This is a genomic window from Pseudomonas sp. R43(2017), assembly GCF_002112345.1.
Taxonomy (GTDB): Bacteria; Pseudomonadota; Gammaproteobacteria; order Pseudomonadales; family Pseudomonadaceae; genus Aquipseudomonas; species Aquipseudomonas kribbensis.
Window position 1 is genome coordinate 56,717 of sequence record NZ_NEHJ01000011.1, and the last position, 57,088, is coordinate 113,804.

The 57,088-nt window shown below is 60.2% G+C and carries 53 protein-coding genes (2 of these 53 cut by a window edge); 20 read left to right on the plus strand and 33 right to left on the minus strand.

Features of this window, described 5'->3' with window-relative positions; translation table 11 throughout:
* Both pgeF and rluD read right to left on the minus strand, forming a co-directional pair.
* Positions 1-36, minus strand: the 5' portion of a protein-coding gene (pgeF, locus tag CAG02_RS26880; protein WP_085712173.1) for a peptidoglycan editing factor PgeF. Its footprint begins 687 nt before the window's first position; only the first 36 of its 723 coding nucleotides appear in the window; the start codon lies at positions 34-36; its stop codon lies beyond the left edge, outside the window.
* On the minus strand, positions 33-995 hold the full coding sequence (gene rluD / locus CAG02_RS26885; protein WP_085712174.1) for a 23S rRNA pseudouridine(1911/1915/1917) synthase RluD: 963 nt from the start codon (positions 993-995) through the stop codon (positions 33-35). Before rluD ends, pgeF begins: the two co-directional genes overlap by 4 nt.
* A gap of 152 nt (positions 996-1,147) precedes the next feature.
* Here rluD and CAG02_RS26890 point away from each other — a divergent pair, with 152 nt between their 5' ends.
* The 4 genes from CAG02_RS26890 (at position 1,148) to CAG02_RS26905 (ending at position 5,446) form a co-directional block, all read left to right on the plus strand.
* A complete protein-coding gene (locus CAG02_RS26890; protein ID WP_085712175.1) occupies positions 1,148-2,164 on the plus strand; it encodes an outer membrane protein assembly factor BamD in 1,017 nt (338 codons plus the stop codon).
* Positions 2,165-2,290: 126 nt separating this feature from the next.
* Entirely contained in the window at positions 2,291-2,524 is a 234-nt protein-coding gene (locus CAG02_RS26895; RefSeq protein ID WP_085712176.1) for a PP0621 family protein, read from the plus strand.
* The gene (locus tag CAG02_RS26900; protein ID WP_085712177.1) at positions 2,514-4,103 is read left to right on the plus strand and encodes a PAS domain-containing sensor histidine kinase; all 1,590 of its coding nucleotides are present in this window, start codon (positions 2,514-2,516) and stop codon (positions 4,101-4,103) included. The genes CAG02_RS26895 and CAG02_RS26900 overlap by 11 nt, the downstream gene beginning before the upstream one ends.
* Entirely contained in the window at positions 4,100-5,446 is a 1,347-nt protein-coding gene (locus CAG02_RS26905; protein ID WP_085712178.1) for a sigma-54 dependent transcriptional regulator, read from the plus strand. The genes CAG02_RS26900 and CAG02_RS26905 overlap by 4 nt, the downstream gene beginning before the upstream one ends.
* Here CAG02_RS26905 and thiO read toward each other — a convergent pair.
* Genes thiO through CAG02_RS26940 form a run of 7 tightly spaced genes read right to left on the minus strand, consistent with a single transcriptional unit; the run spans position 5,443 to position 12,215 of the window.
* Positions 5,443-6,543, minus strand: a complete 1,101-nt coding sequence (thiO, locus tag CAG02_RS26910; protein WP_085712179.1) for a glycine oxidase ThiO — start codon at positions 6,541-6,543, stop codon at positions 5,443-5,445. The genes CAG02_RS26905 and thiO overlap by 4 nt on opposite strands.
* A 57-nt stretch (positions 6,544-6,600) precedes the next feature.
* Complete coding sequence (locus CAG02_RS26915; RefSeq protein WP_085712180.1) at positions 6,601-7,002, minus strand: type IV pilin protein; 402 nt, start codon at positions 7,000-7,002, stop codon at positions 6,601-6,603.
* 14 nt (positions 7,003-7,016) lie between these two features.
* A complete protein-coding gene (locus tag CAG02_RS26920) occupies positions 7,017-10,109 on the minus strand; it encodes a pilus assembly protein (RefSeq protein WP_085712181.1) in 3,093 nt (1,030 codons plus the stop codon).
* Positions 10,096-10,575, minus strand: a complete 480-nt coding sequence (locus CAG02_RS26925; protein ID WP_085712182.1) for a PilX N-terminal domain-containing pilus assembly protein — start codon at positions 10,573-10,575, stop codon at positions 10,096-10,098. The genes CAG02_RS26920 and CAG02_RS26925 overlap by 14 nt, the downstream gene beginning before the upstream one ends.
* Positions 10,576-10,585: 10 nt before the next feature.
* Positions 10,586-11,299, minus strand: a complete 714-nt coding sequence (locus tag CAG02_RS26930; RefSeq protein ID WP_085712183.1) for a PilW family protein — start codon at positions 11,297-11,299, stop codon at positions 10,586-10,588.
* Entirely contained in the window at positions 11,296-11,745 is a 450-nt protein-coding gene (gene pilV, locus CAG02_RS26935; RefSeq protein WP_085712184.1) for a type IV pilus modification protein PilV, read from the minus strand. The genes CAG02_RS26930 and pilV overlap by 4 nt, the downstream gene beginning before the upstream one ends.
* Positions 11,742-12,215 (minus strand): GspH/FimT family protein, encoded by a 474-nt coding sequence (locus CAG02_RS26940; protein WP_085712185.1) that lies wholly within the window; start codon positions 12,213-12,215, stop codon positions 11,742-11,744. The genes pilV and CAG02_RS26940 overlap by 4 nt, the downstream gene beginning before the upstream one ends.
* Before the next feature lie 130 nt (positions 12,216-12,345).
* On the opposite strand from CAG02_RS26940, the gene CAG02_RS26945 reads away from it, so the two are divergent.
* Positions 12,346-12,900 carry a GspH/FimT family protein gene (locus tag CAG02_RS26945; protein WP_085712186.1) on the plus strand — a complete coding sequence of 185 codons (555 nt, stop codon included), beginning with the start codon at positions 12,346-12,348 and terminating at the stop codon, positions 12,898-12,900.
* Here the strand turns inward: CAG02_RS26945 and ispH are convergent.
* From ispH to murJ, 6 genes are all read right to left on the minus strand, one after another.
* Entirely contained in the window at positions 12,872-13,816 is a 945-nt protein-coding gene (ispH, locus tag CAG02_RS26950; RefSeq protein WP_085712187.1) for a 4-hydroxy-3-methylbut-2-enyl diphosphate reductase, read from the minus strand. The genes CAG02_RS26945 and ispH overlap by 29 nt on opposite strands.
* A 75-nt stretch (positions 13,817-13,891) precedes the next feature.
* Complete coding sequence (gene fkpB, locus CAG02_RS26955; protein WP_170931652.1) at positions 13,892-14,329, minus strand: FKBP-type peptidyl-prolyl cis-trans isomerase; 438 nt, start codon at positions 14,327-14,329, stop codon at positions 13,892-13,894.
* Between the two features lie 7 nt (positions 14,330-14,336).
* On the minus strand, positions 14,337-14,849 hold the full coding sequence (lspA, locus tag CAG02_RS26960; protein ID WP_085712189.1) for a signal peptidase II: 513 nt from the start codon (positions 14,847-14,849) through the stop codon (positions 14,337-14,339).
* On the minus strand, positions 14,842-17,673 hold the full coding sequence (gene ileS / locus CAG02_RS26965; protein WP_085712190.1) for an isoleucine--tRNA ligase: 2,832 nt from the start codon (positions 17,671-17,673) through the stop codon (positions 14,842-14,844). The genes lspA and ileS overlap by 8 nt, the downstream gene beginning before the upstream one ends.
* Positions 17,674-17,686: 13 nt before the next feature.
* Positions 17,687-18,625, minus strand: coding sequence for a bifunctional riboflavin kinase/FAD synthetase (gene ribF, locus CAG02_RS26970; protein WP_085712191.1), 939 nt, complete (start codon positions 18,623-18,625; stop codon positions 17,687-17,689).
* 129 nt (positions 18,626-18,754) lie between these two features.
* A complete protein-coding gene (murJ, locus tag CAG02_RS26975) occupies positions 18,755-20,293 on the minus strand; it encodes a murein biosynthesis integral membrane protein MurJ (protein ID WP_085712192.1) in 1,539 nt (512 codons plus the stop codon).
* 252 nt (positions 20,294-20,545) lie between these two features.
* On the opposite strand from murJ, the gene rpsT reads away from it, so the two are divergent.
* The gene (rpsT, locus tag CAG02_RS26985; protein WP_011336008.1) at positions 20,546-20,818 is read left to right on the plus strand and encodes a 30S ribosomal protein S20; all 273 of its coding nucleotides are present in this window, start codon (positions 20,546-20,548) and stop codon (positions 20,816-20,818) included.
* A gap of 115 nt (positions 20,819-20,933) precedes the next feature.
* On the opposite strand, the gene CAG02_RS26990 is transcribed toward rpsT, so the two are convergent.
* The 5 genes from CAG02_RS26990 to rplU form a co-directional block, all read right to left on the minus strand.
* Entirely contained in the window at positions 20,934-21,398 is a 465-nt protein-coding gene (locus tag CAG02_RS26990) for a CreA family protein (protein WP_085712193.1), read from the minus strand.
* Between the two features lie 11 nt (positions 21,399-21,409).
* Positions 21,410-22,528, minus strand: coding sequence for a glutamate 5-kinase (gene proB, locus CAG02_RS26995; RefSeq protein WP_085712194.1), 1,119 nt, complete (start codon positions 22,526-22,528; stop codon positions 21,410-21,412).
* 137 nt (positions 22,529-22,665) lie between these two features.
* The gene (gene cgtA / locus CAG02_RS27000; RefSeq protein WP_085712195.1) at positions 22,666-23,889 is read right to left on the minus strand and encodes an Obg family GTPase CgtA; all 1,224 of its coding nucleotides are present in this window, start codon (positions 23,887-23,889) and stop codon (positions 22,666-22,668) included.
* A 193-nt stretch (positions 23,890-24,082) separates the two neighbouring features.
* A complete protein-coding gene (gene rpmA, locus CAG02_RS27005) occupies positions 24,083-24,340 on the minus strand; it encodes a 50S ribosomal protein L27 (protein ID WP_003228360.1) in 258 nt (85 codons plus the stop codon).
* Positions 24,341-24,375: 35 nt separating this feature from the next.
* Entirely contained in the window at positions 24,376-24,687 is a 312-nt protein-coding gene (rplU, locus tag CAG02_RS27010) for a 50S ribosomal protein L21 (protein ID WP_003228361.1), read from the minus strand.
* 241 nt (positions 24,688-24,928) lie between these two features.
* Here rplU and CAG02_RS27015 point away from each other — a divergent pair, with 241 nt between their 5' ends.
* The 3 genes from CAG02_RS27015 to CAG02_RS27025 all read left to right on the plus strand — a co-directional run bounded on the left by CAG02_RS27015 (position 24,929) and on the right by CAG02_RS27025 (position 26,829).
* The gene (locus tag CAG02_RS27015) at positions 24,929-25,897 is read left to right on the plus strand and encodes a polyprenyl synthetase family protein (protein ID WP_085712196.1); all 969 of its coding nucleotides are present in this window, start codon (positions 24,929-24,931) and stop codon (positions 25,895-25,897) included.
* Between the two features lie 125 nt (positions 25,898-26,022).
* Positions 26,023-26,364, plus strand: coding sequence for a zinc ribbon domain-containing protein YjdM (locus CAG02_RS27020; RefSeq protein ID WP_007950963.1), 342 nt, complete (start codon positions 26,023-26,025; stop codon positions 26,362-26,364).
* 207 nt (positions 26,365-26,571) lie between these two features.
* The gene (locus tag CAG02_RS27025) at positions 26,572-26,829 is read left to right on the plus strand and encodes a hypothetical protein (protein WP_085712197.1); all 258 of its coding nucleotides are present in this window, start codon (positions 26,572-26,574) and stop codon (positions 26,827-26,829) included.
* A gap of 49 nt (positions 26,830-26,878) precedes the next feature.
* Here CAG02_RS27025 and CAG02_RS27030 read toward each other — a convergent pair whose 3' ends face one another.
* From CAG02_RS27030 to CAG02_RS27040, 3 genes are all read right to left on the minus strand, one after another.
* Positions 26,879-27,496, minus strand: a complete 618-nt coding sequence (locus tag CAG02_RS27030) for an FKBP-type peptidyl-prolyl cis-trans isomerase (protein WP_085712198.1) — start codon at positions 27,494-27,496, stop codon at positions 26,879-26,881.
* Positions 27,497-27,622: 126 nt separating this feature from the next.
* The gene (locus CAG02_RS27035) at positions 27,623-27,928 is read right to left on the minus strand and encodes a DUF6482 family protein (RefSeq protein ID WP_085712199.1); all 306 of its coding nucleotides are present in this window, start codon (positions 27,926-27,928) and stop codon (positions 27,623-27,625) included.
* Between the two features lie 135 nt (positions 27,929-28,063).
* On the minus strand, positions 28,064-28,552 hold the full coding sequence (locus tag CAG02_RS27040; RefSeq protein ID WP_065257512.1) for a TIGR00645 family protein: 489 nt from the start codon (positions 28,550-28,552) through the stop codon (positions 28,064-28,066).
* Positions 28,553-28,714: 162 nt separating this feature from the next.
* Between CAG02_RS27040 and CAG02_RS27045 the strand changes: the two genes are divergently transcribed.
* Entirely contained in the window at positions 28,715-30,547 is a 1,833-nt protein-coding gene (locus CAG02_RS27045; RefSeq protein ID WP_085712200.1) for a hypothetical protein, read from the plus strand.
* A gap of 6 nt (positions 30,548-30,553) precedes the next feature.
* On the opposite strand, the gene CAG02_RS27050 is transcribed toward CAG02_RS27045, so the two are convergent.
* The gene (locus CAG02_RS27050; protein ID WP_085712201.1) at positions 30,554-30,883 is read right to left on the minus strand and encodes a hypothetical protein; all 330 of its coding nucleotides are present in this window, start codon (positions 30,881-30,883) and stop codon (positions 30,554-30,556) included.
* Positions 30,884-31,126: 243 nt separating this feature from the next.
* On the minus strand, positions 31,127-33,565 hold the full coding sequence (locus CAG02_RS27055) for a Lon protease family protein (protein ID WP_085712202.1): 2,439 nt from the start codon (positions 33,563-33,565) through the stop codon (positions 31,127-31,129).
* Positions 33,566-33,886: 321 nt separating this feature from the next.
* Here CAG02_RS27055 and CAG02_RS27060 point away from each other — a divergent pair, with 321 nt between their 5' ends.
* The 4 genes from CAG02_RS27060 (at position 33,887) to CAG02_RS27075 (ending at position 37,448) form a co-directional block, all read left to right on the plus strand.
* Complete coding sequence (locus tag CAG02_RS27060) at positions 33,887-34,375, plus strand: DUF3015 domain-containing protein (RefSeq protein WP_007950971.1); 489 nt, start codon at positions 33,887-33,889, stop codon at positions 34,373-34,375.
* Positions 34,376-34,469: 94 nt separating this feature from the next.
* Positions 34,470-36,323 carry a DUF4105 domain-containing protein gene (locus CAG02_RS27065; RefSeq protein WP_085712203.1) on the plus strand — a complete coding sequence of 618 codons (1,854 nt, stop codon included), beginning with the start codon at positions 34,470-34,472 and terminating at the stop codon, positions 36,321-36,323.
* Positions 36,324-36,526: 203 nt separating this feature from the next.
* Positions 36,527-36,883, plus strand: a complete 357-nt coding sequence (locus CAG02_RS27070) for a hypothetical protein (protein ID WP_085712204.1) — start codon at positions 36,527-36,529, stop codon at positions 36,881-36,883.
* Between the two features lie 70 nt (positions 36,884-36,953).
* Positions 36,954-37,448 (plus strand): GreA/GreB family elongation factor, encoded by a 495-nt coding sequence (locus tag CAG02_RS27075; RefSeq protein ID WP_085712205.1) that lies wholly within the window; start codon positions 36,954-36,956, stop codon positions 37,446-37,448.
* A 10-nt stretch (positions 37,449-37,458) separates the two neighbouring features.
* Here CAG02_RS27075 and gdhA read toward each other — a convergent pair whose 3' ends face one another.
* Positions 37,459-38,796 (minus strand): NADP-specific glutamate dehydrogenase, encoded by a 1,338-nt coding sequence (gene gdhA / locus CAG02_RS27080; RefSeq protein WP_085712206.1) that lies wholly within the window; start codon positions 38,794-38,796, stop codon positions 37,459-37,461.
* Positions 38,797-38,989: 193 nt separating this feature from the next.
* The gene (ettA, locus tag CAG02_RS27085; protein WP_007950976.1) at positions 38,990-40,654 is read right to left on the minus strand and encodes an energy-dependent translational throttle protein EttA; all 1,665 of its coding nucleotides are present in this window, start codon (positions 40,652-40,654) and stop codon (positions 38,990-38,992) included.
* A 294-nt stretch (positions 40,655-40,948) separates the two neighbouring features.
* Here ettA and CAG02_RS27090 point away from each other — a divergent pair, with 294 nt between their 5' ends.
* Together CAG02_RS27090 and glyA are read left to right on the plus strand one after the other, a co-directional pair.
* Complete coding sequence (locus CAG02_RS27090) at positions 40,949-44,797, plus strand: EAL domain-containing protein (protein WP_085712207.1); 3,849 nt, start codon at positions 40,949-40,951, stop codon at positions 44,795-44,797.
* A 225-nt stretch (positions 44,798-45,022) separates the two neighbouring features.
* Positions 45,023-46,276 carry a serine hydroxymethyltransferase gene (gene glyA / locus CAG02_RS27095; RefSeq protein WP_007950978.1) on the plus strand — a complete coding sequence of 418 codons (1,254 nt, stop codon included), beginning with the start codon at positions 45,023-45,025 and terminating at the stop codon, positions 46,274-46,276.
* A 67-nt stretch (positions 46,277-46,343) separates the two neighbouring features.
* Here the strand turns inward: glyA and lanM are convergent, their stop codons facing one another.
* On the minus strand, positions 46,344-49,373 hold the full coding sequence (gene lanM / locus CAG02_RS27100) for a type 2 lanthipeptide synthetase LanM (protein WP_085712208.1): 3,030 nt from the start codon (positions 49,371-49,373) through the stop codon (positions 46,344-46,346).
* Between the two features lie 82 nt (positions 49,374-49,455).
* Positions 49,456-49,614: a hypothetical protein gene (locus tag CAG02_RS29890; RefSeq protein ID WP_170931648.1), complete on the minus strand. Its 159-nt coding sequence runs from the start codon at positions 49,612-49,614 to the stop codon at positions 49,456-49,458.
* 607 nt (positions 49,615-50,221) lie between these two features.
* On the opposite strand from CAG02_RS29890, the gene CAG02_RS27105 reads away from it, so the two are divergent.
* Genes CAG02_RS27105 through CAG02_RS27115 form a run of 3 tightly spaced genes read left to right on the plus strand, consistent with a single transcriptional unit; the run spans position 50,222 to position 53,024 of the window.
* Entirely contained in the window at positions 50,222-51,535 is a 1,314-nt protein-coding gene (locus CAG02_RS27105) for a C4-dicarboxylate transporter DctA (RefSeq protein ID WP_085712209.1), read from the plus strand.
* 49 nt (positions 51,536-51,584) lie between these two features.
* Positions 51,585-52,289, plus strand: coding sequence for a FadR/GntR family transcriptional regulator (locus CAG02_RS27110; RefSeq protein WP_085712210.1), 705 nt, complete (start codon positions 51,585-51,587; stop codon positions 52,287-52,289).
* Between the two features lie 24 nt (positions 52,290-52,313).
* Positions 52,314-53,024: a GntR family transcriptional regulator gene (locus CAG02_RS27115; protein ID WP_085712211.1), complete on the plus strand. Its 711-nt coding sequence runs from the start codon at positions 52,314-52,316 to the stop codon at positions 53,022-53,024.
* A gap of 113 nt (positions 53,025-53,137) precedes the next feature.
* On the opposite strand, the gene yjiA is transcribed toward CAG02_RS27115, so the two are convergent.
* The 3 genes from yjiA to CAG02_RS27130 form a co-directional block, all read right to left on the minus strand.
* On the minus strand, positions 53,138-54,115 hold the full coding sequence (yjiA, locus tag CAG02_RS27120) for a GTPase (protein WP_085712212.1): 978 nt from the start codon (positions 54,113-54,115) through the stop codon (positions 53,138-53,140).
* 89 nt (positions 54,116-54,204) lie between these two features.
* Positions 54,205-54,402, minus strand: a complete 198-nt coding sequence (locus CAG02_RS27125; protein WP_003228401.1) for a YbdD/YjiX family protein — start codon at positions 54,400-54,402, stop codon at positions 54,205-54,207.
* A 15-nt stretch (positions 54,403-54,417) separates the two neighbouring features.
* Positions 54,418-56,484: a carbon starvation CstA family protein gene (locus tag CAG02_RS27130; RefSeq protein WP_085712213.1), complete on the minus strand. Its 2,067-nt coding sequence runs from the start codon at positions 56,482-56,484 to the stop codon at positions 54,418-54,420.
* Positions 56,485-56,642: 158 nt separating this feature from the next.
* On the opposite strand from CAG02_RS27130, the gene CAG02_RS27135 reads away from it, so the two are divergent.
* Positions 56,643-57,011 carry a PilZ domain-containing protein gene (locus tag CAG02_RS27135; protein WP_085712214.1) on the plus strand — a complete coding sequence of 123 codons (369 nt, stop codon included), beginning with the start codon at positions 56,643-56,645 and terminating at the stop codon, positions 57,009-57,011.
* Here CAG02_RS27135 and radA read toward each other — a convergent pair whose 3' ends face one another.
* Positions 57,012-57,088: the 3' portion of a DNA repair protein RadA gene (gene radA / locus CAG02_RS27140; RefSeq protein WP_085712215.1), read on the minus strand. The gene runs 1,291 nt beyond the window's last position; 77 of the gene's 1,368 nt are visible here — the last part of the coding sequence; the start codon falls outside the window, past its right edge; it ends in the stop codon at positions 57,012-57,014. It lies immediately after the preceding gene.

The window sequence follows — 57,088 nt, forward strand, 5'->3', positions numbered from 1 at the left end:
GGCCGGCGCGGGCCAGTCCGGCGTCAGCCAGTTCATCCGACGAATGCCTCGCGATCCTGTTTGAGCAGGGTCAGCAGCCAGACCAGATCTTCCGGCAACGGCGATTCCCAGCTCATGCGCTCACCGGTGGTCGGGTGATCCAGTTCGAGGAATCGCGCGTGCAGGGCCTGACGCGGGAAGTGTTTCAGCGATTCGACCATGGTCTGGCTCGCCGCCGGCGGAATGCGGAAACGACCGCCGTACGCCGGATCGCCGACCAACGGGAAGTTGATGTGCGCCATGTGTACGCGGATCTGGTGGGTACGGCCGGTTTCCAGCTTCACCCGTACGTGAGTGTGGGAACGGAAACGCTCCAGAACACGATAGTGGCTGACGGCAGGCTTGCCGCCTTCCATCACCGCCATGCGCTGGCGCTGCTGGCCATGACGACCGATCGGGGCGTTGATCTTGCCACCAGCGGTCACCACACCGATCACGATGCACTCGTAGATCCGGCTCACGCTGCGGCTTTGCAGCTGCGCGACCAGTTTGGTCTGCGCCTGGATGGTCTTGGCCACCACCATCAGACCGGTGGTGTCCTTGTCCAGACGATGCACGATGCCGGCACGCGGGACATTGATGATATCCGGCACGTGGTGCAGCAAGGCGTTGAGCAAGGTGCCATCGGCGTGGCCGGCAGCCGGGTGCACCACCAGGCCCGCAGGCTTGTTGATCACCAGGATGTCGTCGTCTTCATAGACGATATCGAGCTCGATGTCCTGGGCGACCCATTCACCCTGGGCCTCCTGCTCGGCGGTCAGCTCAAGGACGGCACCGCCATGAACGATGTCGCGCGGGCGGATGACCGCCCCGTCCACAGTCAGGCGACCTTCTTTGATCCAGGCGGAAAGGCGCGAGCGGGAGTGCTCTGCGAAGAGTTGGGCGGCGACTTGATCGAGGCGTTGGCCGCCCAATTCGGACGGCACCTCTGCGCGAAGTTCAATTTTATCGGACATGCTCGGACTGGGCGTCGGCTACAGCCTTTGGTTTCGGCTGCGCGCTTGTGGTTAAATACGGCGTCTTTTGCCCCGGGGCTTTTCAACGGGGCGCTCATCATAACAGGACGGCCCCGCCCAAGACAGCGGCCGTCATAGGGACGCAAGCCGCCATGCAAGTGAAACACCTGCTGCTGATCGCCATCCTCGCATTGACCGCTGCTTGCTCATCGAAGGAAGTCGTAGACGAAAACCTGAGCGAAACCGAGCTGTACCAGCAGGCTCAAAAGGACCTGGACAACAACAGTTACACCAGTGCCACCGCCAAGCTGAAGGCTCTGGAGTCGCGCTATCCGTTCGGTCGCTACGCAGATCAGGCACAGCTTGAACTGATTTATGCGAACTACAAGAACTCGGAGCCGGAAGCTGCAAAGTCCGCCGCCGAGCGCTTCATTCGTCTGCACCCACAGCACCCGAACGTCGATTACGCCTACTACCTTAAGGGCCTGACCTCGTTCGACCAGGACGTCGGCCTGCTGGCGCGCTTCCTGCCGCTGGACATGACCAAGCGTGACCCGGGTGCTGCCCGCGACTCCTACAACGAGTTCGCCCAGCTGACCAGCCGCTACCCGAACAGCCGCTACGCGCCGGACGCCAAGCAGCGCATGATCTACCTGCGCAACCTGCTGGCAGCCTACGAAATCCACGTGGCCGACTACTACCTGACCCGTCAGGCCTACGTCGCCGCCGCCAACCGTGGCCGTTATGTAGTGGAAAACTTCCAGGAAACCCCATCGGTCGGCGACGGCCTGGCGGTGATGACTGAAGCCTACCAGCGTCTGCACCTCGACGAACTGGCGGCCACCAGCCTGGAAACCCTGAAGCTCAACTACCCGAATCACCCGAGCCTGAAAGACGGTCAGTTCGTACCGTCGGTCGCCGAAGCCGACAACCGTTCGTGGCTGAGCAAGGCCACTCTGGGCCTGATCGAATCCCGTCCGCCGCTGCCGCCGGGAGAGACCCGCGCCAACCAGGACGTGCAGAAGCAGTTCCAGGACGCGAAAGACGCGATCCCGAACGATCTCAAGCCTAAAGATGAAAACGGCGACGTGATCGAAGCGCCGGAACCGGAGTCCAGCAACAGCGACCGCTCCATTTTCAGCTACTTGACCTTCGGTCTGTTCGACTGATCACTTCGGTGATGCCAAAAAGGGAGATCTTCGGATCTCCCTTTTTTATTGCCGCGTTTTATTGAGCTGTGCGCCTGTCGAGTCCTTGGCTAAACTGCCGGATCATCAGTCAAAAAGCCGCCCATCATGCTTCGTCTACTCTTCTGGATCGCCCTGATCGCCGCCGCCGTCTGGCTCTGGCGCAAATTCAAGGCACCTGTTGCCCCCACGCAATCCCCCCGCGAACAGGATGCCGCACCGATGGTGCGTTGCGCCCATTGCGGCGTGCACCTGCCACGCGACCGTGCATTGAGTCTTCGTCAACAGTGGTATTGCAGCCAGGCTCACCTCGAGCAAGGCCCCGGTTCCAGTGATCGCTGAGGCGACCGACGCCACTCGCAAACAGGCCCAGCGACTGCTGCGCCTCTATCACCTCTACCGTCTGAGCGTCGGCATCACCCTGGTGCTGCTGATCTCCAGCAACATGGACAACCGCCTGCTGACGTCGGCCGACGACGAGCTGCTGCGCAATGGCAGCTGGTTGTACCTGGTGCTGAATATCCTGCTGGTGGTGTTCCTGGAGAACATCCGCCGTCCGGCCCAGTTGTTCGGGCTGGCCCTGGTCGACATCCTGCTGCTGTGCGGCCTGTTCTACGCCGCTGGCGGTGTGGCCAGCCCGGTCGGCAATCTGCTGATCGTCTCGGTAGCCATCAGCAACACGCTGCTGAAACGCCGTATCGGCGTGCTGATCGCGGCCATCGGTGCACTCGGCATTGTCGGTCTCAGCTTCCTGCTGAGCTTCAGTCATCCCCTGAGCGCCAACGAATACTTGCAGGCGGGCACCCTCGGCGCTCTGTGTTTTGCCGGAGCGCTGCTGGTGCAAGGCTTGATCCGCCGCCTCGAAGTCAGCGAGACCCTCGCCGAGCAACGGGCCAGCGAGGTGGTCAGCCTCGAAGCTCTCAACGCCTTGATCCTGCAACGCATGCGCACCGGCATTCTGGTCCTCGACGAACAACGCCGGGTGCAACTCGCCAACCAAAGTGCCCGGACGCTGCTGGCGCAGTCGCCCCTTGAGGGGCATTTGATCGATGACTATTCGACCGCGCTGGTCGAACGCCTGAATCTGTGGCTGAACAACCCGACCCTGCGCCCGCAGAGCCTGAAAATCGCCGCCAACGGCCTGGAACTGCAACCGAGCTTCATCGCCCTGGAGCAGAGCCCGAACCGCCAGACCCTGGTGTTTCTCGAAGACCTCGCGCAAATCGCCCAGCAGGCCCAGCAACTGAAGCTCGCCGCGCTCGGGCGCCTGACCGCCGGCATCGCCCACGAGATCCGCAACCCGCTAGGTGCCATCAGTCATGCCGCACAGTTGCTGCGGGAATCCGAGGAACTCGATGGCGCGGACCGGCGTCTGACGCAGATCATCCAGGATCACTCCCAGCGCATGAACCGAGTCATTGAAAACGTCCTGCAACTGTCCCGCCGCCAGCAGAGCGCGCCGCAACGGCTGGATCTCGAGCCATGGCTCGAGCACTTCGTCGAGGAAAGCCGCGAACAGGCCAGCGAGCACCAACGGATCCATCTGAACATCGAATCCGGGGATTTCCGGACCCTGATGGACCCGGGGCAACTGACGCAAATTCTCGACAATCTGTTGCGCAATGGCTGGCGGCACAGCGCCCTGCTGCACGATCCGGCGCAGGTCTGGCTGCGGCTGTTCATCGACCCCGAGAGCCAGCTGGCTGTGCTCGAAGTCCAGGACAACGGCCCCGGCGTGGCGCTGGATCAGCAGGCGCATCTGTTCGAACCTTTCTTCACCACCAGCAGCCAGGGCACCGGCCTTGGGCTCTATCTGTCCCGTGAGCTGTGCGAAAGCAACCAGGCCCGCCTAGACTTCAAACCACGCCAAGGCGGCGGCTGCTTTCGCATCACCTTTGCTCACGGACGGAAACAAAGTTGAACACGAGCCCACGGCAAAAAATCCTCATCGTCGACGACGAACCGGATATCCGCGAACTCCTGGAAATCACCCTGGGACGGATGAAACTCGACACCTTCAGCGCACGCAACCTCGGCGAAGCCCAGGCGCTGCTGAACCGCGACACCTTCGACCTGTGCCTGACCGACATGCGCCTGCCGGACGGCACCGGGCTGGAACTGGTGCAGCACATCCAGCAACGCTACCCGCAATTGCCGGTGGCGATGATCACGGCCTATGGCAGCCTGGAAACTGCAATCAACGCCCTGAAAGCCGGGGCTTTCGACTTCCTGACCAAACCGGTGGACCTCACCCGACTGCGCGAACTGGTCGCCACCGCGTTGCGCATGCCGGCGACCGGCGGTGTCTGTACCTCGATTGACCGGCGCCTGCTCGGTGACTCGTTGCCGATGCGCAACCTGCGCAAGCAGATCGACAAACTGGCCCGCAGTCAGGCGCCGGTCTATATCAGCGGCGAGTCCGGCAGCGGCAAGGAACTGGTCGCCCGGCTGATTCACGAGCAGGGCCCGCGCGCCAGCCAACCGTTCGTGCCGGTGAATTGCGGGGCGATTCCTTCGGAATTGATGGAAAGCGAGTTCTTCGGGCACCGCAAAGGCAGTTTCACTGGCGCGGTGGACGATAAGCCGGGTCTGTTCCAGGCCGCCCATGGCGGGACGCTGTTTCTCGATGAAGTGGCGGACTTGCCGCTGTCGATGCAGGTCAAGCTGCTGCGGGCGATTCAGGAAAAAGCCGTGCGCAGCGTCGGCGGCCAACAGGAAACCGTGGTCGATGTACGCATTCTCTGCGCCACCCACAAGGACCTGGACGCCGAAGTCGCCGCCGAGCGCTTTCGGCAGGATCTGTATTACCGGCTGAACGTGATCGAACTGCGGGTGCCTTCTCTGCGCGAACGTCGTGACGATATCGAGGCATTGGCCAGCCATGTGCTCAAGCGCCTGGCCCACGGCACCGGCCAGCCGGCGGCGCGCCTGCATCCACAAGCGCTGGAGGCCTTGAAGAACTACCGCTTTCCGGGGAATGTGCGGGAGTTGGAGAACGTCCTCGAGCGTGCGCACACCCTGTGCGAAAACCGCATGATCGAAGCCGATGACCTGCGCCTGAGCGAAGGCAATTGCGCAGCCGAGGGCGGCATTGCCGATCTCACACAGATCGACAACCTCGAAGATTATCTGGAGAACGTCGAGCGCAAACTGATTCTGCAGGCGCTGGAGGAAACCCGCTGGAACCGTACCGCAGCGGCCCAGCGGTTGAATCTGTCATTCCGTTCGATGCGCTACAGGCTCAAGAAGCTCGGCCTGGATTAAATGCGTCCGGTCGGGGCATACGGCGCCGGATCGATGATTGGCGCCCGCCCCAGCATCACATCGGCAAACAGCTGACAGGAGGCAGGTGCCAGCACCAGTCCGTTGCGGTAATGCCCGCAGTTGAGCCACAAACCATCGAAGCCTGGCACCCGGCCAATATAGGGAATGCCCTCCGGCGAGCCGGGACGCAACCCGGCCCAGTGCCCCACCACTTCGGCATCCGCCAGCGCCGGCAGCAATTCGACCGCCGAGGCCTTGAGGCTTTCCAGAGCGTTTTCGGTCGGAGTCTTGTCGAAACCTTCATGCTCCAGCGTGCTGCCGATCAGGATATGCCCGTCTCGACGCGGAATTGCATAACGCCCCTTGGCCAGCACCATGCTCGGCAGGAAGTCCGCCGCGCACTTGTAGAGAATCATCTGGCCTTTGACCGGTTCCACCGGCAGCGACAGATTCAGCGTCTTGAGCAGCTCGCCGCTCCACGCCCCCGCCGTCAGCACCACCTGGTCGCCGTTGATCACGCCTTTCGGCGTTTGCACACCGACAACCTTCTCGCCCTCACGGACAAACCCGCTGACCTCGCACTGCTCGTGAATCGTCACGTTCGGCAGTGCCTGCAACGCGGCTTTCAGCGACTTCACCAGCCGTGGGTTGCGTACGTTGGCCACATCGGCCATGTAGATCGCCCGGGAAAATCCACCGCCAAGTACCGGCACCGCATCATGGGCCGCCGAGATATCCACAGCCCGCAGCGGACGTTTTTCCCGCTCGGCCCAGGCCAGCGCTTCGGCTTCGTCGTCCAGGTCCAGCCAGTACAGACCAGTGGTATGGACTTCAGGATCAACGCCGGTGTCGGAAAACAAACGCTCGCCCAGCTGTGGATAAAAGTCCTGCGACCAGTGCGCCAGCGCCGTGACTGCCGGGCTATAACGCCATGGATACAGCGGAGAAACGATGCCGCCGCCGGCCCAGGAGGACTCCTGGCCGACGTTCGAACGATCCAGCAGCACCACGCTGCGTACTTCGGAGGCGAGGTTGTACGCGGTCAGCAGGCCAATCACCCCGCCCCCGACAATCACCACTTGCAGTTGCCTGGTCATGTTTGTTCCAACCGTAAAAAAGACAGTGGGCGCAAAAGGCGCCCGAATAAAAGCGGCTCAGCGGCCCCAGCAATCCTTGGTGGCAAGCCCGGCAGTCGCGTTGATCATGCTGCGCACACCGGTGTTGGTGAGGGTGAAGTCCCCGCACTTGTCGCCGGCCATGGTCGTGCCGGCCTTGCGGGTCGCGGTCAGCAGGTAGGTCTGGTCAGCGATGGTCGGGGTGATGGTGTAGAAATCATTGCCCGTGCTGAGTCCGGTGACACCGGTGTAAACATTGTTGCGGGTGTAGAAGCGCTCGAGGGTCTGCGCCTGCTCGTTCAGCAGCGAGGCCACTTCGGCGCGGCGGCCCTTCTTCAGGTATTCGGTATAGCTTGGTGCGGCAATGGTGATGATGATCCCGATGATCGCAATCACGATCATGATTTCGATCAGGGTGAACCCGCGGATGGATCTGCGCATGCCTCAACTCTCGCTTACTGTATTTGTCGCCACATGATACGACGGCTGCCGCCGCCGGATTTTTCCACCAGGGTGGTGATCCCGCCACTGGAATCGTTCACGATCTTGCGCGATGCGCCGTTGACGATGGCGTTCAGGGTGGGAATGCCGCCACTGAACACCACACCGCTGGAAATCGTGTCATTGGTGTCGACCACGCCGTCGGCGTTGGTGTCGAGCACCGCATAGTTGAGCATCTTACCGCTGAACGCATCGAGTTCGACCAATTTGCCGGTACCGAAGCTGGAGCACGGGTCAGTGGTATCGACACTGGCCGTGGTGAACACGATACGCCCCAGCACCAGACTCGCCTGATTGATCACCCGCTCGCCGGTCAATACGTTGTTGTACACCAGAGGCAGATACCAGCCTTTTTCCGCCGGATAAGTGGTGTCATTCTGGGTCGTGGTAATGAACTGCCCTGAACTGCCCGAGAACACACCGGTGATGGCCTGGGCCTGCAGGCTGCTGACCGTCAGTTGCCCCGAACCGCCATCGGCATCCCATACCGAATAGAACGCCTGCAGATCCTTGTTGGTCTTGTCGGCGGTTTCGTTGAATTTGCCGGTACCGACAAAAATCTGTTTGCCCCCCAATGAATTGTCCGCCAGCAGCGGCTGCGCCGTGATCGGTTGCGTCGTGCCACCCGACGTGGTGAACAGCGGTTTCCCGGAAAACGCTACGCCCCAGCTGTCGGTGGTGGTCGCGCTCAGGTCGAACTTCCACAGGCGCCCCTTCAGATCACCGCCGTACGCGGCCTGCACCACGTTCTGCGAATTGACCTTGAGCTTCACCGACGACAGTCCGTTGGTGGTTTCGGTACTGTCGATGACGATTTTCTTGATCAGCGAACCGTCGCGCACATCCAGCACATAGAGCGCAGCAACTCCCGAGTTGCTGCCGTAGCCATTGGCGATGAAAGCCGCCCAGCGACCATCGGCCAAGCGTGCCACTTCCGGACGGGCGTAGGCATAACCCAGATCATTGAAAGCGTTCGCGGTGCTGGCAGTGGCCGGTGCACTTACTTCCCACAGCGCATTGAGAATGTTCCCCGCCGAGGCATCAAACAATTGCAAGGCATAGAACGTCTTGCCACCGGCCCCGGTGCCGCCGATGGCGAGGGTCTTCCAGGCCGTGCCGAACTGCGCGTCATAGACACCGACCTGCCCGTCCACCAGAAACTTGTGGCTGACGCCGTTGATGTAGTTGGGGTCGGCGATCAATCGCAACGACGGCAGCACGCTCGACGGCATGTAGGCGTAACGCCGGGTGCCGTTGGCCGGGTTGATGACGCTGACGAAACCGTCGTTGCCGTTCACCACCAGGTTGGCATTCATGTTCGCGGCCTTGGTGGTCAGGTAACTGGTGTAGGTGGTGTCGCCCGACAGGTCGGAGGCGGTCTTGTCCGTGGGAGAGGCCAGCACCAGCGGCGAGTTGATGATGTCGCCCAGCAATACGCTGCGCACCTTGAGCCCGGTCTTGTTGGTGCCCTTGCTCCACTCCACCAGGTCGCTGCCACTGATGCCGCTGGGCAGGCTCTGACCGAGCGTTGTCTGCTGCGCTGCAGAGAAATTGCCGTAAGCCAGTGTCACTGCCGCGTTGCTCAAGGTATTCCACGATTGATAGGTCGGTGCCGTGGCGCCGGGGACGATGGCGGTGTCGGTCGTCCACAGCACCGTCGAGGTGTTGACCGTCCCGCTCGAGGTGAAGCCGAAGGACTTGATGGTGCCGCGCCAGTCCCGGGGATCGTAACTGGTCTGGAAATAGCTGCTGCCGCTCACCAGCGTCGTAGCGCTGGTCACCCCACTGCCGCCGGAGCCGGCCTTGGAGGTGATGTCGCTCAGTGCCGAGGACAACGCCGTGTTGAGCCCAGCACTGTCGGTGGCCTGGTAATACTTGCCCTGGCCGTAGTTCGCCGCGTCCGACAGCATGTCATTGGCGGCGGTGAAACCCACGGTGTAGGTGTTCATGTTCTGTTTGGGAAAGTCCGGCGAACTCCAGCTCTTGCCGGCCGCATCGACTCCGGTCGAACGCATGTCGATGTCGAAGGCGAACTTGGCGATGTCGTCCAGGTACAGCGTGTCGCCCTCGTTATCGCCGTTGAGGTTGTTACCGTCGTTGTTGATGCCGTCCCAGTTCGGCAATCGGCTGCCGCCCAGCGGGTCGTTGGTGGGGAACGTGCGGTCGTAGGTCGGCAGGCCGTCGGTAATCACCACCCCGTAGTTTTTCTGGCAACGATACTGGATCGGACTGGTGTAGGTGCTCGGCGTGGTGTTGTAGTACGGCGTCATGCCGCGCATGTAGCGGGTGATTTCGTAATAGGTTTCCGCCAATGGCGTATTGGCCACGGCGCTCAGGCCGCTGATCGCCGAGATCAGTGCGTTGTAGTTACTGTCGGCCTGGGCCTGGGTCACGCTACCGCTGACTGGCGCCAGGTCGCTGACGGACCGGGCGATGTAACCGCCGTTGCCCGGGTTGTTACTGGTGGCCGGGTTGAATGTCGACAGGCCGAAACGCAGGTTACGGTTGCTGGTCACCAGTGCGGTGGAAACGTTGCGGGCGACGTTGATCCGGTAGTCGTTGGGAATCGCCCCGGTGGTGAAATCACGGGTGCCGTTGCTGATGGCGAGGCCGACCACGTAGGCGATGTAATCCCCGTAATACCGGGTATTGCCGCCGCCGACCGGGTCCGGCAGTTTAAGGCACAGCGGTGCCAGGCTGTTGTTGTAGAACGCATAAGCACCGCCGGAGCAGCCGGAAGTCGGCAGGCTCGACAGAAACACCGGATCGCCGGTGATGGCCGTCGAACTCAAGCACAACCCGAGCACCGCGTTGCACTGCCGGGCCGGTGTGCGAGTGACCGTGGGATCGAAACCCGCAGCGTAAATAATGCTGTTCATGCTGCCTGAGTCGTCGATCAGCAAGATGACATTCGGCGGCACGGCGGCGGCACTGAGCAATGGCGAATCAGACGGCGTGAACGCATACGCCGGCGCGGCCAGATACAACCCCGCAAGAAACCCCGCCAACCACGGCCGCCAGCCAGAGCGTCGTTCAGTACTTCGCATAGACACTCTCCACCACACTGCGTGAACTGCCGACGATGCCGACAGCCGTGACCCGGTACAGCGTCGCCGAGGTGTTGCTCGGAACGTTCACCGCCGTGAGCGTGGTGCCGATGTTCTGTACCCCGTAGAAACCGTTGCCGGCAGCGATCCAGGTCACCCCGGACGTCGAATTGAACCCCGCTGCACTGACCACCGACGACTCCGCCGGTGGCGCACACTGGGTGGCATTGGCACACACCGCCAACGTATATGTGCTCAGTTGCACCGCACTCTCGCCAATACGCAGCGCCGCCTCGGCGGTCTGGAACGACTGATTGCGCAGGCTCACGCTGCCGGCCATCTTTTCCTGCAGGTTGGCGCTCTGCATCGATGACAGACCGATCACCGTCAGAAGCAACAGAAACACCAGGCTGACCAGCAGCACCATGCCGCGCTGGGCTGGGCGTTGATGGAGAGAAACATTCATCGGCCGGCCCTCACTGCAAGCGGTTGCGCAGGGCGGCAACCACGTTGAAGGTCTGGTTGGCGACCCGGTTGTTCGGGTCAGTGAGGGTCAGGGTCAGACGCACGCTACGGATGCGCGCCGGATCGCCGGGGTTGCTGCTGTAAGTCGAGGCTGAGACATCGGTCGCCGACGTGGCGAGCCCGAACATCACCGTAAATGCACTGACGTTGTTCACCAATACCTGCTGGGTCGGCGTTCCACCACCGGTGCCCATCAGAATCTGGTTGTTGCTGAAGCTGTAGACCAGACGGCGGATGGGGAAGGCGATTTGCCCGGCCGCCGGAGTCTGCAGGTTGCTGTAGGCCGTTGCACTGTTGCGGCAATCGGAAACCACCGTCCAGGTCGGTGTTCCACCGCCACTGCCGACGTCGGCAGTGACCAGCGTCAGTTTTAGATTGGTGTTGTCCCAGCTGATCGGTGTGATCTGCGCGGCGTTGAAATCGCCGCTGGTACTGGCGTCGGTAATCGTCCCGAGGCAGCCGAACATCCCGACCATGCGAATTTCCTGGATCATCTTGCTCAACACGAACCGTGCATCCTCCTGCATGGCCGCCGAAGAGTTCTGGCTGACGTAGGTATTCTTCGCCGCGAGAAAAGTCTGCACGACGCCCAGTACGATGATCAGCCCCAGTGCCAGGGCGATGAGCATTTCGATCAGGCCGAAACCCTGGTTATGCTGCTTCATGGCGTGGCCACCGGATCGACCGTTGCCCGACTGGTCAAAACGAAGCTGTTCGGTGAACTGGCAGTGTTGGCGGCCCGTGAATCACTCCAGTTGATGGTGATGGTGTACACCCGCTGGTTGAGGGTGATGCTGCCGGTGGCGGTCGGCCCGCCGAAATTGACGATGTTGGTGGTGAAATCGTAGAGATCCTGGTCCCGGGTAACGCTCAGGTTGCCCGAGGTCGGTGGCGTGACGGTGTAGTCGGCCCCGGAGTTGGCACGGATGCGGTCCATCATGTCGTAGGCGATGAAACTCGCCTGACTGGTCATCCGCGAGCTGTCGGTGTATTTCAGCGCATTGAGCTGAACCGCCGCCGCCCCCAGCAACCCGACCGTCAGCACCAGCAACGCGACGAGGATTTCGATCAGCGACATGCCTTCCTGTGCAACTCTGCTCCCTGCCCTCATCCGCAGCTTCCACCCGATTGAATTCGTCCGTTCAGACACACGTTCAGCGTCCTGCTTTGCGTTCCCAGCGTATAACTGAACACCACCGCCGTGGACGGTGCCGCCAGACCACCCAGATTATTGAAATCCAGTGTGGTCACTCCTGAGGTTAGCGTCAGAGTCGCGCCACTGCTCATCGCTGGAACAACCCGCAATACATTGGCCGAAGTGCCAGTACTGTCGTAGACCGACAACTCGCCGGTCCAGACGCCGCCCCCGGCGGTTGGCCGCAAGCGGATGGTGGTCCCGCGATCAATCGCTTCCAGTCGCGCATAGTTGAGCGCCCGCTGCAGGTCGCCGACTTCGGTGTCGGCCTTGCTGCCCTGGATCGATCGGGTAAACGCCGGGACGGCCATCGTGATCAGGATCACAACCAATGCGACCGCCACCAGCACCTCGATCAGCGTGAAACCTTTTGTACGATGATCCATCGATGCCCTCCGTTGCCGTCGGCTATACCTGCCCTGTAAACCTAGAACATTCGGCCGGCTTGCGTCGGTTGATTTGCCCTGCCCGGCGCACGGATCGCGTCGAACACCCTGCTTCAAGGAGGAAATGCTCATGCCGCAACAGGGATTCAGTCTGGTCGAACTGCTCATGGGACTGGCGATCGGCGCAATTGTTCTGTCACTGGTCAGTCCGGCGCTCGCCACGCTGAAGGAGTCGAACCAGCGGCAACAGGCCGCGGAATCGCTGATCAGCGGAATCCGCAATGCCCGCAGCCAGGCGATCACACGCAATCAGAGCGTAGTGATTCACGGCATCGACGGGGACTGGAGCCGGGGCTGGCGGATCATTCTGGATGTCAGTGGCAAGGGTGCGGAGGACAGCAGCAATCCGCTGCTGGTCGAGCACGCCAGTGATGGGCAAATACCCATTGTCGGTAACTGGTTCGTCAGTCGGTACATAAGGTTCAGCAGTCTGGGGCAACCGCTGATGCCCGGGCGGGCATTTCAGGCAGGAAAACTACACATCTGTTCGACCCGCGAACCGGTCAGCCAGCTTCAACTGGTGCTGGCGGCGACCGGTCGCGTGCGCCTGACCAGCGAAAAGGCTGAACAGGCGCTGTGTCGAAAGGATAAAGCGGTCAGATCGAACGGACGCGCAGCTCTTTAGGCATCGAGAAGGTGATGTTCTCTTCTCGTCCGGCCAGTTCGTCGGCACCGGTGGCGCCCCAGGCCTGCAGCTGCTGGATCACGCCACGCACCAGCACTTCCGGCGCAGAAGCACCGGCAGTGATGCCGATACGCTCGACACCATCGAACCAGCTCTTCTGCAGGTCTTCGGCACCGTCGATCAGGTACGCCGGCGTGGCCATGCGCTCGGCCAACTCGCGCAGGCGGTTGGAGTTGGAGCTGTTCGGGCTGCCGACCACCAGCACCACGTCGCATTCGTCGGCCAGTTGCTTGACCGCGTCCTGACGGTTTTGCGTGGCGTAACAGATGTCGTCCTTGCGCGGCCCGCCAATGGCCGGAAAACGTTCACGCAAGGCATCGATGACCCGGCTGGTGTCATCCATGGACAAGGTGGTCTGGGTGACGAAGGCCAGTTTTTCAGGGTTGTGCACCTGCAGTTCGGCGACATCCTTCTCGTCTTCGACGAGGTAGATCGCGCCGCCGTTGCTGGCGTCGTACTGGCCCATTGTGCCTTCGACTTCCGGGTGACCGGCGTGGCCGATCAGGATGCATTCACGGCCGTCGCGGCTGTATTTGGCGACTTCGATGTGCACCTTGGTCACCAGCGGGCAGGTGGCGTCGAACACTTTCAGGCCACGACCGGCGGCTTCGGTACGCACGGCTTGCGAGACGCCATGGGCACTGAAGATCACGATGACGTCGTCCGGCACCTGATCCAGTTCTTCGACGAAGATCGCGCCACGACTGCGCAGGTCTTCGACGACGAACTTGTTGTGCACCACTTCATGACGCACGTAGATCGGCGGCCCAAAGACTTCCAGGGCGCGGTTGACGATTTCGATCGCCCGGTCCACGCCGGCGCAGAAGCCACGGGGGTTGGCGAGTTTGATTTGCATGCTGTGCCTCGTGTCTTGCGCGCGAAAAATTCAGATCAATGCGGGGGGCCGGTCCGGCCCCCCGCAGAACAGCGTTTACAGCGCTTTGACGGAGAAGATTTCCACGTCAAAGGTCAACGTCTTGCCGGCCAGCGGGTGGTTGAAATCGACGGTCACTTGCGCGTCGTCGAACTCTTTCACCACACCCGGCAGCTCAGTATTGGCCGCATCGTTGAAGATCACCAGCAGACCCGGCGACAACTCCATGTCCGCAAACTGCGAGCGTGGAATGACCTGCACGTTCTGCGGGTTCGGCTGGCCGAATGCGTTTTCCGGCTCGATGGTCAGGGTGCGCTTGTCACCCGCCTTGAAGCCGAACAGCGCCGCCTCGAAACCCGGCAGCAGGTTGCCGTCGCCGACCTTGAAGGTCGCCGGGGCCTTGTCGAAAGTGCTGTCGACCGTGTCGCCGTTCTCCAGGCGCAATGCAAAATGCAAGGTGACTTCCGTGTTCTGGCCGATGCGTTGCTCAGCCAATACCTGTTCAGTCATGAACGGCTTCTCCGGTTTTTTTACTTTTGAACATGTCCAGTGCCAGCATCACCGCGCCAACGGTGATGGCGCTGTCGGCGAAGTTGAACGCCGGGAAGTACCAGCGGTTCTGCCAGTGCACCAGAATGAAGTCGATCACATGGCCCAGGGCAATGCGGTCATACAGATTGCCCAGCGCGCCACCCAGTACCAAGGCCAGCGCAATGGCCAGCCAGGTTTCGTTGCGGCCCAGGCGCTTGAGCCAGACCACCAGCACCGCACTGACCACCACCGCAATCAGGGCGAACAGCCAGCGCTGCCAGCCGGAGCTGTCAGCCAGGAAGCTGAATGCCGCGCCGGTGTTGTAGGCCAGGGTCCAGCTGAAGTAATCGGGAATGATCACGATCTGCTGGTACATCTCGAGCTTGCCTTCGAAGTAGAACTTGCTGGCCTGGTCGATGACCAGGACCAGCAAGCTCAACCAGAGCCAGCTCAGCCGTCCGAAACGGCCAACGGCATTAGGCATAGTGACGAACCTCGCCGGCGCCATCGATGTTGTCCACGCAGCGGCCGCAGATTTCCGGATGCTCCGGGTTCACGCCGACGTCTTCACGGCAGTGCCAGCAACGGGCGCATTTCGGGAAGGCGGATTTGACGATCTTCAGCTTCAGGCCGCTGACTTCGGTGGCCACCGCTTCGGCCGGAGCCTGCACGAACGGCGCAACGCTGGCAGTCGAGGTGATCAGTACAAAGCGCAACTCGTTGCTCAGCTTGGCCAGATCGGCGCTCAGGGCGTCTTCGGCGTACAGCGTCACTTCGGCTTGCAGGTTGCCACCGACGGCCTTGGCCGCGCGCTGGATTTCCATTTCTTTGTTGACCGCGACCTTCACTTCCATGATGCGATCCCAGTACTCGCGACCCAGCTCGAAGCCTTCCGGCAACTCGGTCAGGCCTTCGTACCAGGTGTTGAGCATCACCGATTCATTGCGCTCGCCCGGCAGGTATTGCCACAGCTCGTCGGCGGTGAAGGCCAGGATCGGTGCGATCCAGCGCACCAGCGCTTCGGAGATGTGGAACAGCGCGGTCTGGCACGAACGACGGGCCTTGCTGTCGGCGCCGGTGGTGTACTGGCGATCCTTGATGATGTCGAGGTAGAAACCACCCAGCTCCTGCACGCAGAAGTTGTGGATCTTCGAGTAGACGTTCCAGAAACGGTATTCGCCGTAGTGCTCTTGCAGCTCGCGTTGCAGCAGCAGGGTACGGTCCACGGCCCAGCGATCCAGCGCCAGCATGTCTTCGGCCGGCAGCAGGTCGGTGGCCGGGTTGAAACCGGTCAGGTTGGAAAGCAGGAAGCGCGCGGTGTTACGGATACGACGATAGGCATCCGCGCTGCGCTGCAGGATCTGCTCGGACACGGCCATTTCACCGGAGTAGTCGGTCGAAGCGACCCACAGACGCATGATGTCGGCGCCCAGGGTGTCGTTGACTTTCTGCGGCGCGATCACGTTACCCAGGGACTTGGACATCTTGCGGCCGGACTCGTCCACGGTGAAGCCGTGGGTCAGCAGTTCGCGGTACGGCGCGTGGTTGTCGATGGCGCAACCGGTCAGCAGGGACGAGTGGAACCAGCCACGGTGCTGGTCCGAACCTTCCAGGTACAGGTCGGCACGCGGGCCGGTCTCGTGGCCCATCGGGTGCGAACCGCGCAAGACGTGCCAGTGCGTGGTGCCCGAGTCGAACCAGACGTCGAGGGTGTCGCTGATCTTGTCGTACTGCGGCGCTTCATCGCCCAGCAGTTCGGCAGCGTCGAGCTTGAACCAGGCTTCGATACCTTCGACTTCGACGCGCTTGGCGACTTCTTCCATCAGTTCCACGGTACGTGGGTGCAGTTCGCCGCTTTCCTTGTTCAGGAAGAACGGGATCGGCACGCCCCAGTTACGCTGACGGGAGATGCACCAGTCCGGACGGTTGGCGATCATCGAGTGCAGGCGCGCCTGGCCCCAGGCCGGAACGAACTTGGTGTCTTCGATGGCTTTGAGCGAGCGCTGACGCAGGGTGTCGCCGGATACCGGCTCTTTGTCCATACCGATGAACCACTGCGCGGTGGCGCGGTAGATCAGCGGGGTCTTGTGACGCCAGCAGTGCATGTAGCTGTGTTCGATGACGGTGGTGTGCATCAGCGCACCGACTTCGGTCAGTTTTTCGACGATGGCCGGGTTGGCCTTCCAGATGAACTGGCCGCCGAAGAATTCCAGCGACGGCACGTAAACGCCGTTGCTTTGTACCGGGTTGAGGATGTCGTCGTTGACCATGCCGTACTTCTTGCAGGTCACGAAGTCGTCCACACCGTAGGCCGGGGCGGAGTGAACCACGCCGGTGCCGGCGCCCAGCTCCACGTAGTCGGCCAGGTATACCGGCGACAGACGGTCATAGAACGGGTGACGGAAATTGATCAGTTCCAGCGCCGAACCCGGCGCGGTGGCCAGAACGGTGCCTTCAACGCCGTAACGGGTCAGGCAGGATTCGACCAGCTCTTCGGCCAGAACCAGCAGCTTGTCGCCGATATCGACCAGCGCGTAGTTGAATTCCGGGTGAACGTTCAGCGCCTGGTTGGCCGGGATGGTCCACGGGGTGGTGGTCCAGATCACGATGGCAGCAGGTTTGGCCAGCGAAGGCAGACCGAACGCGGCAGCCAGTTTGGCTTCGTCGGCGATCGGGAACGCCACGTCGATGGTCGAGGACTTCTTGTTCTCGTACTCGACTTCCGCTTCGGCCAGGGCCGAACCGCAATCGAAGCACCAGTTCACTGGCTTGAGGCCCTTGAACACGAAACCGCCCTTGACGATTTCGGCGAGGGCGCGGATTTCACCGGCCTCGTTCTTGAAGTCCATGGTCTTGTACGGGTTGGCGAAGTCGCCCAGCACGCCGAGACGGATGAATTCGGTCTTCTGCCCTTCGATCTGCTCGGTGGCGTAGGCACGGCACAGTTCGCGGGTCTTGTCCGCGCCCAGGTTCTTGCCGTGGGTCACTTCAACCTTGTGCTCGATCGGCAGGCCGTGGCAGTCCCAACCTGGAACATACGGCGCGTCGAAGCCCGACAGGGTCTTCGAGCGGATGATCATGTCCTTGAGAATCTTGTTCAGTGCGTGACCGATGTGGATCGTACCGTTGGCGTACGGAGGGCCGTCGTGCAGGACGAACTTCGGACGATCCTTGCCAATCTCGCGCAACTTTCCGTACAGGCCAATACTGTCCCAGCGCTGCAGGATCTGCGGTTCGCGCTGTGGCAGGCCGGCCTTCATTGGGAAGGCGGTGTCCGGAAGGTTTAGCGTGGCTTTATAGTCGGTCATTTAAGGCTCTTCATTAGCGATGGGCGCTAGGTGCGGCTAGTGCACGGGCGGCGGCGACATCCGCGCTGATCGCCGTTTTCAATGCCTCCAGGGAGGCGAAACGCTGCTCTTCACGCAGCTTCTGGTGGAAAACCACCGTCAAACGCCGGTCATACAGATTGCCGGCAAAATCCAAAAGATGTACTTCAAGGTGGGCCTTGCCATCACCTTGGACCGTGGGCCGCACGCCGATGTTGGCGACGCCGGGCCAGGTCTTGCCGTCGATGTCGACGTCGACCAGGTAAACCCCGGTGAACGGCACGCGACGGCGCTTGAGTTGAATGTTTGCCGTGGGCGTACCCAACTGGCGGGCCAGTTTCTGGCCATGCAGCACGCGACCGGCAATCCGGTACGGGCGGCCAAGCAAGCGTTCAGCCAGGGCAAAATCGGCGGCGGCCAACGCGTTGCGCACCTGGGTGCTGCTGACACGAATGCCGTCCAGCTCGACGGTTTGCGCGGCTTCCACGGTAAAACCGTGAACCTGCCCGGCCTGCAACAGAAAATCGAAATCGCCGAGGCGGTCGCAACCGAAGCGGAAATCGTCGCCGACTTCCAGATGCTGCACACCCAGGCCATCCACCAGAATCGTATCGACGAATTCACTGGCGCTGAGCTTGCTCAGGCGCTGGTTGAAGGCCAGGCACAAGACCCGGTCGACGCCTTCGGCGGCCAGCAGTTGCAGCTTGTCGCGCAACCGGGCCAGACGCGCCGGCGCGGTCTCCGGAGCAAAGAATTCCCGTGGCTGCGGCTCGAAAATCACCACGCAGCTGGGTACGCCCAACTCGAGCGCACGCTCACGCAGTCGGGCCAGGATGGCCTGGTGACCACGATGAACACCGTCAAAGTTGCCAATAGTGGCGACGCAGCCCCGATGCTGGGGGCGCAAGTTGTGAAGGCCTCGAACCAGCTGCATAACGCGCTTCTTGCTCATAAAGTGGCCGATTATAACCACACCCGACGGCCGACGACAGGCAACACCGTAACCCAAAGTGAACGAGCCGACAAAACTGCCGGCCCGCGCCCGTCTTTCAAGAGTGAAACCTCAGCTCAACGCCTTGCGGTTGAAGTCGCGCAGGCGGAAACCGAGCAACAGCAACATACCGAAATAAGCGACCACGCCGGCAACCACCAGCACGCCCAGGCGCAGGAAGCGCTCCAGCATGTGGCCCTGATCCCACGGCGGCATGAAATGCATGCCGATCAACAGGACAGCCGACATCACCGCCACCGCGAGCAGCAACTTCAAACCGAATTTCAGCCAGCCCGGCTGTGGTTGGTACATCTGCTGTTTGCGCAGTTGATAGAACAGCAGCCCGGCATTCAGGCAGGCACCGGCACTGATCGCCAGTGCAAGACCGGCATGGGCCAGTGGCCCGATCAACACCAGGTTGAACAACTGCGTGACCACCAGGGTGAAGATTGCGATTTTCACCGGCGTACGGATGTTTTGTTGCGCATAGAAGCCTGGCGCCAGCACCTTGATCACGATAATCCCGAGCAGACCGACAGAATAGGCAATCAACGCCCGCTGGGTCATGGCCGCATCAAAGCCGCTGAACTGGCCGTACTGGAACAGCGAAACCGTCAACGGCTCCGCCAGGATCCCCAGCGCCAGCGCACACGGCAGCACCAGCACGAAGCACAGGCGCAGGCCCCAGTCGAGAATCCGCGAGTACTCGTGACGATCCTTGCTGGCGTAGGTTTTGGCCAGGGTCGGCAGCAGGATCGTACCCAGCGCCACACCCAGCACGCCGGACGGCAGTTCCATCAGACGGTCGGCGTAGTACATCCACGACACCGAGCCCGCCACCAGAAACGAGGCGAAGATGGTGTTGATGATCAGGGAAATCTGGCTGACCGAGACGCCGATGATCGCCGGCAGCATCTGCTTCATTACCCGCCAGACACCGGTGTCACGCAGGTTCAGGCGTGGCAGCACCAGCATGCCGATCTTTTTCAGGTGCGGCAGTTGATAGAGCAACTGCGCCAGGCCACCGACCAGCACCGCCCAGCCGAGCGCCATGACCGGTGGATTGAAGTACGGCGTCAGGAACAGCGCGAACACGATCATGCTGATGTTCAGCAGGGTCGGCACGAACGCCGGCACCGAGAAGCGGTTCCAGGTATTGAGGATCGCACCCGCCAGGGAAGACAGGGAGATCAGCAATATATAAGGGAAGGTCACTCGCAGCAGATCGGAGGTCAGCTGGAATTTTTCCGGCGTATCGGTGAAACCCGGTGCCGTCGCCCAGATCACCCAGGGCGCGGCAATCATGCCCAGCGCAGTGACCAGCGCCAGAACCAGTGTCAGCAGCCCTGTCACATAGGCAATAAAGGTGCGGGTCGCCTCCTCGCCCTTCTGACTTTTGTATTCAGCAAGAATCGGCACGAATGCCTGTGAAAACGCGCCCTCGGCAAAGATTCGCCGCAGCAGATTGGGCAGTTTGAAGGCGATGAAGAAGGCGTCGGTCGCCATTCCGGCGCCGAATGTACGCGCAATGAGCGTGTCGCGGACAAACCCGAGAATCCGGGAAAGCATCGTGATAGAGCTGACGGCGGCCAACGATTTGAGCAGATTCATTGAAGGAATTTGTGCCTGTCGATAAACAGCAGGCGAACAATGCGCCTACTTGTGCGATACTCCGCGCCGCAACAGCACAGAGCCAAAGCTCGCGAGTTTACAGGTCAAGCGCCGGAAATAAATATCCCGCCTCTTTATACCTACCACTTAGCGGAACGTCTCAAGCGCCCTTGACAAGACATCTCTTCATCGGCATGATTCGCGGCCTATTTTGTTTGCTATTTCCTAAAAAGTCTTTCGAGGAGCTCGACGGTGGCCAACTCACCTTCCGCCAAAAAACGTGCAAAACAGGCTGAGAAGCGTCGCAGCCACAACGCCAGCCTGCGTTCCATGGTTCGTACCTACATCAAGAATGTAGTTAAAGCCATCGACGCAAAAGACGCTGAAAAAGCTCAAGCTGCATACGTTCTGGCTGTGCCAGTTATCGACCGCATGGCCGATAAAGGCATCATCCACAAGAACAAGGCTGCTCGCCATAAGAGCCGCCTGAATGGTCACGTCAAGGCACTGAAAGCTGCTGCCTAAGCGACGTAATCATTAAAAAACCGACCTCAGGGTCGGTTTTTTATTGCCTGCGATTTGCCGAAAGCAACGCAAAAAAAGAGGAGCCAACCGGCTCCTCTCTTTATTTACGCGCAAATCAATGGACTGGCGCCCACGGCAGAATCGGGATCGCCGTCACCGCATTCTGCGGACTGCCCTCGATCAGGCGATCGCTGTAGACCAGATACACCAGCGTATTGCGCTTCTTGTCGAGGAACCGCACCACCTGCATGGTCTTGAACACCAGCGAAGTGCGCTCCTTGAACACTTCTTCGCCATCCTTCAACTCACCCTTGAAGTTGATGGGACCGACCTGACGACAAGCAATGGACGCCTCGGCACGATCCTCGGCCAGACCCAAGCCACCCTTCACGCCACCCGTTTTGGCGCGCGACAGATAGCAGGTCACACCTTCAACCTTTGGATCATCGAAAGCCTCGACCACGATCCGGTCATTCGGCCCGACAAACTTGAACACCGTCGATACCTGGCCGATTTCCTCGGCCGAGGCCAGCAATGGCAACGCCATCAACAGACCCAACAATCCTTTTGCCATGCGCATTGCGCTTTTCCTCAGACCAGAATCAGGTTGTCACGGTGAACCAGTTCCGGCTCAGCCATGTAACCCAGCAAACCGACAATCGCATCCGACGACTGACCGATGATTTTTTGTGCTTCCAGCGCGCTGTAGTTGGCCAGGCCACGGGCAATTTCACGACCGTCCGGTGCCACGCAAACCACCATTTCACCGCGACGGAAGCTGCCCTGGACCAGTTTGACGCCGACCGGCAGCAGACTCTTGTGACCTTCCGACAACGCAGAAACCGCGCCATCATCCAGCACCAGCGTGCCGCGGGTTTGCAAATGACCGGCCAGCCATTGCTTGCGCGCCGCCAGCATGCCGCGCTCAGGCGAAAGCAGCGTACCGATGCGCTCGCCCGCCTTCAGACGATCGAGCACCCGCTCCAGACGTCCACCGACAATAATCGTGTGCGCCCCGGAACGCGCCGCCAGACGCGCCGCGCGCAGCTTGGTCTGCATGCCGCCACGACCCAGCGCACCACCGGTACCGCCCGCCACCGCATCAAGGGTCGGATCATCGGCACGCGCTTCGTAAATCAGCTGCGCGTCGGGGTTGTTGCGCGGATCAGCGTCGAACATGCCGTCGCGATCCGTCAGGATCACCAGCAGATCAGCCTCGACCAGGTTGGCCACCAGCGCAGCGAGCGTGTCGTTGTCGCCGAAACGGATCTCGTCGGTAACCACGGTGTCGTTTTCGTTGATCACCGGAATGACTTTCAGCTCGACCAGCGCACGCAAGGTGCTACGGGCGTTGAGGTAGCGCTTGCGATCAGACAGGTCGTCATGGGTCAGGAGAATCTGCGCCGTGTGCCGACCGTGCTCGGCAAAGCTCGACTCCCAGGCCTGCACCAGCCCCATCTGACCGATTGCTGCGGCAGCCTGGAGCTCGTGCATCGCACTGGGTCGTGCGGTCCAGCCCAAACGGCTCATGCCGGCCGCCACTGCCCCGGAGGACACCAGCACCAACTCGACGCCAGCCTCATGCAAAGCCACCATCTGCTCGACCCAGACGCCCATCGCCTTGCGATCAAGCCCCTTGCCATCTGCTGTCAGCAAAGCGCTGCCGATCTTCACGACCCAACGCTGCGCACCTGTCACCTTGCTCCGCATCATCTTCAACCTTAGCTTGAGGACAGCGCGACCCAGCGCTGCCCGTGACGTTATTCGTGGTTACTCGTGACCAACAATCGATTTCCAGATACCAAAACGCCGCTCGATTGAGCGGCGCTTAAGTTTACTTCAACGAATCAGTCACGCACGTAAATGATTTCCGGACCATCTTCGTCATCCACATCTTCTTCGTCCCAGTCATCGTCGCCGATGTCGTGGACCGACTTCACGCCGCTGCGACGCAGGGCACGCTTGTCGTCCAGAGCCTGCAACTGGGCACGGGCTTCGTCTTCGATGCGCTGATCGAGATCGGCCAGTTCTTCCTTGTAGGCCGGGTCATTGGCCAGGCGATCGGCACGATCTTCGAGGTAACGCATGATGTCGCGCGTCAGGCGCTCGGTGCCTTCTTTGGCAATGGCCGAGATCACGTAAACCGGACCTTCCCACTGCAGACGCTCAACGATTTCCTTGACGCGCTCTTCGTGCTCTTCCTCAAGGATCTGGTCGCACTTGTTCAGCACCAGCCAGCGATCACGCTCCGCCAGGGACGGGCTGAACTTGATCAGCTCGTTGACGATCACTTCAGCAGCATCCGGCGCACTGCTTTCGTCCAGCGGCGCCATGTCCACGAGATGCAGCAGCAGACGGGTACGCGCCAGGTGCTTGAGGAAACGGATACCGAGACCCGCGCCGTCGGAAGCACCTTCGATCAGCCCCGGAATGTCGGCAATGACGAAGCTTTTCCAGCGGTCGACACTGACCACACCCAGGTTTGGCACCAGGGTAGTGAACGGGTAATCGGCAACTTTCGGCTTGGCAGCCGAAACGGAACGGATAAAGGTACTTTTACCGGCGTTCGGCAGACCAAGCAGACCGACGTCAGCCAGAACCTTCATTTCCAGTTTCAGGTCACGCTGCTCACCCGGCTTGCCCGGCGTCGTCTGACGCGGCGCACGGTTGGTACTGGATTTGAAACGGGTATTGCCCAGACCGTGCCAGCCGCCCTGCACCACCATCAGCTTCTGACCGGACTTGGTCAGGTCGCCGATGACTTCCTGGGTTGCAGAGTCAATGATCGTGGTGCCAACCGGCACGCGCAGAACCAGATCTTCACCCTTCTTGCCGGTGCAGTCGGTGCTGCCACCGTTGGAGCCACGCTCGGCATCGAAGTGCCGGGTGTAGCGGTAGTCCACCAGGGTGTTCAGGTTTTCGTCGGCCATCATGAAGATGGAACCGCCGTCGCCGCCGTCACCACCGTTCGGACCGCCGTTTTCAATGAATTTTTCCCGACGGAAACTCATGCAGCCATTGCCGCCGTCGCCAGCCTTTACGCGGATCGATACTTCATCAACAAACTTCATAACCAACGCCTCTCGCCGTACGGACGAGCCGAAAAACAATCAAGACATAAGACTCTTGCAAAAATGAGCGCAGCGACCCCAATCCACGACCTGCATCGCACGCCGGCAGCCCATACAAACAGCTTTGCAAGAGACTCACCCCACAAACGAAAAAGCCCCGTCGCAAGACAGGGCTTCTCCAGCACTCTCGCAGTTAGGCTGCGACAACGCTCACGTAACGACGACCGAAGGCGCCTTTTACTTCAAACTTGATCACGCCTTCGATTTTCGCGAAGAGGGTGTGATCTTTACCCATGCCAACGCCGTAGCCAGCGTGGAATTGGGTGCCGCGCTGACGCACGATGATGTTGCCGGCCTTGATGACCTGGCCGCCATACATCTTCACGCCAAGGCGTTTGGCTTCTGAGTCGCGACCGTTACGGGTACTACCACCAGCTTTTTTGTGTGCCATGAGTTCAATTCTCCTAGTGAGGAATTAGGCTGTAATTAAGCCTGAATACCGGTGATTTTGATCTCGGTGAACCACTGGCGGTGGCCCATACGCTTCATGTGGTGCTTACGGCGACGGAACTTGATGATGCGGACTTTATCGTGACGACCTTGGGAGATCACTTCAGCCTTGACGGTTGCGCCAGCAACAACAGGTGCGCCGATGTTCACGTCGTCGCCATTGGCGACCAACAGAACGCGGTCAAAAGTCACGGATTCGCCAGTAGCGACTTCCAGTTTTTCGATCTTCAGGTATTCACCTTCAGCGACCTTGTATTGCTTACCGCCGGTAACGATTACTGCGTACATGGTATTTCTCCGATAATCCTGCTCACCCAGCTCTTTATAAGAAGAGGTATTGGCTGGCATGGCTGCATGGGGCTGGAACGGCCCAAGTGCAATTGCGTAAGGCAGGTGCTGCCCAGGAAGTTCAGGGTGCGCGATTGTACGCAAGCTACAAGAGTCATGCAAGGGGCCGTCCATCGCGCCTTGACAGGCCCGGACGTGGGTCCTAGCATGCCGCGCAACCCTTCTGGAGCACCTGTCGCTGATGCAACCCCAAGCTTTCTACCGCGCGGTGGCGGACGATTTTAGCGCCGTCGACGGCATCATCAAGAAGCAGCTGACTTCCCGAGTGCCGCTGGTATCGAAAATCGGCGATTACATCACGTCGGCCGGCGGTAAACGCCTGCGTCCTTTATTAGTGCTGCTGTGCGGCAAGGCCCTGGGTCGCGAAGGCGACGACTTGCGTCTGCTGGCCGCCACCATCGAATTCCTGCACACCGCCACCCTGCTGCATGACGACGTGGTCGACATGTCCGGCATGCGTCGTGGCCGCTCGACCGCCAACGCCATGTGGGGCAACGCCCCGAGCGTGCTGGTCGGTGACTTCCTGTACTCGCGCTCGTTCGAAATGATGGTCGAACTGGGTTCGATGCCGGTGATGAAGATCCTGTCCCAGGCCACGCGCATCATCGCCGAAGGCGAAGTGTTGCAGCTGTCCAAAGTCCGTGACGCCAGCACCACCGAAGAAACCTACATGGAAGTCATCCGCGGCAAGACCGCGATGCTCTTCGAAGCCTCGACCCACAGCGCCGCAGCACTGGCCGGTGCCACCGCCGAGCAGAGCGAAGCCCTGCGTACCTTCGGCGATCACCTGGGCGTGGCGTTCCAGCTGGTCGACGACCTGCTCGACTACAAGGGCGACGCCGAAACCCTGGGCAAGAACGTCGGTGACGATCTGGCCGAAGGCAAGCCGACCCTGCCGCTGATCTACACAATGCGCGAAGGCACGCCAGAGCAAGCCGCACTGGTACGCCAGGCGATCCAGAAAGGCGGGATCGAAGACCTGGAAAGCATCCGCATTGCCGTGGAAGCGTCCGGTTCGCTGGAGTACACCGCACAACTGGCTCGCGATTATGTGGCCCGTGCGATCAAGTGCCTCGAAGCGCTGCCGGCCAGCGAATACCGCGATGCACTGGTTGAACTGAGCGAGTTCGCGGTCGCCCGCACGCACTGATCAACGCCGCACCATCAAGAAACCGCAGCCTCCGCCGGAGCCTGCGGTTTTTTGTTGCCTGCCATCCGCGGTTAAAACCCTATACAATGTGCGACTTTTAGCGATCCCCTCTCCAAGGAGCCTTAGTGAGCACGTTGCCACCCTGCCCGAAATGCAATTCCGAATACACCTACGAAGACGGCACCCAACTGGTGTGCCCGGAGTGCGCCCACGAGTGGTCTGCCGGCGGCGAAGCCGAAGTGGCGTCCGATGATGCCGTGAAGAAAGATTCGGTCGGCAACGTCCTGCAGGACGGCGACACCATCACCGTGATCAAGGACCTGAAGGTCAAAGGCACCTCGCTGGTGGTCAAGGTCGGCACCAAGGTCAAGAACATCCGTCTGTGCGACGGCGACCACGACATCGATTGCAAGATCGACGGCATCGGCCCGATGAAACTCAAATCCGAGTTCGTCAGAAAAGTCTGACTCTGCTGTCATCCATCCCGCGCCCGTCGTGGGATGGAGCTTCACCCTCCCCCGCTATCCCCAGCAAAACCACGCAGTAGCCAAACGCCAGCCGTTTTGACCTTACGCAATCTTTACCCATAAAAAATCGCGAACCGCCAATAGGCGCTTGCTATTTGACGAATAAGAATTATTCTCATTGAAACCCTTTCAATGGAGATGAGAACCATGACTTATTTGATCGACGCCTGGCTGGATCGCCCGCACCCGTACCTCAGGATCCTGCATCGGGAAACCGGTGAAGTCTGCGCGGTACTGGAAGAAGAAGCCCTGCATGAATTACAGGATCAAGGGGATCTGGACGTCAGCGGCCTGAGTTCCAGCGAACCGATGGTGCTCAAGGAGCTGGTGCGCAATCTGTTCCTGTTCTGCTATGCCCGGGCGTTGCGCCCGACCAGTGAGCTGCATCACAAGATCGAAGTATGAGAGCGGCGGAGAAACCCTGCACAAGCCACGCTTGTGCAGGGTAACGGGATTACAGAACGTCGAGCAGCTCGACGTCGAACACCAGAACGCTGTGCGGCGGAATGCTGCCAACGCCTTGAGCGCCGTAAGCCAGTTCGCTCGGCACGTACAGACGCCATTTGCTGCCGGCATTCATCAGTTGCAGGGCTTCGGTCCAGCCGGCAATCACGCCGCCAACCGGGAATTCTGCAGGCTGGCCACGCTCGTAGGAGCTGTCGAACACAGTGCCGTCGATCAGTGTGCCGTGGTAGTGAGTACGCACGTTGTCTTCACGGGATGGCTTGGCGCCTTCGCCCTGAGTCAGCACTTCGAATTGCAGACCGGAAGCCAGGGTGGTGATGCCGTCTTTCTTGGCGTTTTCAGCCAGGAATGCACGACCTTCGCCAGCGGCGGCTTCAGCCTTGGCAGCAGCTTCGGCTTGCATGATCTCGCGGATCACTTTGAAGCTGGCGGACAGCTCTTCCTGACCCACACGGCTTGGCTTGCCGGCGAATGCGTCGGTCAGACCGGCCAGGATGGCGTCCAGGCTGACACCCGGTGGCGGGTTGTCGCGCAGCTGGTCACCCAGCTGACGGCCGATACCGTAGCTGACGCGGGTTTCGTCGGTGGACAGATTTACTTCGGACATGACACTGCTCCGCTGTGCGGACGGCCTCAGGACATGCCGTGCGTGCACAGCGCGTCCCGGCGCGCCCGGAACCAAAAGGGCGAGCAGACTAGCACAGATGTTCCGCCATTGATCAGGCCCGCGGCCCTACAGTGCCGAGCGCCAGGCCAGCGGTACTTTCAGGCTTTCTTCGCTGCTGGCCCCAAGTCCGCACATTTCATCGTGCACCGAGGTGTGGACCAGGTTGAACGGCAGCACCGGAAAGTTGTGCAGGACATCCCGGGCATGCTCCACCGAACGCAGCATCAGCATCTTGCCCTGGGGATCGCTCAACGGGTACGCCGCGCCGTGCATCCGCGCTTCGAGCAGGTAGATTCCGCCCTCCATGGAGATCAGGTTCAGCTCATCGACCTTCCTGGCGATGGCAAACGCATTCAACTCTTGCAGGTTCATGAACGCACCTCACGCTGTGGCGAGCCGGGACGCCTACAGGGATATGCCTCGGCGCACCAAAGCACAAGCCACAAACGACACCGCCCGTCTGTTTCGCAACAGACGGGCGGTTTTGTTACAGCTTTCGACAACTCATCAGTGCTTGGTGAGCTTGTCCAGGTAACCCATGGCAAACGCCGAGACCACGAAGGTCATGTGGATGATCACGTACCACATCAGATGCTGGGGATCGACGTTCTTGGCGTCCATGAAGATCCGCAGCAGGTGGATCGAGGAAATCGCCACGATCGACGCCGCCACTTTCATCTTCAGCGACGAGGAGTCCATGGTGCCCAGCCAGCTGAGCTTCTCTTTGCCTTCGTCGATGTTCAGCTCGGACACGAAGTTCTCGTAGCCGGAAATCATCACCATCACCAGCAAGCCGCCGACCAGCGCCATGTCGATCAGCGACAGCAGCACCAGGATCAGCTCGGACTCGGCCATGGAGAACACGTTGGGAATGACATGAAACACTTCCTGGAAGAATTTCAATGCCAGCGCCAGCAGCCCGAGGGACAGCCCGATGTAGATCGGCGCCAGCAGCCAGCGCGTGGCGTACATTGCATTTTCGATAAAGCGTTCCATTGACTCTCACACAAGGGGGGTTGTAATCGGCGGCGAGTATATCAGTCCCCCGTGACAGCCAGAAACCGCCCGAAAATCCGCCACCTGCGTGTGTGTGTCAAAGTTTTTCTGCTAGTGTCCAAACCATTGACAGCCCAGCGACAGTGGACAGGACGACTGGAAATGGATGTGCGATTGCCGTTAATGACTGCCGGAATTTGCCTCGCCTTATCGGTCGGAGGCTGCTCACCCGGTGAAGAAAAAAAACACCCGCTCAGCCTCGAACAGAAGACCGCGCAGTTCGAACAGTCGCTGGACGCCATCACCGATCCGAAGCTCAAGGATGCCGTGACCGAACTCGGCGGCTCGCTACTGCTGCTGGAGCGCGCGCAGCAACGTCTCGACAACAAACCGCCCAGAACCGAATACGGCGAAGACGCCCTCGGTGTGCTCAAGCACTACCCGACGCCTCAGGCGCTGGTCGACACCTTCATCAATGGTCTGTTCGTGCTGCACAAGGACGCCAGCTCCGACTACCTCACCGACCTGCAACCGGTGTTCCCCTTCAACCTCAACATTCCGGGCGGGTTCCTCTTCCCCCATGGCGTGGAATGGCAATCGGTGACCCTGAGCAACAAACGGGTGATCGCCTACCAGCCCGAATGGTCGGAAACCGATCCGGGCATCCAGCTGAGCCCGTCCAGTTCCAACGTCACCAACCCCGATGACCTGACCGTGACCTACCCGTTCATCGAGGGTCTGGACGTCGACAAGAAAACCCGGCCGCGTCCCGTAAGCCTGCAAGGCCAGGTGGAAGTCATCGCCCCGAAACGCCTGCACAGTTTCGATCTGAGCCAAAAAGATGTCGGCCAGACCCGGACCGATGCCAACCTCAGCGTGAAACTGCTGAAGCTGGAAAAGAACTACGCCGAAGTCGAATTCAGCAACAACCTGCCGCTTGCCCCAGAAGTCGCCAGCACGCCGCTCAATCCGCTGATCGTCCAGGCCCGCGATACGACCGGGCAATACCTGGTGCGCGCCGGCGCCATCAACGAGAGCCCCGAACAGATCACCTTCTATCAAAAACAACTGGCGCACCTGCAACAGCAAAAGGCCTGGAGCGAGGATCTCGAGAAGCAGCTGAACGACGACCAGCGCACCTTCGAACAGCAGCATACGCGCCGCTACAACAAGGTTTACTTCAACGGCCCGATCGACACCCTTGAAGTCAGCGTGCTGGACTTCTCCGAGGCGACCGTCACCCGCAAGCCACTGGACCTGCCGATCCGCGAATTCGATTCGCACACCACGGCGAAAACCGTGCAGCCGCTGGATCTGGCGATCACCGTCTACGACGATCAGGCCCCCAATTGGCTCAAGGGCGCATCGCTGACCGAAGATGATCTGAAGAAAAGCATCCATATCCGCCAGTCAGTGGAAGAACCCAGCGCCGCCCGCATCGAGTTCGATCACCGCAAGACCTTCAATGACGAACTGCTGGGCGACGACCTGGCGCCCGGCGAAAGCCCGGTGACGTTCTTCACTGAAAAACACAACGGCAAACTCGACGAGCCGATCGAACTGCCGGCCGAGGCGTATCAGGTGGATCCGCTGCAAGCGACCATCACGTATGACTTGAACCTGTTTCCGGAAACCCCGGCAGTGGCCGTCGGTTCGATGCCCCTGTTCCTCGCCACGGTGGCGAAACAGTCCTACGAAGCCAGGGCATTGCCCAAAGGCCTGGAAATCAGGAACAACGAACTGGTGGTGGACCTGAAACTGTTTCCGGCCAACGAATGGCGATTCTTCGTCAAGGACGACAGCGGCAACTACCTGAAGCAGATCCTTTCGGTCAGCCACGACGCGAGCGCAGAAGGTCCCGCGTTGTTCGGCGTGCATTATTTCTACGGCCGCCCGACGCAGGTGGAAACCTATCAGCGAACCGACCTCGCCACCGTGCAGTACGGCTTTGAGGTCAAGCTCGAGAAGGCGCAGACCCAGGGCGCTGCGCCCTGACCGGTGCTAATGATCGAAAACGCCCAGATTGCGTCCGCGCCCGCCGTTGATCTGCCGCAACTGGGCTTGCAGGTGCAAGGACCAGATCTGCGGATCATTGGCCAGTTCGTAGCCGTGCATCGTCAGGCTTTCGACGATGGTATCGAGGATCGACTCGGCGGCGACCGGCCCGTGGAACGGGCCCTGGGCCTTGATGGCGGAGGGTTGTTCACCGGCCATGCCGGCGGCGAAGAGTAAAGTCCACATGCCGGTATCGCCGGCCAACGGCTTGATGGCGCATTCGATTCGGGTCACGAGACCCAGGCACTGACGGGTGAGGCAGAGGTTGCGCGACATGGCGGCGACCCTCGGTAAAGCCGGTGTTCAGCCCTTGCTGAAGGACTGTTTCGATCCCGTGATACTGTCGATGTCCTTGAGCTGAGAATAGAAGAAAAGTCCGCCGCGCCAACCGCGCAGAACCAGAAGGCGCCGAATGGTCATTGTGTGAATATTGACGCCAGAGTGATGGCACATTTGCCGACGTTCGCGACAAAACAAAATGGGAGCACAAGGCTCCCATTTTTCTGACTGCCGCCTGGCTTACGCCGGTTTGGCCTCGGCCAGCGCCTCCTGCGCCAGTTCCTTCTCGGCTTCTTTCAGGTCTTCTTCGCTGATCATCTCGGCAATCACCCGCAGACGCTCCACCACGCGCGCGTTGACGCTGCCTTCCGGGAACTCGCCCTCCTCGTTCGGCTCACCGGCAGGCTCGCCCACCAGCAGGCTCAGCGCTTCATCCGCCTGACGCACCGCGTAAACGTGGAACTGCCCGGCGCGCACTGCCGCCAGCACTTTCTCGTCGAGCATCAGCGTGGCGACGTTGGCGTGCGGAATGATCGCGCCCTGCTCGCCGGTCAGCCCGCGCGCTTCACAGAGACGGAAGAAGCCTTCGATCTTCTCGTTGACCCCGCCCACTGCCTGCACTTCGCCAAACTGGTTGATGGAACCGGTGATCGCGAAGCACTGCTTGAGCGGGGTTTTCGACAAGGCCGAAATCAGCGTGCAGGCCTCACCCAGCGACGCACTGTCTCCATCAACGTAGCCGTAGGATTGCTCCAGGGCGATGCTCGCGGAAATTGCCAACGGGAATTCCTGAGCGTAACGGCTGCCCAGATACCCGGTGAGAATCATCACGCCCTTGGAGTGGATTGGCTGGCCGAGGTTGACCTCGCGCTCGATGTCGACGATACCGCTGCCGCCCGGGTACACCGTGGCGGAAATCCGCGCCGGCACACCGAACGCCGAGTCGCCCACTTCCAGCACCGTCAGACCGTTGCACTTGCCGACGGCCGCGCCGTCGGTGTCGATCAGGATGATCCCCGCCAGCATGTCGTCGAGAATCCGCGCCGAGACACGTCCGGTACGAGTGGCCTTGGCTTTCAGGGCGCGCTCGATGTGGCCGGCGTCGGTCATTTCATCGTTGGCCAGGTGACGGATGAAATCCGCCTCGCTGACCAGCTGGAACAGATCACCGATCCGCGCCGACAAACGCCCCTGGTGCTCGGCCAGACGTGCGCTGTAAGTCGCCAGACGCGCCACCGCGTCGGCGGTCAACGGCGCCATGCCTTCTTCCGACGTGCGGGTTTTCAGCAATTGGGCGAACTGCTCCAGGCTTTCGTCGACCATCGGGATGTCTTCGTCGAAATCCACCAGGACGCGGAACATCTCCTGAAAGTCCGGATCCAGGTCCTGCAGCGTGTAGTACAGCTGCCGCGCACCGATGATGATGACTTTGACATTCAACGGAATGAATTGCGGGTTGAGCGTCACGGTCGCGAAACGGCCCATCTCGCCCAGTGGCGATTCCATTTTCAGCTTGCGCGATTGCAGGGCGCGTTTGAGCGCATCCCACACAAAGGGCTCACCGAGCATCTTTTCCGCTTCAAGGATCAGGAAACCACCGTTGGCGCGGTGCAACGCACCGGGACGCAACTGGCGATACGTGGTGTAGAGCGCACCCTGATCGGTGGTGTATTCGATGCGGCCGAACAGGTTTTCGTAGGTCGGATGCGGCTCGAACACCACCGGCGCACCGCCGCTGGCCGGATGGCCGACCACCAGACTCGGCGCGTATTGTTCTTCCAGCAGCTTGCGTGCAACGGCGTCGGTCTTGCTGTCGTCGACCAGTTGCTCGACCACGGTTTTCAGCAAATAGACCTGCATCGCTTGCAGGTAACCGCAGACCGCGGCGTTTTCCGCGTACTTCTCCGACAGCGGCGCGAGCAAAGGCTGCAACGCCAGAGTAATGGTTTCTTCGTTGAGCTGACGCAACTGGTTGCTCGACTCGCGCTTCCACTGTGGCAGGCTGGCGAGTTCTTCGTTCAGGCGTTCCTCGAGGCCGGAAATGTCCTCGTGGAAACGTTCGCGCTCGGACTCCGGCAACTGGGCGAATTCAGCCTCGTCCAGCGCTTTGCCTTCGAGCATCGGGGTGAAGGCAATGTTGCTGCTGTCGCGGTACAGGGCGACGTCTTTTTCCAGGGCCAGACGCTCGATGACGTCCAGTGCCTTGTCATAGCGCTGGTTGAAGGCGCGGTCGATGGCGCTCTTCTTCTGCTGATAGGACGGGTGTTCGAACACCGCGGGAAAAGTCGACAGCAGGTTGTCGATCAAGCCGTTGATGTCACCGATGAACGCCGCGGCGCTGCCCGATGGCAGCTCCAGGGCGCGGGGCTCGCGCGGCTCGTCGAAATTGTTGACGTAGACCCAGTCCGCCGGGGTCTGCAGGCGTTTGCCTTCGGCCTTCAGGTAGCGTTTGACGAATGAGAAACGGCCGGTGCCGGGCTCGCCCATGACGAATACGTTGTAACCGGGGCGTGGCATGGCCACACCGAACTGCAAGGCTTCGACCGCACGTTCCTGGCCAAGCACACCGCGAAAGGGCTCCAGATCATTGGTGGTAGTGAAGCTGAACTGTTCAGCGGAAAACGGACGGGTCAGCGCTTCGGGCGCTAGACGCAAGCTGGCAGCAACAGGATCAGGCATCGGGCTTCCTTAACAATCAGGCGGGGCAGATAGCGGCATTCTGGCGCTGCCCGTGCCCCACTGGCAAGGCGCGCCACACGACAAAGCATAGACAACCGGCCAACCCCACGGCCGGCCCCGCAAAACCGGGCTGGATCACGAATATGCTGCAAAAAATCACGGAACCACGGGAACCTGCCTAAACTCCAAACTGCGCGGCTGGAACTAATACCGGCCCACTGGCGCCAGAAGGTCTGTACGAAAACTCGCCAAGTGGCGTTTTGATGTAGAGAGCGGGGCCAGAACCCTGTCCATTGGTACGCACATAAAGAGAACAAAGCTATGAAACGGATTCTTCTCGGTACTCTCTTCACCGCTGTATCCATCAACGCCATGGCTCAGGCGCCAGGCGGTCCGGATTGCGGCTGGGGCAACATGCTGTTCGAAGGTCAGCGTGGCACCCCGGCTCACTTCCTGGCATCCACCACCAACGGCACCTCGGGCAACGCCACGTTCGGCATGACGTCCGGCACCAACGGTTGCTCCACCAACGCCTCGCTGACCTACGGCGGCAAATCCTGGTTTGCCATGAATGGCATGATGAACGAGCTGTCCGAAGACATGGCGAAAGGCAACGGCGAAGCGCTGACGACCTATGCCGTGGTACTGGGCGTGGCGCCGGAAGACCGTGCGCACTTCGCCGCCGTCACTCACGAGCACTTCCAGCAGATCTTCAGCAAGGCTGACGTGACCGCCGAAGACGTACATACCAACACCCTGGCCGTGCTGAAAGCAGACCCTCGTCTGGCCAAGTACGCGACTCAGGCTTAAGCTCGACCGCACCCGCTTCTTTCGGGAAGCGGGTTTTGTTTTTTCGGCCCGCCCTCCTTGGGTCTTTTGTTACTTTCGACTTAAGTTGCCACCTATGCTCAAACGCCTTGCCTGGCTGGCGCTGTGTGTCTGCGCCCCGCTGTCCGCCGCGCCCCACATCGACCCTCAACGTTTGCAGCAACTGGCCAACGATCGTTTCTGGATTTCCCTCGGCCATTACGAAACCGCCAAGCTCGGCGGCTGGCGCAGCTACGTCAGCGACAAGAAGTTCTTCCTCGCCCCCGACGGCAACGAACACCCCGACCATGAACTGACGGCCACGGTCCAGGCGTTGTACGCCCCGGCCAGTCTTGGTGAGCAACACGCCCAGTGCGTCTACCCGGCCCGCACGCGCTGGCTGAAAGATCAGCTCAACCTGACCGACCTGCCGGCACCGGACTGCGCCGACTTCAAGAAATGGTTCAAGGATGTCTCGCCCCACAGTGCGGTGATGATTTTCCCGGCGGCCTACCTCAACAGCCCTTCATCGATGTTCGGCCACACCCTGCTGCGCATCGATCAGGCCGATGTGCAGAGCGACAAGACTTCGCTGCTCAGCTACGCGATCAATTTCGGCGCCTACATCGAAGGCTCGGACAACAGCATTCTGTATGCCTGGAAAGGCCTGATGGGCGGTTATCCGGGTCTGTTCGCGCTGGTGCCCTATCAGGAAAAACTCTCGGAATACCGCAGCCTGGAAAACCGCGACCTGTGGGAGTACCGGCTCAACCTGACGCAAGCCGAAACCGCACGGATGGTCGAGCATGTGTGGGAGCTGAAGCAGATTCAGTTCGACTATTTCTTCTTCGACGAAAACTGCTCCTATCGCCTGCTCGAACTGTTGCAGGTGGCGCGCCCGAGCCTGCGCCTGACCGAACAATTCCCGCTGACCGCCATCCCCACCGACACCGTCAAAGCGGTGAAAGAAGCCGGACTGGTCGAGCACATCGAATACCGCCCGTCCCGCGAGCGTGAATTGCTCAGCCGCGCCGAGCCTCTGACAAGCGAAGAGCAGGACTGGGTGCTGAAAGTCAGCGCCGACCAGCAACAATTGCAGGACCCGGCCTTCAAGGCCCTGCCCCGTGACCGGCAAGCACTGATCGTCGACGCGGCGTATCGACTGGAACGCTACCGCGCCAACGGCCAGGAGCGCGATCCGCAACGGGCCCAGCGCAGTTTCGAATTGCTGCGGGCGATCAACAAGAACCCGGCACCGGAGCTGCAAATCCCGCAACCGGGCCTGCCCGAGGACGGCCACGAATCACGCACCTGGCAGGCCGGCCTCGGTACCCGTGGCGACCGCGCGTTCGGCGAGTATGGCCTGCGCATGGCCTATCACGACCTCAACGACAACGCCGAGAGTTTCCCCCTCGGCGCGCAGATCGAAATTCTGCAAATGAAGCTGCGCCAGTACGAAGGCAATCACTGGCAGTTCCAGCAACTGGATCTGGCGACCATCCGCTCGCTGACGCCGCGCAATGCGCTGCTGCAGCCGTTGTCGTGGCAAGTCACCGGAGGTCTGGAACGTGTGCCGGGCAAGCATGACGACGAGACGCTGGTCAGCCATGTCAACGGTGGCGGCGGTGGAACCTGGGCCCTGGGTGACGATGTACTGGGATTTGCCCTCGGCACCGTGCGTGTTGAACACAACAATGATTTCGCCGAATTCGTTTCCCCCGCAGGCGGTTTCAATACCGGCGTGTTGTGGAAAAACCCGTTGGGCAATCTCAGTGTCGAGGCCAAGGGCGATTACTTCTTCAACGGCGAAGTGCGCCGCAGCTTGAGCCTGAATCAACAGTGGGAGTTGTCCCGCAACCTGGGCCTGCGCCTGAGTGCCCAGCGTGAATTCAGCCATCTGGCAACGCCGGAGACCGAGGTGATGCTGGAAGTGAAGTGGTATCACTACTGAAACGACCAATGTGGGAGCGAGCTTGCTCGCGATGGCAATCGGTCAGTCGAAATTGAGGTGACTGACACTCCGTCATCGCGAGCAAGCTCGCTCCCACAGGGAGTTGCGGTGTTCTACAGATTGCTTACGCACCTTTCACATCCTTCCGACGAATCCGCTTCTAGACTTTCCCTATCAGCCGTTTGACGGCGCGGGAGAGTGTGATGTGGCGGTGTGCGGGTTTGCTGGGCGTGTTGCTGTTGCTGGGTGGCTGTCAAAGCACCCATGAAGATCTGATCGCCAAGGGTTATCCACCGGCGTTCGCCGACGGTTTCGATGACGGTTGCATCAGCGGTCGTCAGGCGGCCGGTTCGATCAGCGGCGAGTTTCGCAAGAACGTGCCGCGCTATCTCAAGGATCCGCAATACGCCGAAGGCTGGAGCGACGGTTTCCGCCAGTGTCAGGCGATGCTGGAAAACAAGGATCGCGAGGAGTATCGCAACGAACACTGGGACGAGCGCGAGCGGGCCTGGCAGCAACAAAAGGATCAGGGCGCCGCGCGGGCTTATCGTTCGCAGTAGGTCGTTTCCAGACATCCGGCGAAACCTTTAGCCTGCGACCATGGCCCAACGGTTGTCACAGGAGGTCACCATGAGCCGTGCTTTCGTCAACGAAGACAACGCCGCTGCGCAAGCCGATCAGCCGGTCGAACGGCAGGTCAGCACGCAGCCCAATTACGTCACGCCGCAGGGGTTTGCCCAGTTGCAGGCGAAAGTCGCCGAGCTGCAGACGCTGCACGCCGAACAGACCGCCATGGGCGAACAGGCCGACAAACAGCGGCTGGCCGATCTCGAGCGGGATTTGCGTTATTTCAATCAACGGGTCGGCAGCGCTCAGGTCGCGCCAGCCCCGACGTCCAACGAAAAGGTGCAGATCGGCAGTTGGGTGACCTACGCCGACGAACACAACACCGAGCGCCGGGTGCAACTGGTCGGCGAAGACCAGGCCGATGCCGCCAACGGCCTGATCAACTGGGCTTCGCCGCTGGGTCGCGCGCTGCTTGGCGCGCGACTCAACGACGAAGTGCTGTGGCAGCGTCCGGCCGGCAATCAACTGATCGAAGTGATCCGCATCGATCGCTCTTGAACCACAGTGTTTAAACCACGCCCTGCGCCAGCATCGCGTCGGCGACCTTGACGAAACCGGCGATGTTCGCGCCTTTGACGTAGTTGATCCGGCCGTTTTCCTCACCGTAATGCACACAGGCGTGGTGGATCGACTGCATGATCCCGTGCAGCTTGCTGTCCACCTCGCCCGCCGTCCACAGCAGGCGCATGGCGTTCTGCGACATCTCCAGACCGCTGACCGCCACACCGCCGGCATTCGAGGCCTTGCCCGGCGCGAACAGAATGCCCGCTTCGATAAAGATATCCACAGCCTCAAGGGTGGTCGGCATGTTCGCGCCCTCGGCCACACAGAAGCAGCCGTTGCGCAGCAGGGTGCGGGCAGCTTCGGCGTCGAGTTCGTTCTGGGTGGCGCACGGCAGCGCGATTTCGCACGGCAACGACCATGGCAGTTGACCGGCGCGGAATTCCAGGCCGAATGCCGCCGCCAACTCGCTGATCCGCCCACGCTTGACGTTTTTCAGTTCCAGCAGCGCCAGCCACTGCTCTTCGCTCAGGCCGGGCTCGCAATACAGCGTGCCTTCGGAATCGGACAGGGAAATCACCTTGCCGCCCAGGTCCATCACTTTGCGGGCCGCGTATTGCGCAACGTTGCCGGATCCGGAAATCGCCACGCGCTTGCCTTCGACGGTCTGCTCGCGGCGCTTGAGCATTTCCTCGGCGAAATACACGCAACCGAAACCGGTGGCTTCCGGGCGGATCAGGCTGCCGCCGTAGGTCATGCCCTTGCCGGTCAGTACGCTGGTGAACTGGTTGCTCAGGCGTTTGTACTGACCGAACAGGAAACCGATCTCCCGTGCGCCGACACCGATATCACCCGCCGGTACGTCCACGTCGGCGCCGATGTGGCGGTACAGCTCACTCATGAACGCCTGGCAGAAACGCATGACTTCGGCGTCGCTCTTGCCCTTCGGATCGAAGTCCGAACCGCCCTTGCCGCCGCCCATGGGCAACGAGGTCAGGGAGTTCTTGAAGGTCTGTTCAAAGGCGAGGAATTTCAGCACGCCCATATTCACCGAAGGATGGAAGCGCAAACCGCCCTTGTACGGGCCGATGGCGCTGTTCATCTGGATGCGGAAACCGCGATTGACCTGCACCTTGCCCTGATCGTCGACCCACGACACCCGGAACACTACCGCCCGCTCCGGTTCGCAGATGCGCTCCAGAATGCCCGAGGTCAGATAGTGCGGATTGGCTTCGAGAAACGGCCACAGGCTACGCAGGACTTCTTCGACGGCCTGGTGGAATTCGGGTTGATCCGGATCGCGTTTTTTCAGACGGGCGAGGAAGGATTCGACGGATTCGATCATGGGAAAAGTCTCGGCAAATTTGTTGTCGTTGGAAGAGATTGAGCCGGACTGTAACAAACGATCTGTACACAGCAACAGACAAAAATGTCGCATTTATGAAAACAAATAGTACACAAGCTATAAATCACGGCGGATTGCAGGCAAAAAAAAGCGGAGCCCGAAGGCCCCGCTTTTTCATGCAACCAACCTGAAATCAGGCCAGTTTCTTGTGGCGTACCCGGTGTGGCTGGGCCGCTGCTTCGCCGAGGCGTTTTTTGCGATCGGCTTCGTACTCGGTGTAGTTGCCTTCGAAGAACACAGCTTGCGAGTCGTCTTCGTACGCCAGGATGTGCGTCGCGACGCGGTCAAGGAACCACCGATCGTGAGAGATCACAATGGCGGCGCCCGGGAAGTCCAGCAGGGCTTCTTCCAGGGAACGCAGGGTTTCAACGTCGAGGTCGTTGGACGGTTCGTCGAGCAGCAGGACGTTGCCGCCCTCCTTCAGGGTCAGCGCCAGGTGCAGACGACCGCGCTCACCACCGGACAGGTCCTTGACGAACTTCTGCTGATCGCCGCCCTTGAAGTTGAAGCGACCGACGTAGGTACGCGACGGAATCTCGTAGTTGCCGATGCGGATCTGGTCGGAACCGTCGGAGATCTGCTGGAACACGGTCTTGCTGCCGTCCAGGTCTTCGCGGCTCTGGTCCACACAGGCCAGTTGCACGGTTTCGCCGATCTCGATGCTGCCGGAGTCCGGGGTTTCCTTGCCCATCAGCATGCGGAACAGGGTCGACTTACCGGCACCGTTACCGCCGATCACGCCGACGATGGCGCCTTTCGGCATGGAGAACGACAGGTTGTCGATCAACACGCGATCGCCGTAGCCCTTGGTGACGTTCTTGAATTCGATGACCTTGTCGCCCAGGCGCGGACCGGCCGGGATGTAGATCTCGTTGGTTTCCGAACGCTTCTGGAATTCCTGCGACTGCATTTCTTCGAAGCGCTGCAGACGTGCCTTGGATTTCGACTGGCGGGCCTTGGCGCCTTTGCGCACCCACTCCAGTTCTTCCTTCATGGCTTTTTCGTGGGCCGATTGCTGCTTGGATTCCTGGGCCAGACGATCGGACTTGGCTTCCAGCCAACCCGAGTAGTTGCCCTCGTAAGGAATGCCCGCACCGCGGTCGAGTTCCAGAATCCAGCCAGCGACGTTGTCCAGGAAGTAACGGTCGTGCGTGATCGCTACCACGGTACCCGGGAAGTCGTGCAGGAAGTGTTCGAGCCACGCAACAGAGTCGGCGTCCAGGTGGTTGGTCGGTTCGTCGAGCAGCAGCATGTCCGGGGCGGACAGCAGCAGACGGCACAGGGCCACACGACGCTTTTCACCACCGGACAGGTGTTCCACTTTCGCGTCCCAGGCCGGCAGACGCAGCGCATCGGCGGCGACTTCCAGTTGACGCTCCAGGTTGTGACCGTCGCTGGCCTGCAGGATCGCTTCGAGCTTGGCCTGTTCGGCGGCCAGCTTGTCGAAGTCGGCGTCCGGGTCGGCGTAGGCGGCGTAGACCTCGTCCAGACGCGCTTGCGCATCCTTGATCACGCTGACCGCTTCCTCGACCACTTCACGCACGGTCTTGGTCGGATCAAGTTGCGGCTCTTGCGGCAGATAACCGATGTTCAGTTCCGGCATCGGGCGCGCTTCGCCTTCGAATTCGGTGTCGACGCCGGCCATGATTTTCAGCAGCGTGGACTTACCCGAACCGTTGAGGCCGAGTACACCGATCTTGGCGCCCGGGAAGAAGGACAGAGAAATGTTTTTCAGGATTTCCCGCTTCGGCGGAACAACTTTGCCCAGCCGATGCATGGTGAAGACGTATTGAGCCATGGAGAACCTTGGGTCAGTGACTGATGAATGATTGGAGCGCAGGCGATGCCCGGCCAGACCGATGCGCGTCGTTCACTTGACCACTTGATGGCCATCAATGCGTGCGCGCTGAAAAAGTCTGAGTCTAGGAGCTGGAACGCTCCCGCGTAACCGGCAAAGCTACCTTAATGACAGAAGGCAGTCCAGCCGAGCGGGGCTGGCACTTCGCCACAACTCAAGGCATGCTAGCCGCCCTTTGGGCGTCCGGCTTATAGTGCACGTCGCGCCAGTCCAGCCAAACCGCAGGATTACAGCTTGTCCAATGTCACTCCGCCAGCCTCTGTGAGCAGCACCCAACCGGCGCCCGGCTCGTCCCTGCGCGGAACATTGAAAGGCGCGCTGGCGACGCTGGTGCTGATGCTGCTGGCATTGCTGTTCTGGCAACTGCTCGATCAACTGCGCGAAACCCAGAAAAACCAGCGTCAGTACACCATCGATTACACCGCCGATCTGGCTTCGCAAGTCAGCCTGAACATGTCGCTGAACGCGCAGATCGCCCTCAATCTGCTACCAATCGTCGAACAGCCGCAGTCCGCCGACGAACAGCAGGCGCTGCTGCGCAAGCTGCAGAAATCCCTGCCTGACCTGCAGAGCATGGCCTTGCTCAGCCCGTCGGGAAAAATCCTCAGCGACAGCGCCACCGACAGCAAGGACGCCGACTACCTCAGCGATCTGGTGCGCCGCAGTCACGCCCAGGCACATTATTTCAGCAACGCCGATGACGGCTCGGTGGTGCATCTGTTGCTGCATCAGGCCAGCGGCAGCACTCGCGGCTACTGGGCACTGCGCCTGACCCCGACCTTCTTTGCCTCGCTGACCAAACAGGGCGAGACCGGCATCCGCCCGCTGTGGCTGGTGGAAAACCGCATCAATCACCAGATCATCAGCCGTGACGAAGGCCTGCCTTCCACCAAAGCCAGCACCCTAACACCCGAAGATCTGGCCAACAGCGTGCTGACCGTGCCCCTGAGCAGCAGCGACTGGCAACTGCGCGGACTGTTCGACCGGCAACATGTGCTCGAAGAGCTGCTGCCGGCGTTCATCGGCAAATGCCTGCTGGGCCTGGCGCTGTCCCTGCTGCCATTCATTGCCTTGCTGAACATGCGACGCCGTCAGCGCCAGGTGCATGAAGGACGCCGCCGTTATCAGGACATTTTCGAAGGCACCGGTGTGGCCCTGTGCGTGCTAGATCTTTCGGGACTGAAACAGGTTTTCGAGAAATCCCAGATCCAGACCAGCGACCAGCTCAAGGCCTGGCTCGACCAGCCACAGCAACGCCAGCAATTGCTGCAGGAACTGCGAGTCACCGAGGTCAATCAGGTGGCGCTGCAACTGCTCAACGTCAATTCCTGCGACCACGCCTGGCAGTTGCTGATCGACGGTCACCCGCACAGCCAGTGCGCGATCGGCAATCAAGTGCTTGATGCCGTACTCCAGCAACAAAAGCAGCTGGAACTGGAAATCAAACTGCCGGACATCAACGGCCGCGACCAGCACCTGTGGCTGGTGCTGCGCCTGCCTCATGAGCAGCACGACTACAAGGCCGTGATCCTGAGCATCAACGACATCACCAGCCGCAAACTGATCGAACTGTCGCTGCTGGAGCGTGAAGGCTTCTGGTCGGACGTGGTGCGCACCGTGCCGGATCACCTGTACGTGCAGGATGTGATCAGCCAGCGGATGATTTTCAGCAACCACCACCTGGGCCAGACCCTCGGTTACAACCGCTCCGAACTGCATCAGATGGGCGAATATTTCTGGGAAATCCTCCTGCACCCCGAAGACGCCGACTATTACCACCGCTCGCGGCAAATGCAGCGTCACGCCGGTTACAGCCAGTTGCTGCAATGCCAGTTGCGTTTCCGTCATCGCGACGGCAAGTGGCGGCGTTTCGATATCCGCGAACAGGCGCTGGCCCGGGACAAACACGATCAGGTCACGCGAATCATCGGCGTGGCCAAGGACATCACCGAGCAGATCGAGGCCAGCGAATCGCTGCGTGACAGTGAACAACGCTACCGGATGCTCGCCGAAAGCATCAGTGACGTGATCTTCTCCACCGACAGCAAGCTGTCGCTCAATTACGTCAGCCCGTCGGTGCAAGCGGTGCTGGGCTACGACGCCGAGTGGATTTTCCAGAACGGCTGGCAGTCGACCATCGCCAACCCGCAGCAACTGAACGGCATCTATCACCTGATGGACCGGGTCAGCAAAGCCCTGGACAAACCCGAGCAACTGGCCATCCTGCGCAGCCAGGTACAGACCCAGATGTTCCTGTTCGACTGCCTGCGCGCCGATGGCCGCAAGATCCCGATCGAATTGCGCCTGGTGCTGGTGTGGGACGAACACGGCGCCTTCGAAGGCGTGCTCGGGGTCGGTCGCGACATCAGCCAACAACGCCGCGCCGAAAAAGACCTGCGCATGGCGGCCACGGTATTCGAGCATTCGACTTCGGCGATCCTGATCACCGACCCGGCCGGTTACATCGTTCAGGCCAACGAAGCGTTCAGTCGCGTCAGCGGCTACGCGGTGAGCGAAGTGCTCGACCAGCTACCGAACATGCTCACCGTCGACGAACAACAGGACGCGCACCTGCGCTACGTGCTCAAGCAATTGCATCAGCACAGCACCTGGGAAGGCGAAGTCTGGCTCAAGCGGCGCAATGGCGAGCACTACCCGGCGTGGGTCGGCATCACTGCGGTACTCGATGACGAAGGCGACCTGGCGAGTTATGTGTGTTTTTTCAGCGACATCAGCGAGCGCAAGGCCAGCGAACAGCGGATTCACCGCCTCGCCTACTACGACGCCCTGACCCACTTGCCGAACCGCACGCTGTTCCAGGATCGCCTGCACACCGCGCTGCAATCGGCCGACCGGCAGAAGTCGTGGGTGGTGCTGATGTTCCTCGATCTCGACCGGTTCAAACCGATCAACGACTCCCTCGGCCACGCCGCCGGCGACCGCATGCTCAAGGACATGGCCACCCGGCTGCTGGCCTGCGTCGATGATGACGACACCGTGGCGCGGATGGGCGGCGACGAATTCACGCTGCTCCTGCAACACCGCTCCAGCCGCGAGATGGCGCTCAATCGTGCCATTCATGTGGCCGAGCAGATTCTTGGCAGCCTGGTGCGACCGTTTGTGCTGGAGGGTCGCGAGTTCTTCGTCACCGCCAGTATCGGCATCGCCCTGAGCCCGCAGGACGGCAACGAACTCAGCCAGCTGATGAAAAACGCCGACACCGCGATGTACCACGCCAAGGAGCGCGGCAAGAACAACTTCCAGTTCTATCAGGCCGACATGAACGCCAGTGCGCTGGAGCGCCTGGAACTGGAAAGCGACCTGCGCCACGCCCTCGAGCAGAACGAATTCGTGCTGTATTACCAGCCGCAGTTCAGCGGCGATGGCAAACGCCTGACCGGCGCCGAAGCCCTGCTGCGCTGGCGTCATCCGCGTCGCGGACTGGTGCCGCCGGGAGACTTCATTCCGGTGCTCGAAGAACTCGGGCTGGTGGTGGACGTCGGCGACTGGGTGATCAGCGAGGCCTGCCGTCAGCTCAAGACCTGGCACCAGAGCCGCGTGCGCGTGCCGAAGGTCTCGGTGAACATTTCCGCCCGGCAGTTCTCCGACGGCCAGCTCGGCACGCGGATCGCCACCATCCTCAAGGAAACCGGCCTGCCGCCGGCGTGCCTGGAACTGGAGCTGACCGAAAGTATCCTGATGCGCGAAGTCAGCGAGGCGATGCAGATCCTCGCCGGCCTGAAGAACCTCGGCCTGAGCATCGCGGTCGACGACTTCGGCACCGGTTACTCGTCGCTGAACTACCTCAAGCAATTCCCGATCGACGTGCTGAAGATCGACCGCACCTTCGTCGACGGCCTGCCGTCCGGCGAGCAGGACGCGCAGATTGCCCGGGCGATCATCGCCATGGCCCACAGCCTCAACCTGGCGGTAATCGCCGAGGGCGTGGAAACCCATGAACAGCTGGACTTCCTGCGCGAGCACGGTTGCGACGAGGTTCAGGGTTATCTGTTCGGGCGGCCGATGCCGGCCACCCGCTTCGAGGCGCAGTTCAGCAATGACGCGCTGTTCATGTTCGACTGAAAATCGGCGGGGCGGTCTTCGCGAGCAGGGATTGATATCGATCACGGAATCCTGCCGCCAACCCGGCTATTGTGCGAACCGGCTGGCCAGGAAAAGGCCGGCACGGACGCCACATATCTGGTCATGAACGCCACTTGTCTGCGACATGATGTCGTTTCATATGCCATCCAAAACCCGTTGGGTTAGAATGCCCCCCTTTTCTGCCCCCGATCCTTGAGGACCGCCATGTTCAGCCGTGATTTGACTATTGCCAAGTACGACGCCGATCTTTTTGCCGCCATGGAGCAAGAAGCCCAGCGCCAGGAAGAACACATCGAGCTGATCGCTTCGGAGAACTACACCAGCCCAGCGGTGATGGAAGCTCAAGGCTCGGTACTGACCAACAAATACGCCGAAGGCTACCCGGGCAAGCGCTACTACGGTGGTTGCGAGTACGTCGACGTTGTTGAACAACTGGCCATCGACCGCGCCAAGGAACTGTTCGGCGCCGACTACGCCAACGTTCAGCCGCACGCCGGTTCCCAGGCCAACGCTGCTGTTTACCTGGCCCTGCTGTCGGCCGGTGACACCATCCTGGGCATGAGCCTGGCTCACGGCGGTCACCTGACCCATGGCGCCAGCGTTTCCTCCTCCGGCAAGCTGTACAACGCCATCCAGTACGGCATCGACGCCAACGGCCTGATCGACTACGACGAAGTCGAGCGCCTGGCTGTTGAACACAAGCCGAAAATGATCGTGGCCGGTTTCTCTGCCTACTCGCAGATCCTCGACTTCCCACGCTTCCGCGCCATCGCCGACAAGGTTGGCGCCTACTTGTTCGTCGACATGGCTCACGTGGCCGGTCTGGTCGCCGCTGGCGTCTACCCGAACCCGGTTCCGTTCGCTGACGTCGTGACCACCACCACTCACAAGACCCTGCGCGGTCCACGTGGTGGCCTGATCCTGGCCAAGGCCAACGCCGACATCGAGAAGAAGCTGAACTCCGCGGTATTCCCGGGCGCCCAGGGTGGCCCGCTGGAGCACGTGATCGCCGCCAAGGCGATCTGCTTCAAGGAAGCGCTGCAGCCTGAGTTCAAGGCTTACCAGCAACAAGTGGTGAAAAACGCCCAGGCCATGGCCGGCGTGTTCATCGAGCGCGGTTTCGACGTGGTTTCCGGCGGTACTGAAAACCACCTGTTCCTGCTGTCGCTGATCAAGCAGGAAATCTCCGGTAAAGACGCCGACGCCGCTCTGGGCAAAGCGTTCATCACCGTGAACAAGAACTCCGTGCCAAACGATCCACGCTCCCCGTTCGTCACTTCCGGCCTGCGCTTCGGTACTCCGGCTGTGACCACTCGCGGCTTCAAGGAAGCAGAGTGCAAAGAGCTGGCCGGCTGGATCTGCGACATCCTGGCTGACCTGAACAACGAAGCGGTGATCGACGCCGTTCGTGAGAAAGTCAAAGCCATCTGCAAGAAACTGCCGGTATACGGCGCTTAATTGCGACGTTAAAACCGCAGCAAAAAAACCGGCCAGTGATGGCCGGTTTTTTTTGTCAGTTTTTTGCTCAGACAGGCATCGGTCGCGCGAAGTCCAGCGACAACACATCCGGCAGACCAGCATCCAGGGTCTGCAAGAGCGCCTGACCGACACCCGAGATGCCTAACATCATGCCCAGCTCGGGAATGACGCTGTCACCCAGAAAGTCTTCCTTGAAGAAATTGCGGGTCACTTGGGAAAGCGCCTGATTAACCCGCGCAATACCCAGCTCATTGTTGGTGCCGCGATAGCGTTTGAGCAGGCACATCAAGTTACCAATGTCTCCATGGCACAGGCTGTAACCCGACCCGAGGCCTCGCTCCCAAAGATGACGTTCACAGCGTTCGGCGTCCTGCTCAAGCACTGTTCTGGTTTCGGCGTCCAACGCAGCTCCCATCTCTTGAATCAGCCAATGCCGGGAAAGAAGAATACCGCCGTCGCCATGGCACCACTTTGTGAGAGACGCCGATTTCGCGTTGTCCCGCAGATCAAGCCAGAAGCCGTCCGCCGTGAGCTGGTTTTCTGCCTGCACCCACCGCGCAATCAACTCGCAAAGCAGCGGATCTTTCGTGACCTTCCACGCCTTGCCGATAGCCTGCACCCCCCCGGCAATGCCATGAGAAAAACCAGTCCACAGCGGCTTGCCCGTTGAATTGAGCCGCAATGTTCCGTCGTCCAGAGTCAGCGCTGATTGAATCGCATGGGAGAGCCTTTCAATCATGGGGCGCAATGTTTCACGCTTTTCAATCTGATAAAAATTCACCAGAACGGTCAAGGCGCCACACCAGCCCTGCACAAAATCGAATTCATCGTCTTCGCGTGGAAAATACGTCAGTTTCGCTAACAACTCTTCGACAGTCGTCTGGTAGGTCTTGCGACCGGTCATCAGCTCATAGTTGATCAGCACGTACAGATAGGAAGTCAGGCCGAAATACGCACTAACCGCCAGCTTGTTCGGAAAGTCCTCCTGGGAGCGGTGGATGGCACACAGAATTCGCTCGGCTTCATCGCGGTAGTTGGTGGCCCCGCTGACCCGGTACAGACTCAGGTAGAAAATCACCAGCCCTCCCATTCCGTTGTACAAACTGTTGCCCATGTGAGTGATGAAGTTGCGTCTGGTACGTGGATGGGTATCCATGAACGTCCAGCCGACGTCGCCTGCATCACCCTCTACACGGTTCTTTTCAATGATCCCGGCAATGCGCAGGGCGCCCTCAAGATATGGCGCGCAAGCATGATCGGGGACGGCCGGGAGATCATGTCTTCGATCAAGCGCTTCCCTTGCCCCGGGTATCAAACACGCCTGCAATATATGGATCTGAAACGCCTTGTCTTTGGGTGACAGCATTCCCAGCTTGCGTCGGCAACTCTCAAAGGGGCTTTCAATGGGCAATCGAGCAACGGTCTGCCCCTGGGCATTGAGTAGTCGGTCAGACAACAAGGATTGAGTGAAGCTGGGGAAACAGGCCCTCTTAAGGTCGTTGATCTCGTGCCGTGGAATATCGTGCTCAATGAGCGCGTCGCCGAGATCAGACCATAAGGTTGCCAGCAGCAAGTCCTGCTTCAGTTGGCATTGAGTGAAGTGCGGGTGAGTCATCATTCCGATGAAATCAGCGTAGCGCCGGGTATTTTTGATCAGTACCCGGGACTTCAGCCCTCCGGCATGCCCGTCCAGCAATTGGAGTATGGAGTCACGGTGGCTGACAATTTCATCGTAAGCCTGCTCGAAACCGAAGAAAAACGCGTCCCTGTAGTCCATGACCGAATACGTTTCGCCGGCAAAAACAGGCAGGTGTCGCATCATTGGACGGTAGTCGACCGCGTGCGCCTTCAAGCGATAAAAACCATCTTCCAGCACCAAGTGTTTGCCGGGGACTAAAAACTGCGGGTGTCGAGTCAGGCCACTTTGGTCATTCTCCACGCCTGCCGAGTTAGGCACAAAGCCTGTTGTAAACACCGACTGACTGTTGAGCTTGATGATTTTGAACAGTGCCCGATCGTGAGGGACATCAACCTTCAAGTCGACCATGGCCGGGGTAAACAGGCATTCCAGATCGATCATGACGGGACTGCTGCCACAGGCAATGATGTTTTCGTAATGAAAGTCGATGCCGTTCAGGGCATGGATTACGGCAACCTGGGCACCAAGGCGCTGAAAGAAGAGCGATAACTCGTTCTCCGTTTCGCAGGGTACGTTCCGGATTTTTTCGATCCAGCAGTGATCATCCAAAGAAACCATCAGGGGCGCGTAGACGGCAAAGTCGTTGTTGCCAGTCTGCGTGCGCAATTGCTCAAGCAAAGCCGTGTAAAACAACGCCTCTCGATTGCTTCTGGGCTTGAAAATCAACTCCTGGCTGCCGACCTGCACACAGCAGACGGTTTCGCCACTGGCATGAGCATCCCCCAGCCCCAGGGAAATGCTGCCGACGCGCTGGCTGGTCAAAGCAAACGTGGTCTTTAGCTTTGGAAAATCCTCGGTAAAACAATTGAGGATCTTGTACAGGTAGGCGGCCGTGTCCTGAATCCGCCCTATCAGCAAATGCGTCAGGACCGGATAGGAGGCGAGAAATGCTGCCAGCCCTTCGTCCGCCAGTTTTTGATCGAAAGTTCCCGGATCCAGATCAGCGCCTTCATCTATCAGGGTGTTCAGATAATGTACCAGCGACTTCTCCGAAAGACTTTTAACCAATGAAGTCACGTGAGACTGGACACTTGGAAGAAACGTATCTACGTCGATCCAGCCACGTACGGATTGGTATTTGATATCACGTTCAAAAACATGCCTGAGATAACTATACCAGCGAGCACAAAACAGGCCGAACACCGTTTGCCCAGCGGTTTCCTCCGACAACAACGAAGTAACTATCTCGACCTCTTTCTCGCACACACCCCCCCTCGCAGGCTTATTATTTTCATCGTCAAAAAGTTTATCTCGATACTCTTCCAGCAACGCTTTTCTATCTACACCAAAATAGCACCTGACCGCTCTGTCATCCTTGTGCAGAAGGGTGATCATTTTGCTAAATGCGGCATACTCTTGCGCCTTTACTGCGCTCATGATGTTTACTCGACAGACAGAAAAATAGGGCAATCCCGGACACGGAAGGGAAGAAGGGCGGGCCGAAGCCCGCCCTGCATTATTACGGGATGCAGCAACCCATGAAGGTGCACGCCAGGGTCGAACAACTCACAGTGGTTTCACAGCCCACTTCCGCTACAACAAGCGCCCTGCCAGAATTCATGTAGGACTGGAAATCCGCACCAAACTCACCGGACAGATCCATGATTAACTCTTGCATGTAGTATCTCCTCATTATGGTCGCCTTAAGTGGCGAGTATTAAAAGTATCACCTACCGACAAAAAGCCTCCCCCTTCAAGTGCAACCAAATAATAACAATGCCCTTATTCATCACCCCCCATCACAAACACATAAAACAGCGTAGATCTTCAGCCCCTGAACATTTTGCAAAACTCATGCACACCACAAACAAACAAAGCCAATAAAACCGATACATGGAATTTTTTCTTAACTTTACAGAACCCTGAATTCACCACCAACTGCAAGCAGGTCAAGCCAGTTAATCAACATCTTTAAAAGTCACATTTAAAATCCTTTTACAACTGATACCTATACACAGCTAACAGCATCTACTGTTGACGGTGGTCGTTGACGTTATTTCTTTGATCCGCGCACTGATCCATATCTCCGGGATCGGATACAGAATCCCGCCAAAACACCACTGGTCAGACCGGTCATGCCGATTCGTCATTTTTCACTTGCGATCCGTAAAAAACAGCGCCTAGACTGCACCCGCACTGGACATACCGGTAAGACCACAATAATTAAGTCCTGAATCTGATGCGCCCCGCGCACGGCAGCCAGGACACCGACCAGGATTCCTCCCATGCTCAGATGGTGCTCGCGTTCAATCTTCCTCCAAGTGGTTCTCGGACTGATGCTCGGCATCGTCTGCGGGCTGACCCTTCCTGAATACTCGGCCCAGCTCAAACCGCTCGGCGACGGTTTCATCAAACTGATCAAGATGCTTATCGGCCTGATCGTGTTCTGCGTGGTGGTCAGCGGCATCAGCGGCGCCGGCGACCTGAAGAAGGTCGGACGCATCGGCCTCAAGTCGGTGATCTACTTCGAAGTGCTGACCACCATCGCCCTGGTGATCGGTCTGGTGTTCGCGTTCAGCACCGGGATCGGCAGCGGCGCCAACATCCATCTGGAGCAGCTGTCCGCCGCCGACATGGGCGACATCGCCGAACGCGGCCAGCACATGCACACCACCACTCAGTTCCTGATGGATCTGATTCCGACCTCGGTACTCGGCGCCTTTGCCGACAACAACATCCTCCAGGTGCTGTTGTTCTCGGTACTGTTCGGCAGCGCGTTGAATCTGGTGGGCGAAGCCGCCTCCGGGATCTCGCGACTGATCAACGAACTGAGCCATGTGATCTTCCGCATCATGGGCATGATCGTGCGTCTGGCACCGATCGGCGTGTTCGGCGCCATTGCCTTCACCACCAGCAAATACGGCCTCGATTCCCTGCAACATCTGGGCAGTCTGGTCGGTTTGTTTTATCTGACATGCATCGCTTTCGTCAGCGTGATTCTGGGTCTGGTGATGCGTGCCTCCGGCCTGCGCATGTGGCCGCTGCTCAAGTACCTGCGCGAAGAACTGCTGATCGTCATGGGCACCGCCTCCTCCGACGCAGTACTGCCGCAGATCATGCGCAAACTGGAACACCTGGGCATCGGCAGCTCGACCGTCGGGCTGGTGATTCCGACCGGTTACTCGTTCAACCTCGATGGTTTCTCGATCTACCTGACCCTGGCCATCGTGTTCATCGCCAACGCCACCGGCACGCCGCTGGCCATGACCGATCTGCTGACGATCTTGCTGGTATCGCTGATTACCTCCAAAGGCGCCCACGGCATTCCGGGCTCGGCGCTGGTGATTCTCGCCGCGACGCTGACGGCGATCCCGGCGATTCCGGTGGTCGGGCTGGTGCTGGTGCTGGCGGTGGACTGGTTCATGGGCATCGGCCGGGCGCTGACCAACCTGATTGGCAACTGCGTCGCCACCGTGGCCATCGCCCGCTGGGAAAAGGACATCGACGTGCAGCGGGCAAACAAGGTGCTCAACGGCGAGCAGGGCTATAACTTTCAGCCGAGAAAAACGGCCGCTCAAGCGGCGGCCAAAGAATTCTGAATGACCGCCGTGCCTGTACTAATGCAGGCACGGCGCATGGAGCGAACACGTGATTACTACATCCACCGTCGTCAACTCAGTGGTAGAAAAACTCCGGGCCGCCCTCGCCCGTGGCCAGTGGCGCTCCGGCGAGATGCTGCCGGGCCAGCGCGAACTGGCCGAACAACTGGGCATCAGCCGCCCGAGCCTGCGCGAAGCGGTGATCGTGCTGGAAACCCTCGGTCTGGTGCGTTCGATGCCGGGCAAAGGCGTGGTGGTGCTCGACGCCCAGGCCAGTGACAGTCAAAGCCACGACAGCGCCGTGGCCGGCGCCAGCCTCGAAGACGTGCTGCAACTGCGCTACACCCTCGAACCGTTCATCGTCGGTCTGGTGGCGCAGTCGATCAGCAGCAAGGAAGTCGGGCAACTGCGCCTGACCCTGATGGACATGCGCGAAGCCCTCGAAGCCGGCGACAGCGAGGCCGGCGTCAGCGCCTACATCGCCTTCCACGAAGAACTGTTCACCCTGACCTCTAACCCGATTTTCCAGAGCGTGGTGCAGCAGACCAGCAACGCCCTCAAGCAAAGCGCCGAAGTGCTGCGCAACTCACCGGAGCATCTGGCCGAACGCCTTGAGGAAAACGAAGCCGTGGTGCGCGCGATCCGCAGCAAGAACAGCGCCCAGGCCAGCGCCGAAATGCGTCGGCACATCCTGCGCGAAGGCCAGCGTATGGGCATCGAGCTGAATATCCCGGATGACAACCTGAACACCTGAAACGCCTCACACTGGAGACCGGCCATGAACAGTCTTGCCACGCCGTCGCACCCTCGCCGGACCTCGGCGGCCCTGCCCTTCTCCCGCCTGCACGCGCCGGTGGAGGATCTGTATCCGCGACTGTTCGATGCGATCCTCGAACAGCGCCTCGATACCGCCAGCCGTTTTACCGAGGAGAGCCTGAAGCAGATGTTCGGTGTCAGCCGCGCCGATGTGCGTCGGGTGCTGACCCAGTTGTCCCATGAACAGATCATCGTGCTGCGGGCCAACCATCGACCGCGCATAGCCGCGCCGGACGCCGAGCAGACCCGTCAGGCCTTGCACGCCCGGCGTCTGGCCGAGAACACGCTGGTGCGGCTGGCTTGTCAGCATGCGCAGGCTGAAGATCTGAAACGCCTGCGCGCCCTGATCGACCGTGAGCGCCAGGCTGTGGATAAAGACCGACGGGGCGCAGCGATTCGCCTGTCCGGGGAGTTTCATTTGCAGTTGGCGAAAATGGCGAGGAATGCACCGTTGGCGCATTTTCTCGGCACGTTGGTGCCGCTGACCTCACTGGCGATTGCGCGATGTGGTGAGCAGACGCACAGCTGTTGCGCGTGGCAGGAACATTTGGCGTTGGTTGAAGCGGTAGAGCGTAGAGATGTTTCTAAAGCCGGCATGTTGATGAATCGGCATCTGGAAAATCTTGAGCAAGCACTGCTGGGTTCAGAGTCTGGAAATTGTGTTGCTGGTTAGAACGCCTTCGCAAGCAAGCCCGCTCCTACATTTAACCGTAGTCCTACTGACACAACGCGGTTGAATGTGGGAGCGGGCTTGCTCGCGAAGAGGCCCTTCGAGCCTCCACAAATTCAGTTTTGCTGTACAGCTACCCTGGCAAACCCCGCCCGGATCTTCTCTTCCGGCAAATCGTCGGCGATAAACACGATCACGCTTTCCCGCGCCTCGCCTTCGGCCCACTCGGTGTCCCAGTCGAAGCCGTAGAGTTTCAGCACGCCCTGAAACACCAAGCGACGATCCTCGCCCGCAATGTTCAGCACGCCTTTGTAGCGCAGCAATTGCTTGCCGTGCTCTTCCAGCAACTCGTTCATGAATTCGCTGAGCTGATCGATATCCAGCGGCTGATCGGTACGCAGCACCAGGCTGGAAATCCGGTCGATGGACGGCGCCTTGCTGACCGGCCGCAGACTCACCCCGCCGCCAAGATCGGCATTCAGGTTGAAACCGCGCACATCGAGCAATTCGGCCAGATCGATATTGCCGTGTTCGACCACGCGAATCGGCGCACGACGGTTGATGCGGGTCAGGCGCTCGCTGAGCGCGGTGAATGCAGCCTCGTCCACCAGATCGGTCTTGCTCACCAGCAAGCGGTCGGCGAAACCGATCTGCGCCTGGGCGATGGTCTGGGTCAGGTGCAGCTCGGCGTGAGCGGCATCCACCAGGGTGATGATGCCGTCGAGCAGGTAACGCTCGCGCAGTTCTTCGTCGATGAAAAAGGTCTGCGCCACCGGGGCCGGATCGGCCAGGCCGGTGCATTCGATGACCAGCCGAGCGAAAGCGATTTCACCGCTGTCCAGCCGTTCGAGCAACAGGTACAAGGCTTTGGTCAGGTCGGTGTGGATGGTGCAGCAGACGCAGCCATTGGCCAGGGTCATGACTTGCACCGGCTCGTCGCCCAGCAGTTGGGTGTCGATGCCGGCGTCGCTGAATTCGTTTTCGATCACGGCGATTTTCAGGCCGTGCTCGGCTTTCAACAGATGGCGCAGCAAAGTGGTCTTGCCGGCGCCGAGGAAACCGCTGAGCACCGTGACCGGGATGGGAGAAGACAAACTCGATCTCCTTCAATTGCACAAATAAAAATGGGAGCAGGCCGAAAGACCTGCTCCCACCTCACTTCTGGTGAACCGCGATCAGCGGCTCAACAGCACTTCGGCCCACCCTTGCCACCGTAACGGGCTTCCTGACGTTCGCGAAAGAACATCTCGTAGCTCATTACCGGTTTGTCCGGGTGTTTGGTTTGCATATGCTCGACGTACGTGTCGTAGTCGGGCATGCCGACCATCAGGCGCGCGGCCTGACCGAGGTATTTACCGAGGCGACTCAAGTCATTGAACATGGTGCAATCCTCTGGTTACGCGTCCGGCAGGGCCTGGAATGGCGATTCTTTATCCGTACGCTCTTTTTTGCCCCAGGCGGCGATGCCGACCTTGAGCGCATAGAACAGGATGCTGAATACCACGAACAGGAACAGCGCGGTCAGCGTTGCGTTGGTGTAAGCGTTGAAGATCACGTGCTGCATCTGCTCGACGCTCTTGGCCGGTGCGATCACCTGGCCTGCGGCCAGTGCATCGCTGTACTTCTTGGCCAACGACAGGAAGCCGACAGCCGGGTTAGCGTCGAACAACTTGATGAAGCCTGCGGTCGTGGTGCAGATCATCAGCCAGGCGGCCGGCAGCAGGGTGACCCAGATGTAGCGCTGGCGCTTCATCTTGATCAGGACCACGGTGCCGAGCATCAGCGCGATACCGGCCAGCATCTGGTTGGAGATACCAAACAGCGGCCACAAAGTGTTGATGCCACCCAGCGGATCGATCACGCCCTGATACAGCAACCAGCCCCACATCGCCACACAACCGGCGGTCGCGATCAGGTTGGCGGTCCAGGATTCGGTACGCTGCAACGCCGGCACGAAGGAGCCGAGCAGATCCTGCAGCATGAAGCGCCCGGCACGGGTGCCGGCGTCCACAGCGGTCAGGATAAACAGCGCTTCGAACAGGATCGCGAAGTGGTACCAGAACGCCATGGTGTTTTCACCCGGCAGGACACTGTGCAGGATCTGCGCGATACCGACCGCCAGGGTCGGGGCACCACCGGCACGGGCCAGGATGGTGGTTTCGCCGATGTCATGGGCCACGGCCTGCAGCGCATCCGGGGTAATTGCAAAGCCCCAGTTGCTGACAGCGGTCGCCACGGCCACCACATCACCGCCGACCACGGCAGCCGGGCTGTTCATGGCGAAGTACACGCCTGGCTCGATCACCGAAGCGGCAACCATGGCCATGATCGCCACGAACGATTCCATCAGCATGCCGCCGTAACCGATGTAGCGGGCGTTGGTTTCGTTATCCAGCAGTTTCGGCGTGGTGCCGGACGAGATCAGTGCGTGGAAGCCCGATACCGCACCGCAAGCGATGGTGATGAACAGGAACGGGAACAGACCGCCCTTCCATACCGGGCCGGTGCCGTCGACGAACTGGGTCAACGCCGGCATTTTCAGCTCGGGCATGGTGACCAGGATGCCGATCGCCAGGGCGATGATGGTACCGATCTTCAGGAACGTGGACAGATAGTCGCGCGGGGCGAGGATCAGCCAGACCGGCAGTACCGCCGCGACAAAGCCATAACCGATCAGCATCCAGGTGATTTGCACGCCGGTGAAGCTGAAGGCCTTGGCCCACACCGGGTCAGCGGCAATCTGGCCACCGAGCCAGATCGAACCGAGCAGCAGAATCACGCCGATCACCGAAATCTCGCCGATGCGGCCCGGGCGGATGTAGCGCATGTAAATGCCCATGAACATCGCGATCGGGATGGTCGCCATCACGGTGAAGATGCCCCACGGGCTCTCGGCCAGGGCTTTTACGACGATCAGCGCCAGCACCGCGAGGATGATGATCATGATCAGGAAGCAGCCGAACAGCGCGATGGTGCCGGGGATGCGGCCCATTTCTTCACGCACCATGTCGCCCAAAGAACGACCGTTACGACGGGTGGACATGAACAGGACCATGAAGTCCTGCACCGCGCCCGCCAGCACCACGCCGGCGATCAGCCACAGCGTGCCGGGCAGGTAACCCATCTGCGCCGCCAGTACCGGGCCGACCAGAGGTCCCGCGCCGGCGATGGCCGCGAAGTGGTGTCCGAAGAGAATGTGTTTGTTGGTCGGAACGTAGTCCAGACCGTCATTGTTGAGCACGGCGGGGGTGGCCCGGCGTGGATCGAGTTGCATCACATTGTTTGCGATGAACAGGCTGTAGTAACGGTACGCAACCAGATAAATGGCCACGGCGGCGACCACGATCCACAAGGCGTTGATCGCCTCGCCTCGGCGCAATGCCACTACGCCCAGGGCGCACGCTCCTACGATTGCCAGCACTAGCCAGGGTAAGTGGCGCAGCGGGCTATTATTATTTTTCATTTTATTATTCCAGCCAGGGTGGACAAGAAAGACAGCCACCTCGAGTTTAGCGCTACTGGCGGCAAAGACCATACCCGACATTGGTCTGACGCCCTGCCCGACTGGCAGCGTTTGACGTGGCGGGTCTATAGTCAGCGTACCGTCAAGAGGATCGCGCCATGAGCGAGCACCCGTCCGAGCGTCGCCGCTTCAAACGTATCGCGTTCGATGCCAGAACCGAATTGAGCCAGGGCGAGTACATCTGGCCGGTGAAGCTGATCGACCTGTCGCTCAAGGGGCTGCTGATCGAACGGCCGGAGCCGTGGCTGGGGGATGAAACACAGGACTTCAACGTCGACATTCACCTGAGCGACGACACCGACATCCAGATGGATGTGCAACTGGCACACGACGATCACGGGCAATTGGGCTTCCAGTGCCGGCACATCAGCCTGGAATCGATCCAGCGCCTGCGACGCCTGATCGAACTCAACCTCGGGGATGAGGCCGAGCTCGAACGAGAGCTTGGCGCGCTGATGGAGCTCTGATTACTCGAAGAGTGAATCCAGCGCCTGCTCCAGACGCGTCACCGCAATGATCTGCAACCCTGCCGGTGCTTCTTTTG

What these genes read in the sequence shown, in the direction of transcription:
- glyA (WP_007950978.1), top strand. Translation starts at nt 45,023, where the DNA reads ATGTTCAGCCGTGATTTGACTATTGCCAAGTACGACGCCGATCTTTTT.
- ettA (WP_007950976.1), bottom strand. Translation starts at nt 40,654, where the DNA reads ATGGCTCAATACGTCTTCACCATGCATCGGCTGGGCAAAGTTGTTCCG.
- CAG02_RS27055 (WP_085712202.1), bottom strand. Translation starts at nt 33,565, where the DNA reads ATGCCTGATCCTGTTGCTGCCAGCTTGCGTCTAGCGCCCGAAGCGCTG.
- cgtA (WP_085712195.1), bottom strand. Translation starts at nt 23,889, where the DNA reads ATGAAGTTTGTTGATGAAGTATCGATCCGCGTAAAGGCTGGCGACGGC.
- CAG02_RS29890 (WP_170931648.1), bottom strand. Translation starts at nt 49,614, where the DNA reads ATGCAAGAGTTAATCATGGATCTGTCCGGTGAGTTTGGTGCGGATTTC.
- CAG02_RS27025 (WP_085712197.1), top strand. Translation starts at nt 26,572, where the DNA reads ATGACTTATTTGATCGACGCCTGGCTGGATCGCCCGCACCCGTACCTC.
- CAG02_RS26915 (WP_085712180.1), bottom strand. Translation starts at nt 7,002, where the DNA reads ATGCGCAGATCCATCCGCGGGTTCACCCTGATCGAAATCATGATCGTG.
- CAG02_RS26890 (WP_085712175.1), top strand. Translation starts at nt 1,148, where the DNA reads ATGCAAGTGAAACACCTGCTGCTGATCGCCATCCTCGCATTGACCGCT.
- rluD (WP_085712174.1), bottom strand. Translation starts at nt 995, where the DNA reads ATGTCCGATAAAATTGAACTTCGCGCAGAGGTGCCGTCCGAATTGGGC.
- CAG02_RS26945 (WP_085712186.1), top strand. Translation starts at nt 12,346, where the DNA reads ATGCCGCAACAGGGATTCAGTCTGGTCGAACTGCTCATGGGACTGGCG.
- CAG02_RS27060 (WP_007950971.1), top strand. Translation starts at nt 33,887, where the DNA reads ATGAAACGGATTCTTCTCGGTACTCTCTTCACCGCTGTATCCATCAAC.
- CAG02_RS26990 (WP_085712193.1), bottom strand. Translation starts at nt 21,398, where the DNA reads ATGCGCATGGCAAAAGGATTGTTGGGTCTGTTGATGGCGTTGCCATTG.
- CAG02_RS27105 (WP_085712209.1), top strand. Translation starts at nt 50,222, where the DNA reads ATGCTCAGATGGTGCTCGCGTTCAATCTTCCTCCAAGTGGTTCTCGGA.
- CAG02_RS27050 (WP_085712201.1), bottom strand. Translation starts at nt 30,883, where the DNA reads ATGTCGCGCAACCTCTGCCTCACCCGTCAGTGCCTGGGTCTCGTGACC.
- CAG02_RS26940 (WP_085712185.1), bottom strand. Translation starts at nt 12,215, where the DNA reads ATGGATCATCGTACAAAAGGTTTCACGCTGATCGAGGTGCTGGTGGCG.
- CAG02_RS26925 (WP_085712182.1), bottom strand. Translation starts at nt 10,575, where the DNA reads ATGAATGTTTCTCTCCATCAACGCCCAGCCCAGCGCGGCATGGTGCTG.
- CAG02_RS27075 (WP_085712205.1), top strand. Translation starts at nt 36,954, where the DNA reads ATGAGCCGTGCTTTCGTCAACGAAGACAACGCCGCTGCGCAAGCCGAT.
- ileS (WP_085712190.1), bottom strand. Translation starts at nt 17,673, where the DNA reads ATGACCGACTATAAAGCCACGCTAAACCTTCCGGACACCGCCTTCCCA.
- CAG02_RS27130 (WP_085712213.1), bottom strand. Translation starts at nt 56,484, where the DNA reads ATGAAAAATAATAATAGCCCGCTGCGCCACTTACCCTGGCTAGTGCTG.
- CAG02_RS26930 (WP_085712183.1), bottom strand. Translation starts at nt 11,299, where the DNA reads ATGAAGCAGCATAACCAGGGTTTCGGCCTGATCGAAATGCTCATCGCC.
- CAG02_RS27015 (WP_085712196.1), top strand. Translation starts at nt 24,929, where the DNA reads ATGCAACCCCAAGCTTTCTACCGCGCGGTGGCGGACGATTTTAGCGCC.
- murJ (WP_085712192.1), bottom strand. Translation starts at nt 20,293, where the DNA reads ATGAATCTGCTCAAATCGTTGGCCGCCGTCAGCTCTATCACGATGCTT.
- gdhA (WP_085712206.1), bottom strand. Translation starts at nt 38,796, where the DNA reads ATGATCGAATCCGTCGAATCCTTCCTCGCCCGTCTGAAAAAACGCGAT.
- thiO (WP_085712179.1), bottom strand. Translation starts at nt 6,543, where the DNA reads ATGACCAGGCAACTGCAAGTGGTGATTGTCGGGGGCGGGGTGATTGGC.
- lanM (WP_085712208.1), bottom strand. Translation starts at nt 49,373, where the DNA reads ATGAGCGCAGTAAAGGCGCAAGAGTATGCCGCATTTAGCAAAATGATC.
- pilV (WP_085712184.1), bottom strand. Translation starts at nt 11,745, where the DNA reads ATGAGGGCAGGGAGCAGAGTTGCACAGGAAGGCATGTCGCTGATCGAA.
- ribF (WP_085712191.1), bottom strand. Translation starts at nt 18,625, where the DNA reads ATGCAGCTGGTTCGAGGCCTTCACAACTTGCGCCCCCAGCATCGGGGC.
- CAG02_RS27035 (WP_085712199.1), bottom strand. Translation starts at nt 27,928, where the DNA reads ATGAACCTGCAAGAGTTGAATGCGTTTGCCATCGCCAGGAAGGTCGAT.
- proB (WP_085712194.1), bottom strand. Translation starts at nt 22,528, where the DNA reads ATGCGGAGCAAGGTGACAGGTGCGCAGCGTTGGGTCGTGAAGATCGGC.
- CAG02_RS27065 (WP_085712203.1), top strand. Translation starts at nt 34,470, where the DNA reads ATGCTCAAACGCCTTGCCTGGCTGGCGCTGTGTGTCTGCGCCCCGCTG.
- CAG02_RS27070 (WP_085712204.1), top strand. Translation starts at nt 36,527, where the DNA reads ATGTGGCGGTGTGCGGGTTTGCTGGGCGTGTTGCTGTTGCTGGGTGGC.
- CAG02_RS26895 (WP_085712176.1), top strand. Translation starts at nt 2,291, where the DNA reads ATGCTTCGTCTACTCTTCTGGATCGCCCTGATCGCCGCCGCCGTCTGG.
- rpmA (WP_003228360.1), bottom strand. Translation starts at nt 24,340, where the DNA reads ATGGCACACAAAAAAGCTGGTGGTAGTACCCGTAACGGTCGCGACTCA.
- ispH (WP_085712187.1), bottom strand. Translation starts at nt 13,816, where the DNA reads ATGCAAATCAAACTCGCCAACCCCCGTGGCTTCTGCGCCGGCGTGGAC.
- CAG02_RS27115 (WP_085712211.1), top strand. Translation starts at nt 52,314, where the DNA reads ATGAACAGTCTTGCCACGCCGTCGCACCCTCGCCGGACCTCGGCGGCC.
- CAG02_RS27040 (WP_065257512.1), bottom strand. Translation starts at nt 28,552, where the DNA reads ATGGAACGCTTTATCGAAAATGCAATGTACGCCACGCGCTGGCTGCTG.
- CAG02_RS27030 (WP_085712198.1), bottom strand. Translation starts at nt 27,496, where the DNA reads ATGTCCGAAGTAAATCTGTCCACCGACGAAACCCGCGTCAGCTACGGT.
- CAG02_RS27045 (WP_085712200.1), top strand. Translation starts at nt 28,715, where the DNA reads ATGGATGTGCGATTGCCGTTAATGACTGCCGGAATTTGCCTCGCCTTA.
- CAG02_RS27125 (WP_003228401.1), bottom strand. Translation starts at nt 54,402, where the DNA reads ATGTTCAATGACTTGAGTCGCCTCGGTAAATACCTCGGTCAGGCCGCG.
- CAG02_RS26920 (WP_085712181.1), bottom strand. Translation starts at nt 10,109, where the DNA reads ATGCGAAGTACTGAACGACGCTCTGGCTGGCGGCCGTGGTTGGCGGGG.
- rplU (WP_003228361.1), bottom strand. Translation starts at nt 24,687, where the DNA reads ATGTACGCAGTAATCGTTACCGGCGGTAAGCAATACAAGGTCGCTGAA.
- CAG02_RS27135 (WP_085712214.1), top strand. Translation starts at nt 56,643, where the DNA reads ATGAGCGAGCACCCGTCCGAGCGTCGCCGCTTCAAACGTATCGCGTTC.
- lspA (WP_085712189.1), bottom strand. Translation starts at nt 14,849, where the DNA reads ATGCCTAATGCCGTTGGCCGTTTCGGACGGCTGAGCTGGCTCTGGTTG.